The sequence below is a fragment of the Couchioplanes azureus genome, assembly GCF_014648355.1.
Lineage (GTDB): Bacteria > Actinomycetota > Actinomycetes > Mycobacteriales > Micromonosporaceae > Actinoplanes > Actinoplanes azureus.
In genome coordinates this window covers 56926-114596 of record NZ_BMQY01000005.1, presented here as the reverse complement: position 1 = coordinate 114596, position 57671 = coordinate 56926, and the positions used below count along the sequence as shown (strand labels likewise).

At 71.8% G+C, this 57671-nt stretch carries 50 protein-coding genes, 1 tRNA gene, 1 other RNA gene and 1 pseudogene (2 of these 53 only partly in view); 36 read left to right on the top strand and 17 right to left on the bottom strand.

What is annotated here, in order from left to right:
• Positions 1 to 983 carry the 5' portion of a coenzyme F420-0:L-glutamate ligase gene (locus IEY99_RS19055; protein WP_189205064.1) on the bottom strand. 34 nt of this gene lie to the left of the window's left edge, so only the first 983 of its 1017 coding nucleotides appear in the window; it begins with the start codon at positions 981 to 983; its stop codon lies off the left edge, out of view.
• Complete coding sequence (gene cofD, locus IEY99_RS19050) at positions 983 to 1939, bottom strand: 2-phospho-L-lactate transferase (protein WP_189205062.1); 957 nt, start codon at positions 1937 to 1939, stop codon at positions 983 to 985. Before cofD ends, IEY99_RS19055 begins: the two co-directional genes overlap by 1 nt.
• 148 nt (positions 1940 to 2087) lie before the next feature.
• Between cofD and IEY99_RS19045 the strand changes: the two genes are divergently transcribed.
• The 3 genes from IEY99_RS19045 to IEY99_RS19035 all read left to right on the top strand — a co-directional run bounded on the left by IEY99_RS19045 (position 2088) and on the right by IEY99_RS19035 (position 6216).
• Positions 2088 to 3014, top strand: coding sequence for a hypothetical protein (locus tag IEY99_RS19045; protein ID WP_189205060.1), 927 nt, complete (start codon positions 2088 to 2090; stop codon positions 3012 to 3014).
• Positions 3015 to 3088: 74 nt separating this feature from the next.
• A complete protein-coding gene (locus tag IEY99_RS19040) occupies positions 3089 to 5581 on the top strand; it encodes a bifunctional FO biosynthesis protein CofGH (RefSeq protein ID WP_189205812.1) in 2493 nt (830 codons plus the stop codon).
• 377 nt (positions 5582 to 5958) lie between these two features.
• On the top strand, positions 5959 to 6216 hold the full coding sequence (locus tag IEY99_RS19035; RefSeq protein ID WP_015619224.1) for a WhiB family transcriptional regulator: 258 nt from the start codon (positions 5959 to 5961) through the stop codon (positions 6214 to 6216).
• A gap of 34 nt (positions 6217 to 6250) precedes the next feature.
• On the opposite strand, the gene IEY99_RS19030 is transcribed toward IEY99_RS19035, so the two are convergent.
• A complete protein-coding gene (locus tag IEY99_RS19030) occupies positions 6251 to 6736 on the bottom strand; it encodes a metallopeptidase family protein (RefSeq protein ID WP_071809298.1) in 486 nt (161 codons plus the stop codon).
• Positions 6737 to 6922: 186 nt separating this feature from the next.
• Here IEY99_RS19030 and IEY99_RS19025 point away from each other — a divergent pair, with 186 nt between their 5' ends.
• On the top strand, positions 6923 to 7288 hold the full coding sequence (locus tag IEY99_RS19025; protein WP_023358955.1) for a DUF3499 domain-containing protein: 366 nt from the start codon (positions 6923 to 6925) through the stop codon (positions 7286 to 7288).
• A 6-nt stretch (positions 7289 to 7294) separates the two neighbouring features.
• Here IEY99_RS19025 and IEY99_RS19020 read toward each other — a convergent pair whose 3' ends face one another.
• Positions 7295 to 8173 carry a polysaccharide deacetylase family protein gene (locus IEY99_RS19020; RefSeq protein WP_189205059.1) on the bottom strand — a complete coding sequence of 293 codons (879 nt, stop codon included), beginning with the start codon at positions 8171 to 8173 and terminating at the stop codon, positions 7295 to 7297.
• 176 nt (positions 8174 to 8349) lie between these two features.
• On the opposite strand from IEY99_RS19020, the gene IEY99_RS19015 reads away from it, so the two are divergent.
• Positions 8350 to 9102 (top strand): class I SAM-dependent methyltransferase, encoded by a 753-nt coding sequence (locus tag IEY99_RS19015; protein ID WP_189205057.1) that lies wholly within the window; start codon positions 8350 to 8352, stop codon positions 9100 to 9102.
• Here IEY99_RS19015 and IEY99_RS19010 read toward each other — a convergent pair.
• Genes IEY99_RS19010 through IEY99_RS19000 form a run of 3 tightly spaced genes read right to left on the bottom strand, consistent with a single transcriptional unit; the run spans position 9053 to position 12282 of the window.
• Positions 9053 to 9424 (bottom strand): DUF779 domain-containing protein, encoded by a 372-nt coding sequence (locus IEY99_RS19010; protein WP_189205055.1) that lies wholly within the window; start codon positions 9422 to 9424, stop codon positions 9053 to 9055. The genes IEY99_RS19015 and IEY99_RS19010 overlap by 50 nt on opposite strands.
• Positions 9424 to 10947 carry an aldehyde dehydrogenase gene (gene adh / locus IEY99_RS19005; RefSeq protein WP_189205053.1) on the bottom strand — a complete coding sequence of 508 codons (1524 nt, stop codon included), beginning with the start codon at positions 10945 to 10947 and terminating at the stop codon, positions 9424 to 9426. Before adh ends, IEY99_RS19010 begins: the two co-directional genes overlap by 1 nt.
• Before the next feature lie 39 nt (positions 10948 to 10986).
• The gene (locus tag IEY99_RS19000) at positions 10987 to 12282 is read right to left on the bottom strand and encodes a sigma-54-dependent transcriptional regulator family protein (protein ID WP_189205051.1); all 1296 of its coding nucleotides are present in this window, start codon (positions 12280 to 12282) and stop codon (positions 10987 to 10989) included.
• Between the two features lie 124 nt (positions 12283 to 12406).
• Between IEY99_RS19000 and IEY99_RS18995 the strand changes: the two genes are divergently transcribed.
• The 17 genes and pseudogenes from IEY99_RS18995 to hpf all read left to right on the top strand — a co-directional run bounded on the left by IEY99_RS18995 (position 12407) and on the right by hpf (position 33210).
• Positions 12407 to 13840 carry an aldehyde dehydrogenase family protein gene (locus tag IEY99_RS18995; RefSeq protein WP_189205049.1) on the top strand — a complete coding sequence of 478 codons (1434 nt, stop codon included), beginning with the start codon at positions 12407 to 12409 and terminating at the stop codon, positions 13838 to 13840.
• Between the two features lie 105 nt (positions 13841 to 13945).
• Positions 13946 to 15325 (top strand): phosphomannomutase/phosphoglucomutase, encoded by a 1380-nt coding sequence (locus IEY99_RS18990; RefSeq protein ID WP_189205047.1) that lies wholly within the window; start codon positions 13946 to 13948, stop codon positions 15323 to 15325.
• Positions 15326 to 15372: 47 nt separating this feature from the next.
• A complete protein-coding gene (locus tag IEY99_RS18985; RefSeq protein WP_189205045.1) occupies positions 15373 to 15579 on the top strand; it encodes a Trm112 family protein in 207 nt (68 codons plus the stop codon).
• Between the two features lie 289 nt (positions 15580 to 15868).
• Entirely contained in the window at positions 15869 to 17092 is a 1224-nt protein-coding gene (locus tag IEY99_RS18980; protein WP_189205043.1) for an SIS domain-containing protein, read from the top strand.
• Positions 17089 to 18051 (top strand): cation diffusion facilitator family transporter, encoded by a 963-nt coding sequence (locus IEY99_RS18975; protein ID WP_189205041.1) that lies wholly within the window; start codon positions 17089 to 17091, stop codon positions 18049 to 18051. Before IEY99_RS18980 ends, IEY99_RS18975 begins: the two co-directional genes overlap by 4 nt.
• Positions 18052 to 18085: 34 nt before the next feature.
• Positions 18086 to 19249, top strand: coding sequence for a mannose-6-phosphate isomerase, class I (manA, locus tag IEY99_RS18970; protein ID WP_189205039.1), 1164 nt, complete (start codon positions 18086 to 18088; stop codon positions 19247 to 19249).
• Positions 19250 to 20039: 790 nt separating this feature from the next.
• Positions 20040 to 21506: an adenosylhomocysteinase gene (gene ahcY, locus IEY99_RS18965; protein WP_189205038.1), complete on the top strand. Its 1467-nt coding sequence runs from the start codon at positions 20040 to 20042 to the stop codon at positions 21504 to 21506.
• Positions 21507 to 21727: 221 nt separating this feature from the next.
• Entirely contained in the window at positions 21728 to 22573 is an 846-nt protein-coding gene (locus tag IEY99_RS18960; RefSeq protein WP_229798961.1) for a helix-turn-helix domain-containing protein, read from the top strand.
• A 44-nt stretch (positions 22574 to 22617) separates the two neighbouring features.
• Positions 22618 to 22818, top strand: a complete 201-nt coding sequence (locus IEY99_RS18955) for a DUF397 domain-containing protein (RefSeq protein ID WP_189205037.1) — start codon at positions 22618 to 22620, stop codon at positions 22816 to 22818.
• A gap of 149 nt (positions 22819 to 22967) precedes the next feature.
• A complete protein-coding gene (gene efeU / locus IEY99_RS18950) occupies positions 22968 to 23828 on the top strand; it encodes an iron uptake transporter permease EfeU (protein ID WP_189205036.1) in 861 nt (286 codons plus the stop codon).
• Positions 23829 to 23840: 12 nt separating this feature from the next.
• The gene (gene efeO, locus IEY99_RS18945) at positions 23841 to 24989 is read left to right on the top strand and encodes an iron uptake system protein EfeO (protein ID WP_189205035.1); all 1149 of its coding nucleotides are present in this window, start codon (positions 23841 to 23843) and stop codon (positions 24987 to 24989) included.
• Positions 24990 to 24997: 8 nt separating this feature from the next.
• Positions 24998 to 26248, top strand: coding sequence for an iron uptake transporter deferrochelatase/peroxidase subunit (efeB, locus tag IEY99_RS18940; protein ID WP_189205034.1), 1251 nt, complete (start codon positions 24998 to 25000; stop codon positions 26246 to 26248).
• A 200-nt stretch (positions 26249 to 26448) separates the two neighbouring features.
• Positions 26449 to 27138 (top strand): MtrAB system response regulator MtrA, encoded by a 690-nt coding sequence (gene mtrA / locus IEY99_RS18935; RefSeq protein ID WP_071802806.1) that lies wholly within the window; start codon positions 26449 to 26451, stop codon positions 27136 to 27138.
• 212 nt (positions 27139 to 27350) lie between these two features.
• Positions 27351 to 28967, top strand: a pseudogene (gene mtrB, locus IEY99_RS18930) (MtrAB system histidine kinase MtrB); the annotation flags it as partial.
• A 485-nt stretch (positions 28968 to 29452) separates the two neighbouring features.
• A complete protein-coding gene (locus tag IEY99_RS18925) occupies positions 29453 to 31321 on the top strand; it encodes an LpqB family beta-propeller domain-containing protein (RefSeq protein ID WP_189205033.1) in 1869 nt (622 codons plus the stop codon).
• A 285-nt stretch (positions 31322 to 31606) separates the two neighbouring features.
• A complete protein-coding gene (locus IEY99_RS18920; RefSeq protein ID WP_189205809.1) occupies positions 31607 to 32395 on the top strand; it encodes a ComF family protein in 789 nt (262 codons plus the stop codon).
• Between the two features lie 194 nt (positions 32396 to 32589).
• On the top strand, positions 32590 to 33210 hold the full coding sequence (gene hpf / locus IEY99_RS18915; RefSeq protein ID WP_189205808.1) for a ribosome hibernation-promoting factor, HPF/YfiA family: 621 nt from the start codon (positions 32590 to 32592) through the stop codon (positions 33208 to 33210).
• Between the two features lie 386 nt (positions 33211 to 33596).
• On the opposite strand, the gene IEY99_RS18910 is transcribed toward hpf, so the two are convergent.
• The gene (locus IEY99_RS18910; protein WP_189205032.1) at positions 33597 to 34769 is read right to left on the bottom strand and encodes a GNAT family N-acetyltransferase; all 1173 of its coding nucleotides are present in this window, start codon (positions 34767 to 34769) and stop codon (positions 33597 to 33599) included.
• Between the two features lie 516 nt (positions 34770 to 35285).
• On the opposite strand from IEY99_RS18910, the gene secA reads away from it, so the two are divergent.
• Complete coding sequence (secA, locus tag IEY99_RS18905; RefSeq protein WP_189205030.1) at positions 35286 to 38183, top strand: preprotein translocase subunit SecA; 2898 nt, start codon at positions 35286 to 35288, stop codon at positions 38181 to 38183.
• 328 nt (positions 38184 to 38511) lie between these two features.
• Here the strand turns inward: secA and IEY99_RS18900 are convergent, their stop codons facing one another.
• Positions 38512 to 39318, bottom strand: coding sequence for an Rv3235 family protein (locus IEY99_RS18900; RefSeq protein WP_189205028.1), 807 nt, complete (start codon positions 39316 to 39318; stop codon positions 38512 to 38514).
• A 110-nt stretch (positions 39319 to 39428) separates the two neighbouring features.
• Positions 39429 to 39641: a helix-turn-helix domain-containing protein gene (locus IEY99_RS18895; RefSeq protein ID WP_189205807.1), complete on the bottom strand. Its 213-nt coding sequence runs from the start codon at positions 39639 to 39641 to the stop codon at positions 39429 to 39431.
• Positions 39642 to 39822: 181 nt separating this feature from the next.
• On the opposite strand from IEY99_RS18895, the gene IEY99_RS18890 reads away from it, so the two are divergent.
• Positions 39823 to 40326 carry a DUF6912 family protein gene (locus IEY99_RS18890; RefSeq protein ID WP_373293403.1) on the top strand — a complete coding sequence of 168 codons (504 nt, stop codon included), beginning with the start codon at positions 39823 to 39825 and terminating at the stop codon, positions 40324 to 40326.
• A 19-nt stretch (positions 40327 to 40345) separates the two neighbouring features.
• Here the strand turns inward: IEY99_RS18890 and IEY99_RS18885 are convergent, their stop codons facing one another.
• Entirely contained in the window at positions 40346 to 41572 is a 1227-nt protein-coding gene (locus IEY99_RS18885) for a hypothetical protein (RefSeq protein ID WP_229798959.1), read from the bottom strand.
• A 127-nt stretch (positions 41573 to 41699) separates the two neighbouring features.
• On the opposite strand from IEY99_RS18885, the gene pruA reads away from it, so the two are divergent.
• The 9 genes from pruA (at position 41700) to ssrA (ending at position 50144) form a co-directional block, all read left to right on the top strand.
• Positions 41700 to 43328: an L-glutamate gamma-semialdehyde dehydrogenase gene (gene pruA, locus IEY99_RS18880; RefSeq protein ID WP_189205024.1), complete on the top strand. Its 1629-nt coding sequence runs from the start codon at positions 41700 to 41702 to the stop codon at positions 43326 to 43328.
• A gap of 266 nt (positions 43329 to 43594) precedes the next feature.
• A complete protein-coding gene (locus tag IEY99_RS18875; RefSeq protein WP_189205022.1) occupies positions 43595 to 44110 on the top strand; it encodes a PadR family transcriptional regulator in 516 nt (171 codons plus the stop codon).
• A gap of 66 nt (positions 44111 to 44176) precedes the next feature.
• The gene (gene prfB / locus IEY99_RS18870; RefSeq protein ID WP_189205020.1) at positions 44177 to 45289 is read left to right on the top strand and encodes a peptide chain release factor 2; all 1113 of its coding nucleotides are present in this window, start codon (positions 44177 to 44179) and stop codon (positions 45287 to 45289) included.
• Positions 45290 to 45442: 153 nt separating this feature from the next.
• Positions 45443 to 46123: a cell division ATP-binding protein FtsE gene (gene ftsE / locus IEY99_RS18865; RefSeq protein ID WP_189205018.1), complete on the top strand. Its 681-nt coding sequence runs from the start codon at positions 45443 to 45445 to the stop codon at positions 46121 to 46123.
• Between the two features lie 68 nt (positions 46124 to 46191).
• Complete coding sequence (gene ftsX / locus IEY99_RS18860) at positions 46192 to 47067, top strand: permease-like cell division protein FtsX (protein ID WP_189205016.1); 876 nt, start codon at positions 46192 to 46194, stop codon at positions 47065 to 47067.
• Positions 47068 to 47191: 124 nt separating this feature from the next.
• Positions 47192 to 48457 (top strand): M23 family metallopeptidase, encoded by a 1266-nt coding sequence (locus IEY99_RS18855; protein ID WP_229798957.1) that lies wholly within the window; start codon positions 47192 to 47194, stop codon positions 48455 to 48457.
• A gap of 77 nt (positions 48458 to 48534) precedes the next feature.
• Positions 48535 to 49011, top strand: a complete 477-nt coding sequence (gene smpB, locus IEY99_RS18850; protein WP_189205014.1) for an SsrA-binding protein SmpB — start codon at positions 48535 to 48537, stop codon at positions 49009 to 49011.
• 48 nt (positions 49012 to 49059) lie between these two features.
• Positions 49060 to 49254: a hypothetical protein gene (locus IEY99_RS18845; protein WP_189205011.1), complete on the top strand. Its 195-nt coding sequence runs from the start codon at positions 49060 to 49062 to the stop codon at positions 49252 to 49254.
• A 511-nt stretch (positions 49255 to 49765) separates the two neighbouring features.
• Positions 49766 to 50144, top strand: a transfer-messenger RNA (tmRNA) gene (gene ssrA, locus IEY99_RS18840).
• Positions 50145 to 50669: 525 nt separating this feature from the next.
• Here ssrA and IEY99_RS18835 read toward each other — a convergent pair.
• The 3 genes from IEY99_RS18835 to IEY99_RS18825 form a co-directional block, all read right to left on the bottom strand.
• Positions 50670 to 51641: an anti-sigma factor RsbA family regulatory protein gene (locus IEY99_RS18835; RefSeq protein ID WP_189205009.1), complete on the bottom strand. Its 972-nt coding sequence runs from the start codon at positions 51639 to 51641 to the stop codon at positions 50670 to 50672.
• A 36-nt stretch (positions 51642 to 51677) separates the two neighbouring features.
• Positions 51678 to 52688 carry an MEDS and STAS domain-containing protein gene (locus IEY99_RS18830; protein WP_189205007.1) on the bottom strand — a complete coding sequence of 337 codons (1011 nt, stop codon included), beginning with the start codon at positions 52686 to 52688 and terminating at the stop codon, positions 51678 to 51680.
• A 92-nt stretch (positions 52689 to 52780) separates the two neighbouring features.
• Complete coding sequence (locus IEY99_RS18825; RefSeq protein ID WP_189205005.1) at positions 52781 to 53587, bottom strand: S-methyl-5'-thioadenosine phosphorylase; 807 nt, start codon at positions 53585 to 53587, stop codon at positions 52781 to 52783.
• A 112-nt stretch (positions 53588 to 53699) separates the two neighbouring features.
• Here IEY99_RS18825 and IEY99_RS18820 point away from each other — a divergent pair, with 112 nt between their 5' ends.
• Both IEY99_RS18820 and IEY99_RS18815 read left to right on the top strand, forming a co-directional pair.
• Positions 53700 to 54248 carry a YqgE/AlgH family protein gene (locus IEY99_RS18820; protein WP_189205003.1) on the top strand — a complete coding sequence of 183 codons (549 nt, stop codon included), beginning with the start codon at positions 53700 to 53702 and terminating at the stop codon, positions 54246 to 54248.
• Between the two features lie 71 nt (positions 54249 to 54319).
• Positions 54320 to 54395 (top strand) — tRNA-Ala (locus IEY99_RS18815).
• A 727-nt stretch (positions 54396 to 55122) separates the two neighbouring features.
• On the opposite strand, the gene IEY99_RS34335 is transcribed toward IEY99_RS18815, so the two are convergent.
• The 3 genes from IEY99_RS34335 to IEY99_RS18800 form a co-directional block, all read right to left on the bottom strand.
• On the bottom strand, positions 55123 to 56112 hold the full coding sequence (locus IEY99_RS34335) for an AraC family transcriptional regulator (protein WP_229798956.1): 990 nt from the start codon (positions 56110 to 56112) through the stop codon (positions 55123 to 55125).
• Positions 56113 to 56269: 157 nt separating this feature from the next.
• Complete coding sequence (locus tag IEY99_RS18805) at positions 56270 to 56692, bottom strand: hypothetical protein (protein WP_189205001.1); 423 nt, start codon at positions 56690 to 56692, stop codon at positions 56270 to 56272.
• 36 nt (positions 56693 to 56728) lie between these two features.
• Entirely contained in the window at positions 56729 to 57484 is a 756-nt protein-coding gene (locus tag IEY99_RS18800) for a ZIP family metal transporter (RefSeq protein ID WP_189204999.1), read from the bottom strand.
• Between the two features lie 58 nt (positions 57485 to 57542).
• Between IEY99_RS18800 and IEY99_RS18795 the strand changes: the two genes are divergently transcribed.
• Positions 57543 to 57671, top strand: partial view of an MmcQ/YjbR family DNA-binding protein gene (locus IEY99_RS18795; RefSeq protein WP_229798953.1) — the 5' end (the start) only. Its footprint extends 300 nt past the window's final position; 129 of the gene's 429 nt are visible here — the first part of the coding sequence; its start codon is at positions 57543 to 57545; its stop codon lies off the right edge, out of view.

Sequence of the window (57671 nt, the reverse complement as noted above, 5' to 3'; positions counted from 1 at the left end):
CCGCCCTCGTCGTAGGCCACCGCGGACGCGAGCCCCTCGGCCGCCAGCGCCGCGCGCAGCCGGTGCACGTCCGCGCCGAAGCGCATCAACCCGGCCGGCGTGGTGTCCGTGGCGGTGCAGCGCAGGGTCTGCGGCGACGGCACGGCGACCGAGCCGTCGAGGCCGGCCGTGCCGATCGCCCGCCGTACGGCGTCGGCGTCCGCCGGGGCGTCCGTCGCGGCCTGCGGCAGGGCGGCGGCCGCGCGGAGCCCTTCGGCGCGTGCCTCGGCCGTACCCAGAGAGAACATGTCGCTGGCCGCGTCGCGCAGCAGGACGTCCGCGCCCGGCGTCTCCGCCACCCCGGCGCCCGGGTAGCCGCGCACCACGGCGACCGGCACCTGGTCGCACTTGCCCTTCACCAGCTCGCCCGCGGCCGCGAGCTCGTCGATCACCGCCATCTCGGTGAGCTCCAGCTCGTTGCCGTACGGATCGATCTCGCCGCGGTGGTCGCGCAACGGCGCGATTCCCGCGGCGCCGAGCGCGACGTCGGTGAGCCCGTTGCGCCAGGCCCGGCCCATGGTGTCCGAGACGATGACGCCCACCTGCAGGCCCCGTGCCGCGCACGCCGCGCGCAGCCGCCGGGCCGACTCGTCCGGCGATTCCGGCAGCAGCACCAGGTGGGTCTTGTCGACGTTGGAGGCGTCGATCCCGGCCGCCGCCATCACGAAGCCGTGGTGGGTCTGCACGATCGCGGTCGGACCGCGCCGGGCCACCACGCGCCGGGTCTGCGAGGCCAGCACCTCGGCCCGGGCGGCCTCGCGTTCCGGCCCGTCGGCGGGCACCTCGACCAGCCGGCCCTCCGCCTTGGACACGATCTTGCTGGTCACCACGAGCACGTCGCCGTCGCGCAGCCACGGCGCGGCGCGGGTGATCAGCTCCGCCAGGTCGTCCCCGGCGGTCACGTCGCCGATGCCCCGCACCGGCAGAATCTCCAGCCCATCCATCAAGAGACCCCCGCCAGCTCCAGCGCGGACGCGACCATCGCCGAGGTCGCCTCCTCGTCCGTCATCCACAGCGGCACCGCCCGCGTGCGGACCCCGGGTACCTCGGCGCCCGCGTCCGCGGTGTCCACCAGCCAGCCGTCGAGCAGGCCCGCTGCCGTCCGGGCGCCGTAGAGGCCGCCCACCCCCGCCGCGCTGACCTCGACGCCGAGCGTGGCGAGGCAGCGGTCGGCCATGCCCCGGACCGGCGCGCCACCGATGATCGGCGACACCCCGACGACCGGCGCCGGGCCGTCCAGCACGGCCTGCTTCAGCGCCGGTACGGCGAGAACCGGCGCGATCGACACCACCGGGTTGGACGGCGCCACGAGCACCACATCGGCGCCCGCGACGGCCTCCAGCACCCCGGCGGCGGGCTTCGCGGCCTCCGCGCCGACGAAGACGAACCGGTGCGTCGGCACCTTTCCGCGGTGGCGGACCCACCACTCCTGGAAGTGGATGGCCTTGCGCTCGCCGTCGACGTCGGCGACCACATGGGTCTCCAGTCGGTCGTCGGTCGCGGGCAGCAGCGTGATCCCCGGCTGCCAGCGGTCGCAGAGCGCCGCGGTCACCTGGGAGAGCGGATAGCCGGCGTTGAGCATGGTGGTCCGCACGAGGTGCGTGGCGACGTCCTTGTCGCCGAGGCCGAACCAGCCGGGCTCGGCGCCGTACCTCGCCAGCTCCTGCTTGACGACCCAGCTCTCGCCGACCCGCCCCCAGCCGCGCCCGGGGTCGGCCGCGCCGCCCAGCGTGTACATGACGCTGTCCAGGTCGGGACAGATCTGCAGGCCGTGCAGGCGCACGTCGTCGCCCACGTTCACCACCGCCGTGACGTCGGCGCCGATGGCCTGCGCGTGTGCGCGCACGCCCATCAGGAACCGGGCGCCGCCGATCCCCCCGGTCAGGACCACGATCCGCATCCGACCATCCTCGCGCACGGTGCACCGGTCCGCGGCTCCCGGGTCGCGGGTGTGATGTGCGTTTCGGGTCTAGGCTGAGCCGGCCGCCCGCATCCGGCGTCCTGCGCCGGGCGGACCGTCCCCCCGATCCCCGTGGAGGAGAGCCGCTGTGACCAGCACCCCGACGCCACAGCCCGAGCCGGAACGCCCGGTCGTCCCGGTGCTCCGGCCGTTGCGTGACCTCGCCGCGTACGCACTCGTCGCCGCGCCCGCCGTGTGGCTCTTCGTGGCGATCATCCGGTTGATCCCGTCGGAGGTCGGTCAGGACTTCCTCACCCGGGCCCAGAACAGCTTCTACAGCTACGTCAACGTCGAGACGATCCTGCTGCCGCTGGCGGCGGTGCTGCTGGCGACCCTCGTCGGCCCGCGGCACCGCAACGCGCGGCTGATCACGGTCGTGGCGCTGGTCGAGTACGCGGTGGCCGCCTTCTTCGCGGTGCTCTTCGGCTTCCTGATCGCCATCGTCAAGCTCGCCGGCTTCAGCGTCCGGGTGGCCTTCGAGGAGCTGCTGGTCCGGGTGGCGTGGCTCGCCGTCTTCGCGGTGGCGGCGTACGCGGTCTTCTCGATCTGGCGGGCGCTCTTCCAGACGCCGAAGCCCGCACCGCAGCCCGGAATGTACGGCCAGCCGGCGCCGCAGTGGGGCCAGCACCCGCATCCCGGCTTCGCCGCGCCCGGCCACCCGCACCCGGCCCAGCCGCACCCGGGTCAGCCCTACCCCGGCCAGCCGCACCCGGGTCAGCCCTACCCGGGGCCGCAGCAGACGTGGGGCCAGCCGCCGGCGTGGGGCCAGCCGACCGCCGCGCAGCCGACCGCCGCACCGCCGCCCGCCCCGCCGGTGCCCGGCACCCCGACCGAGCCGTCGGCGCCCCCGCCCGCGCCGCCCGCCTCGGCACCGCCCGCCTCCGCGGCGCCCGCGCCGGCACCGCCGGCGCAGGCGGGCCATGGCGCTTCCGATCCGACGCAGACCGTTGCGGCGCGCGACACCGGTGACGACCGCACGGAGGTCCTCGGCGAGGACCCGAAGCACACCCCATGAGCGGCGTGTTGGAGACCACTGTCCCCTCTGGGACAGTCGGCCTCGTTCCGGCCTAGGCTGCACGGGTGGCAGCAGTGGACATCCCGCCAACCGAAGCCAGCATCCGCCGCGCGCTCAGGCGTGCCGCCGACGGCAAGACGATCGACGCCGACGAGGCGACCGCCCTGCTCGCGGCGGAGGGTTCCCTGCTCGACGACCTGCTGAGCATCGCGGGTGGCGTGCGGGACGCGGGGCTGCGGGAGGCCGGGCGCCCCGGCGTGGTCACGTACTCGAAGAAGGTCTTCGTCCCGCTGACCCGGCTGTGCCGCGACCGCTGCCACTACTGCACCTTCGCGACCGTGCCGCACCGGCTGCCCGCGGCGTTCCTCGAGCGTGACGAGGTGCTCGCGATCGCCCGCGAGGGCGCCGCGCAGGGCTGCAAGGAGGCGCTCTTCACGCTGGGGGACCGGCCCGAGGACCGCTGGCCCGCGGCCCGCAGGTGGCTCGACGAGCGCGGCTACGACTCGACCCTGGACTACGTACGCGCCTGCGCCATCGCCGTGCTCGAGGAGACCGGCCTGCTCCCGCACCTCAACCCGGGCGTGCTCGGCTGGGCCGAGCTGCAGCGGCTCAAGCCGGTCGCGCCCAGCATGGGGATGATGCTGGAGACGACGGCGACGCGGCTCTGGTCCGAGCCCGGCGGCCCGCACTACGGCTCGCCGGACAAGGAGCCGGCGGTGCGCCTGCGCGTGCTCGACGACGCCGGCCGGGTCGGCGTGCCGTTCACCACCGGCATCCTGATCGGCATCGGCGAGACGCGGGCCGAGCGTGCCGACGCCATCTTCGCGATGCGCCGCACCGCCCGCGAGTACGGCCACATCCAGGAAGTCATCATCCAGAACTTCCGCGCCAAGCCGGACACGGCGATGCGCGGCATGCCGGATGCGGAGCTGCGCGAGCTCGCCGCGACGGTGGCGGTGGCCCGGGTCGTCATGGGCCCGCGTGCCCGCCTGCAGGCGCCGCCCAACCTCATCGCCGGCGAGTACGACCTGCTGCTGCGCGCGGGTATCGACGACTGGGGTGGCGTCTCCCCGGTCACCCCCGACCACGTCAACCCGGAAAGCCCGTGGCCGCAGATCGAGCTGCTCCGCAGCATGTCGGCCGCGTCCGGCTTCACCCTGCGCGAGCGGCTGACCATCTACCCCGAGTATCTGCGCCGGGGCGCCGAGGGCTGGCTCGACCCGCGGCTCGCCGCCCACGTCGCCGCGCTCGCCGACGCGGACGGCCTCGCCCGGGAGGACGCGATGCCGTCCGGCCGCCCGTGGCAGGAGCCGGACGACGCGTACGCCTCGGGCCGCACCGACCTGTTCGCCACGATCGACACCGAGGGCCGCACGAGCGACCGCCGCGGCGACTTCGACTCCGTCTACGGCGACTGGGCCGAGGTGGCCGCGCACGTCACCACCGATGTCGCCGGTCGCACGGATTCCGAAGTGCTCGCCGGACTCAAGCTGGCCGCGGAGGACCCCGCCCGGCTGCTGTCGCCGGAGCACGAGGACAAGGCCATGGCCCTGTTCCAGGCCGAGGGCTCGGCCCTGGACGAGCTGGCCCGCATCGCCGACGACCTGCGCAAAGAGGTCAACGGCGAGGACGTCACGTACGTCGTGAACCGCAACATCAACTTCTCCAACGTCTGCTACGTCGGGTGCCGGTTCTGCGCCTTCGCCCAGCGCGAGCGCGACGCGGACGCGTACCGGCTGTCGGTCGAGCAGGTCGCCGACCGGGCCGAGCAGGCGTGGCGCGACGGTGCCACCGAGGTCTGCATGCAGGGCGGCATCGATCCCAAGATGCCGATCACCGCGTACGCGGACCTGGTGCGCGCGGTGAAGCGGCGGGTACCCGGCATGCACGTCCATGCCTTCTCTCCGATGGAGATCGTCACCGGGGCGGCCAAGGCGGGCGTGCCGGTGCGGGAGTGGCTGACCGAGCTGCGCGACGCCGGCCTCGACACGATCCCGGGCACCGCCGCGGAGATCCTCGACGACGACGTGCGCTGGGTGCTGACCAAGGGCAAGCTCCCGGCCGCCACCTGGGTCGACGTGGTGACCACGGCACACCAGCTGGGCATCCGCTCGAGCTCCACCATGATGTACGGCCACGTCGACCATCCCCGCCAGTGGCTGGGCCACTTCCGGGTGCTCGCCGGGGTGCAGGACGTCACCGGCGGCTTCACCGAGTTCGTGGCGCTGCCGTTCATCCACACGAACGCGCCCATCTACCTGGCGGGTATCGCCCGCCCGGGCCCGACCCCGCGGGAGAACAGGGTCGTGCACGCGATGGCCCGCATTTTGCTGCACGGCCGCATCGACAACATCCAGTGCTCCTGGGTGAAGCTCGGCGACGAGGGCACGATCGCGATGCTCAACGGCGGGTGCAACGACCTGGGCGGGACGCTGATGGAGGAGACCATCTCCCGGATGGCGGGGTCGGAGCACGGGTCGGCGCGCACGGTCGCGGAGCTCAAGGAGCTGGCGGCGGCGGCCGGACGCCCCGCGGTGCAGCGCACGACCGTCTATGGCCGGTACTAGTCCGGACCGGTGTCGGCATTCGGTCGATGTGGCCTCGCTCTCGCCCTGCCCCCGCGGTGTGCGGCCGCGCACGCCCTCCTCCGACCGACCCAAGGTTACAAATTGGGGTAATTTGGACGCGACGCGCCGACTGAGCGTTACCTTCCGGCGGCTCTGAGAGATAGGGCAGGAACGGGACCGTGAGGCGGCGACGGCGCCTCGGGGAAACGGGCCTATTTATCAGGTTCGGCTTGACGACGCACGTCTTACACGCGTGTAATTTCGGTGGGGTTGTGGGAAAGAAGCGCCGCGAATCGCTTGTTTTCCGCAAGAAACACGCCGCGTGCGTGGGGGGTCAGCGCCGGCATCACTGTCGGCGCGGAAAAGGAGGCACGCCGATGGAAGCGCAGGTAGAAGGGGTAGACCTGCTCGGGGACGCGCCCGAGTGGCAGGAACGGGCGCTGTGCTCGCAGACCGATCCGGAGGCATTCTTCCCGGAGAAGGGCGGCTCGACGCGCGAGGCGAAGCGCATCTGCGGCCGCTGCGACGTCAAAGCGGAATGCCTCGAATACGCCCTCGGTCACGACGAGCGCTTCGGCATCTGGGGCGGACTCTCCGAGCGGGAACGCCGCAAGCTCAAGCGCCGGGTGGCGTGACCGCCGGCTCTCGCGCGGACGCCGGGGGGCCGTCCTACGAGAGCTCGTCGGGATCGACGCCGAGCAGGTTGGCGACCTGTTCGATGATCACATCGTGGACGAGGTCGGCGAGGTCCTCGCGATCCATCGCGCGGAACTCCAGCGGCCGCCGGTAGAGCACGATCCGCGGCGGCAGCTCCTGGCGACCGGGCCGGCCCGGCAGCAGGCGGGCCAGCGGCACCTCGCCGTCCTCGAGCACGTCGGAGTCGTAGACGTTGAGGTCCGGCGGGACGTCCTCGACCGCGAACTCCACGCCGGCCAGCTCCTTGGCGTACCGGCGCTCCAGGCTCTCGACCGTGTCGAGCACGAGATCGTCGAAGATCTCCGCCTTGGTCCGGGCCAGCGGCACGGTGGCCGGGACGAGCCGACCGCGCAGGCCGCGCCCGTGCCGGTCGCGACGGGCGGGGCGGCCGGGTCCGGGTGTGCGCGTGGACCGGCCGGGATCGGATCCGGCCCGGCGGCGGTCGGGGCTGGTGGTCACGCGACCAGCCTAGCCCGCGAAATGCGTGGCACGTGGTCAGGCTGTGTCGGCCGCGTTTCGTCACCGGGAATTCGCCCCATAGGGACGGCGTGTCGGAGCGCCATGTCGAAATCGTGATGCATTGTGGGTCGGCGTGTCGCGGCACCATCGGCCCCGCGCGAGCGCGCTTAGAGATAACGTGCCGCCGTGAGGTCCCCACGGCGCTGCTCCCGGAACGGCTGTCCCCGACAGGCGGTCGCCACCCTGACCTACGTCTACAGCGACTCCACGGCCGTGGTGGGCCCGCTGGCCGCCTTCGCCGAGCCGCACACGTACGACCTCTGCGAACCGCACGCCCGCAGCCTCACCGCGCCGCGCGGCTGGGAGCTGGTCCGCCACGACGGCGACTTCGCGCCCCCGCCGCCCACGACGGACGACCTCGTCGCGCTGGCGGACGCCGTGCGCGAGGCGGCCCGCCCGGCCCCGCCGCCGCGCCCGGAGGAGCACGACAACCTCCCCGGCCACCAGACCGGCCGCCGCGGCCACCTGCGCGTCATCCCGCCGTCACACTGACCGTCGTCACGGCAGGGCAATCAGTTTGTAACGCTTCTTCAGCCACGGAAGGAGCGTCTGGTAGGCGGCGATGGTGTCCGGCTGCGCGTTGTCGTGCGAGAGCACGATCGCGCCCTTGCCGACGTGCTGTTGCACCTCCCGGATGATCTTCTCCTGGTGTGCGCCGGACGACTCGCCGTGGTGTTCCCAGTCGCGCGGGTCCACCTGCCAGTAGATCGAGGTCATGCCCAGCTGGGCGGCCTCCTGCACGAACCGGCGGGTGAAGTTGCCGCCCGGTGCCCGCATGTACTTGATCTGCGCATCGGGCACGGCCGCGCGGATCGCGTCGTTGGTCTTCTGGAGGTCGGCGCGGATCTTCGCCGGCTTCTCCTGGCCCAGCGTCAGGTTGTGCCGCCAGGTGTGATTGCACAGCGTGTGCCCCTCGCGGACGATCCGCCGTACGAGCTCGGGATGTTCGGCGGCGCGCATCCCGACCAGGCAGAAGGTCGCCTTGACGTCGTTCTTGCCCAGCAGGTCGAGCAGCCTGGGCGTCTGCACCGGGTCCGGGCCGTCGTCGAAGGTCAGTGCCACTCCGGCCTGACCCGTCGCGATGTGGCTGTTCGCCGGGCCGCCGTGGCGGGCCTCGCCGGCCTCCGGGGTGTGCTTCCCGCCGGTGCCCGGCGTGGCCGGCTTCGACGGCGTGCCGGGCGGGGAGGGTGGCGTCGGATCGGCGTCGGGCGCCGACGCGGAGGAGGGGGCCTCCGGATCGGGCGACGCCGAGACGGAGGACGCTGGCTGCGCCCCGGCGGCGTTCCCGGCGGGTTCCCGGCCGGCGTTGCCGGCTGTGCCGCAACCGGCCAGTCCGCTCAGCACCAGAGCGATCACCAACACCTTGGGGGTACGCATCGTCACACTCCGTCCATGTGCGGGAAATCCGCCGTGGACAGCAACTATGGTGCGGCGGCACGACGAGCGGCCAGCCGGCGGGAAGGGCTGGCACGCTTCCGGGAGATGTCGCACCTCATGGGTGACAATCCGCTGCCTGACGACTCCACTGAGGAGCGAGGACGAGAGGTGAGCACGTGAACGGCGCAGATCCGAGCCGCTGGTCCGCCGTCGCCGAGGGCTGGGCCGACCTCTGGGGCACCTTCGCCGAGCCCGCATGGCGCGCGATCCTCGACGCCACCCGCGCCGGCCGCCGTCGCCACACTCGTGCCGTGCGCGTACTCGACGTCGGCTGTGGCAGTGGTGACTTCCTTGCCTACTGCGCCCGCCTCGGCATGGTGACCGCCGGCATCGATCCCGCGCCGGGCATGGTCGGCCTGGCCCGGCGGAAGAGCGCGGACGTCCGGCTGGGCGGGGCGGAGGAACTGCCCTGGGGAGACGCCACCTTCGACCTCGTGACGTCGTTCAACGCGCTGCAGTTCGCGGAGGACACCGACGACGCGCTGGCCGAGATGATCCGGGTGACCGGGCCCGGCGGGCACGTCGCCGTGGCGAACTGGGCCGAAGCGGCCCGCAACGAGCTCGACGCCGTCGAACGCGCCCTGGACGACGGGCCGCCACGGCCCGACGGCGACCTGCGCCTGCCCGGCGGGCTGGCGGAACTGCTGACCGACGGCGGCCTCGTCGACGTGCGGGAGGCGCTCGCCGAGGTGCCCTGGGAGGTCCCGGACGACGACGCCCTCGTCCGCGGCGTCCTCCTGGGCGAAGACGCGGGACGAGCCGGCGCGGTGCTCGCGGCGGCTCGCCCGTACCGAAGGGCCGATGGAAGTTACCGGCTCGTCAATCACTTCCGGTATGCGGCGGGGAGGAGAGCAGGCGGCTGCGGATGAGGAACCGCACCCCCTCCGGCGCTTCCAGGCTGAAGCCGCTGCCGCGACCCGGCACCACGTCCACGGTGAGATGGGTGTGCTTCCACGCCTCGAACTGCGCCGCGCTCATCCAGAACCGCACCGGCTCCGCCACGCCGTCGATGCGCAGCTCCTCCAGCAGGACGTCGCTGGCACCCGTACGGAACTCGCCGTCGAGATAGCACATCGGGGCGCTTCCGTCGCAGCAGCCGCCGGACTGGTGGAACATCAACGGCCCGTGCCGCTCCCGCAGCGACCGGATGAGCTCGGCCGCCGCGGGAGTCACGTCCACCCGGGCACCCATCAGAAGAAGCCCATGGCCTTGGGGGAGTAGCTGACCAGCAGGTTCTTGGTCTGCTGGTAGTGGTCGAGCATCATCTTGTGGTTCTCCCGGCCGATGCCCGACTGCTTGTACCCGCCGAACGCGGCGTGCGCCGGGTACAGGTGGTAGCAGTTCGTCCACACCCGACCGGCCTGGATTTCTCGGCCCGCCCGGTAGGCCATGTTGATGTCGCGGGTCCAGACGCCGGCGCCGAGGCCGTAGAGGGTCTCGTTGGCGATCTTGATTGCGTCGTCGTAGTCCGAGAAGGACGTCACCGAGACGACCGGGCCGAAGATCTCCTCCTGGAAGATGCGCATCGTGTTCGTACCCTCGAAGATCGTCGGCTGCACGTAGTAGCCGCCGGACAGCTCACCGCCCAGGTCCGCCCGGGCGCCGCCGACGAGCACCTTCGCGCCCTCCTGGCGGCCGATGTCCAGATAGGACAGGATCTTCTCCAGCTGGTCGTTCGAGGCCTGGGCGCCGACCTGGGTGTCGGTGTCCAGCGGGTTGCCCTGCCGCAGGTTCTCGACGCGCTTGACCCCGGCGGCCAGGAAGTCCGAGTAGTGGCCCTGCTGGATCAGCGCCCGCGACGGGCACGTGCAGACCTCGCCCTGGTTGAGCGCGAACATCGCGAAGCCCTCGAGCGCCTTGTCCAGGAAGTCGTCGTCGGCGCGGCTGACGTCGTCGAAGAAGATGTTCGGGCTCTTGCCGCCGAGCTCCAGCGTCACCGGGATGATGTTCTCGGAGGCGTACTGCATGATCAGGCGCCCGGTGGTGGTCTCGCCGGTGAACGCCACCTTGGCGACCCGCGGGGACGACGCCAGCGGCTTGCCGGCCTCCGCCCCGAAGCCGTTGACGATGTTCACCACGCCGGGCGGCAGCAGGTCGGCGATCAGCGACATCAGAAGGTGGATCGAGGCCGGGGTCTGCTCGGCGGGCTTGAGCACGACGGCGTTCCCGGCGGCGAGCGCGGGGGCGAGCTTCCAGACCGCCATCAAAATCGGGAAGTTCCACGGGATGATCTGAGCGACCACGCCGAGCGGCTCGTGGAAGTGGTAGGCGACGGTGTCGTCGTCGATCTCGCCGAGCGTGCCCTCCTGCGCGCGCAGCGCCCCGGCGAAATACCGGAAGTGGTCGATCGCCAGCGGGATGTCGGCGGCCATGGTCTCGCGGACCGGCTTGCCGTTCTCCCAGGTCTCGGCGACGGCCAGCCGCTCCAGGTTCGCCTCCATCCGGTCGGCGATCCGGTTGAGGACGTTCGCGCGTTCGGCGGCCGGCGTGCGGCCCCAGGCGCCGGCCGCGGCGTGCGCGGCGTCGAGCGCGCGTTCGACGTCCTCGGCGGTGCCCCGGGCGATCTCGCAGAAGGTCTGCCCGGTCACCGGGGAGGGATTCGGGAAGTACTGGCCCTTGACGGGCGGCACGAACTCGCCGCCGATCCAGTGGTCGTACCGGGACTCGTAGGCGACGGTCGCGCCGTCGGAACCGGGCGGGGAGTAGACAGTCATGGCGCACGACCTCCGTATCCGTGGTGGACACGGCGGACGCTAACGACGGAGACGTTGCACGGACGTTGCAATGCCGTACTCGGCGGCGAGCCGGGCCGTCTGGTGGTCGGCCAGCAGGCGTGCCGGCGAGCCGTGGGGGAGCGCGGCCGCGTAGGCCTCCCACATCTCGAGGTCGTCGGCACCCCAGGCCGTGGCCACCCAGCGCTGGATGAGCCGGTGGTCCCCGGCGGCGAGGACCGCGGTCCGCAGCCGGGAGTCGAGCAGGTGGCGCAGCCGCACCACGCCGGGCGCGTCCGACGACGGCAGCAGCGGCCCCGGATAGGCCGCCAGCGCCTCCCCGACGCGGCCCCGCTCCAGCAGCCGGGTCACGTCGAGGAAGTCCGCCGACGTCTCGCCGCGCAACCGGTAGGGGCGCGAGTCCAGCACCTGCGGCCCGAGGATGCGGCGCAGGCGGGACAGCTCCGCGCGTACCGTCACCGGATTGAGGTCGTCGGCGTAGAGATCGAAACCCAATTGATCTCCCGTACGCCCGTCGGGGTGGACCAGAAGCAGGCAGATCAGTTCCGAATGCCGGCGGCCGAGCCGCAGCTGACGCCCCCCGACCGCCACCACGGCGTCTTCGCGCCCGAGCACGGACACCGTGGTGGTGGCGGCGCCGGCCGGCCGCGCACCGCTGCCGAGAAAGGCCTCGGCGGCGAGCGCGGTGGCCCGGACCAGCGCGAGGCTGTGCGGGTTGGCCAGGTGATCGCCGCCGGTCACGTCGATCGCGCCGAGCAGCGCGCCGGTCGCGGGGTCGTGGATCGGCGCCGCCGCGCACGTCCAGCGCTGCACGCCGCGGCTGAAGTGCTCGGTGGCGAAGATCTGCAGCGGGTGGTCGACGGCGAGCGCGGTGCCCGGCGCATTGGTGCCGGCATGTGCCTCGTCCCAGCGGGCGCCGGGCACGAAGTTCATCGACTCGGCCCCGCGCAGCGCACTGCCGTGGCCCTCGACGTAGAGCAAGCGGCCGTGCGCGTCGCAGACCGCCATGAGGTGGTCGCCGTCGTCGGCGAGCCCGCCGAGCAGGTCGCGGAAGAGGGGCAGCACCCGGGACAGCGGATGCGCGGCCCGGTAGGCCTCCAGCTCCCCGTCGCTCAGCTCGATGGGCGCGGTGGCGTCCGGACTGAGCCGGGCGGCGGCCGTGCGCCGCCACGAGTCGGCGACCACCGGGCGTACCCGGCCGAAGGGGCGTTCCCCGAGCCGTTCCCCGGTCACGAACCGCTCGTGGGCGCGGCCGACCTCGGTGATCCGCTCCGCCGGATCGGCGCCGAGGTCGAGGGCGAGCCAGGGGTTGGACATGCGGGCACCTCCCAGACCCCACCATCGTGGCCCCCAGCACGGCTGCGGACAACAGGGTGTGCGGCATGCGGTGGCGTCCTGCCGGGCGCGATTCCCGGGCGCGTACCGGGCATAGGCTGACGGTGTGGATGCGACAGCCTTTTATGTGGCAGGCGCCGAGGCGCACGGCTCCGGCGAGGTGACGGTGACCTCGCCCTGGGACGGCCGCACGGTCGGGCGCACCACGTGGGCCGGGGACGACCAGATCGGGGCCGCGGTCGCCGCGGCGGCCGCCGTCGCCGAGGAGGCCGCGGCCCTGCCCGCCCACGTGCGCGCCGCCGCCCTCGACCACGTGTCGCGCCGGCTCGCCGAGCGCCGCCGGGAGATCGCCGAGCTGATCACCGCCGAGAACGGCAAGCCGGTGAAGTGGGCGCTGGTCGAGGCCGACCGGGCGGTGTCGGTGTTCCGCTGGGCCGCCGAGGAGGCCCGCCGGTTCGCCGGTGACCTGCAGCGGCTCGACACCGATCCGGGCGGTACCGGCCGGATCGCGGTGGTCAGGCGCGTCCCGCGCGGCCCGGTGCTGGGCATCTCGCCCTTCAACTTCCCGCTGAACCTGGTCGCCCACAAGGTCGCGCCGGCGCTGGCGGTGGGCGCGCCGATCGTGGTCAAGCCCGCGCCGGCCACCCCGCTGACCGCCCTGCTGCTGGGCTCGATCCTCGCGGAGACCGACCTGCCGGCCGGCCTGTTCTCCGTGCTGCCGGTGCCCAACGACCGCGCCGCTGGCCTGGTCGCCGACCCCCGGCTGCCCGTCGTGTCGTTCACCGGTTCGGGCCCGGTCGGCGCGCAGATCCGGCGCGCCGCCCCGGAGAAGCACGTCACCCTGGAGCTCGGCGGCAACGCGGCGGTGCTGGTCTGCGGCGACTACGGCGCCGACGACGACCTCGACCGGGCCGCCGGGCGCATCGCCACCTTCGGCACCTATCAGGCCGGCCAGAGCTGCATCGCCGTCCAGCGCGTGTACGTACACCAGGGCCTGGACCTGCTGCCCCGGCTCACCAGCGCGATGGAAGCGCTGCGCACCGGCGACCCGGCGGACCCGGCGGTCGAGGTGGGACCGATGATCAGCGAGGAGGCGGCCCGGCGCGTCGAGTCCTGGGTCGACGAGGCGGTGGCGGCCGGCGCCATGGTGGTGACCGGCGGCGAGCGCGACGGCGCCACGTACCCGCCGACGCTGCTGACCGGCGTCCCGGCCGGCGCCAAGGTGGTCGCCGAGGAGGTGTTCGGCCCGGTGGTGGTGGTCTCGGAGGTGCCGTCCGACGAGGCCGGCTTCGCCGCGATCAACGACTCCGCGTACGGGCTGCAGGCCGGCGTCTTCACCCACGACATCCGGACGGCCTTCGCGGCACACCGCCGGCTCCAGGTCGGCGGCGTGGTCGTGGGCGACGTGCCCTCCTACCGGGCGGACCAGATGCCCTACGGCGGCGTGAAGGGCAGCGGCGTGGGCCGGGAGGGCGTCGCGAGCGCCATGGAGGACTACACCGAGCCACGTGTCATGGTCCTCACCGGCGTCGAGCTCTGAGCACCCTGCCGGCACACGCCGGACGGTGACGCAGGGCGAATGAGCCGTGACGGTTGCCCGGGCTCCGTTACTCTCTGCGGGACGGAACTCGCTGAGGGGTGTGCGTTGACTGACCTGTCCCAGCTCGTGAAGGCGTACGATGTCCGCGGCGTCGTGCCCGACCAGCTCAACGAGACCGTGGCCCGCGCTCTGGGCACCGCCTTCGTGGAGATGCTGCGGGAGTCCGGCGACGACGCCGACAAGATCGTCATCGCCCACGACATGCGCGAGACCGGCCCGGGGCTGGCGCGGGCGTTCGCCTACGGCGCCAACTCTGCCGGCGCGGCCGGCGTCCACATCGGCCTGGCCTCCACCGACCAGCTCTACTACGCCTCCGGGTCGCTCGGCCTGCCCGGCGCCATGTTCACCGCCAGCCACAACCCCGCGCAGTACAACGGCATCAAGCTGTGCCGCGCGGGTGCGAAGCCGGTCGGGCAGGACAGCGGCCTGGCCATCGTCCGGATGCGGGCCGAGGAGCTGCTCGGCGACCTCGACGCGGTCGCCGAGATGCCGCCGCGGATCGAGCACATCAGCCTGCTCGAGGGCTACGCCAAGTACCTGCGCTCGCTGGTCGACCTGAGCGGCATCCGCCCGCTGAAGGTGATCGTGGACGCGGGCAACGGCATGGGCGGCTTCACGGTGCCGGCGGTGCTGGGCAACCAGCTCCTGCCGTCGCTGCCGCTGGAGATCGTGCCGATGTACTTCGAGCTGGACGGCTCGTTCCCCCACCACGAGGCCAACCCGCTGGATCCGGCCAACCTCGTCGACCTGCAGCAAGCGATCCGCGAGCAGGGCGCCGACATCGGGCTGGCGTTCGACGGCGACGCCGACCGCTGCTTCGTCGTGGACGAGCACGGCGACCCGGTCTCGCCCTCCGCCATCACCGCCCTGGTGGCCAAGCGGGAGCTGGCGCGGTTCCCGGGCGCCACGGTGATCCACAACCTGATCACCTCCGCCGCCGTGCCCGAGATCATCAAGGAGTGCGGCGGCGAGCCGGTCCGCAGCCGGGTCGGCCACTCGTTCATCAAGGCCGAGATGGCCCGCACCGACGCCGTCTTCGGCGGTGAGCACTCCGCGCACTACTACTTCCGCGAGTTCTGGTTCGCCGACACCGGCATGCTCGCTGCGATGCACGTGCTCGCGGCCCTGGGCGGGCAGGAGCAGCCGCTGTCGCAGTTCGCGGCCGAGTTCGAGCGCTACAGCGCCTCCGGTGAGATCAACTCCACCGTGGCCGACGCGGCCGCCAAGATCGCCGAGGTGCGCGCGGCGTTCCCGGACGCCACCTTCGACGACCTCGACGGCATGACCGCCCACCTCGGCGACGGCGCCTGGTTCAACCTGCGCGCCTCCAACACCGAACCCCTGCTGCGCCTCAACGTCGAAGCGCCCAAGCCGGACCGGATGGCCGCCCTGCGCGACGAGGTGCTCGCCATCGTCCGCGGTTAGGATCACCGGGTCCGCGAAACAGCCCGCACCCCCCAAGGAGCCGTCCGGTGGCCCTCGATCCGCACCTGCTGGAAATCCTGGCCTGCCCGGACACGCACCACGCGCCGCTGACCCACGACCCGGCCGCGCAGACGCTGACCTGCACCGAGTGCGGCCGCGTCTTCGAGGTGCGGGACGACATCCCGGTGCTCCTGCTGGACGAGTCCCGGCCCGGCACCGGGCCCGCGACCTCCGCGGACCCCGCGTCCTCCTGAGGACAGCCACCCGCCGGGCCCCGGTTTCGCGCACGCGACTGGAGGGAACGCTGTTCCCGGGTCGCCTGTCGTATCCGCCGGCGCTTGCGCCCCTCGGGGACCGCGCCCGGGGCCCGTCGTCCGGGTATGTCGGCGCGCGTCCGGGGTATGTCCGCGGGGCGTAGCGCCTGTGCGGTGGCGACCGCCGCACACGGTTAGGATCACCTGGTCCGAAACGAGATGCCCGTGCCCGGCGGCCCGCATGGCCGCTGGCGGCGGGCGCCGCCGAGCAGGGTGGAGAGGTGGCCTGATGGCAAGCCCCGAAGACGGCACGGCCGGGCTCACCGGGTGTCGCGTGGCCGACGAGTCGCTGCTCGAGGACGAGAAGGCGATGCTCGGCAACGACCCGGGAGGCATGCTGCGCGCCACCGCGTCCGCGGGAGCCCAGGTGCGGGAGTCGGCGGCCCTGGCCGCCGAGGCCAACCTGAGCGTGCTCGCCGACGAGGGCCGTCCGCGCGCGGTCGTCGTCGCCGGCATCGGCACGGCCGGCCTGACCGGCAACATCCTGGCCACGGTCGCGGGTCCGCGCTGTCCCGTACCCGTGATCGGGCACCGCAGCGCGGGCGTGCCCGGCTGGGTCGGCGCGGCCGACGTGGTCATCGCCGTCTCCGCCTCCGGCCGCAGCCCCGAGGCGCTGGCCGCCGCCGACGCCGCCGCCCGCCGCGGCGCCCGGCTCGTGGCGATCGGCAACCCCGACTCGGAGCTGCAGGCGGTCGCCGAGCGGGCCCGGGCCCCGTTCATCCCGGTGCCGCGGCGCGCGCCCGCCCGGGCCAGCCTGTGGGGCCTCGCCGTGCCCGTACTGCTCGCCGCCCGCAGCCTCGGCCTGGTCAAGGTCAACGAGGCCGACCTCGCCGAGACCGCGGCCCGCCTCGACGCCGACGCCGAGCGCTGCCGCCCGGGCGCCGAGTCCTTCGTCAACCCGGCCAAGTCCCTCGCCCTCGACCTGGCCGGCTCGGTGCCGATCGTGTGGGGCTCGTCCCCGCTGGCGACGGTCGCCGCCCGCCGCTTCGCCGACACGCTCGCGGCGAACGCCCGCTACCCGGTGATGGCCGGCGCGCTGGGCGAGGCCGGCCGGGGCCGGGTCGGCCTGCTCGACGGCCCGTTCGGGGGCCTCGCCGAGTCGTCGCGCGACATCTTCGCCGACCCCGCCGACGAGGAGGACTCGACCACCCGCCTGCGCCTCGTCGTCATGCGCGACGGCGGCCTCAACCCGCAGGACGACGCGGACGAGCCGGTCGCGGTCGAGGAGCGCCGGGCGGACGCCGTCCAGGTCCTCGCCGAGCGCCGCGGCGTGCGCTGCGACGTGGTGACCGCCGAGGGCGGCTCCGCGCTGGAACGGCTCGCCTCGCTGGTGGCGGTGCCGGACTTCGCCTCGATCTACCTGGCGCTGGCCCACGGCCTGGACCCGATGGCGGTGCCGGCCATCAACGAGATGAAGGAATTGAGCAACCCCATGCCGGAGGGAATGCAGTGAGTGCTGAGGGCGGAACCAAGGCGATCGTCGCGGCCCTGGTCGCGAACCTCGGAATCGCGCTGACCAAGTTCGTCGCGTGGGTTCTGACGGGCTCGTCCTCGATGCTCGCCGAGTCGATCCACTCGGTCGCCGACTCCGGCAACCAGGGACTGCTGCTGCTGGGCGGCAAGCGGGCGCAGCGCAAGGCCACACCCCAGCACCCCTTCGGGTACGGCCGCGACCGCTACATCTACGCGTTCATCGTCGCGATCGTGCTGTTCAGCGTCGGCGGCCTGTTCGCGCTCTACGAGGGCTACCACAAGTGGAGCCACCCGGAGGGCATCCACGAGTGGCAGTGGGTGCCGGTGACGGTCCTGGTCATCGCGATCGCACTGGAGAGCTTCTCGTTCCGCACCGCGATCAAGGAGTCGAACCAGGTCCGCGGCAACACGTCCTGGGTCCAGTTCGTCCGCCGGGCCAAGGCCCCCGAGCTGCCCGTCGTGCTGCTGGAGGACCTGGGCGCGCTGGTCGGCCTGGTCCTGGCGCTGATCGGTGTGGGCATGACCCTGATCACCGGCGAGGGCCGCTGGGACGCCGCCGGAACCATCGCGATCGGCCTGCTCCTGGTCGCCATCGCGATCATCCTGGCCATCGAGACCAAGAGCCTGCTGCTGGGCGAGGGCGCGACCCCCGAGGACGTCCGGACCATCGAGAACGCCCTCCTGGCCGGCAAGGGCGTCGAGCGCATCATCCACATGAAGACGCTCTACCTGGGCCCGGAGGAGCTCCTGGTGGCGGCGAAGATCGCCGTACCGCGCTCCGAGCACGCCGCGGAGGTGGCGGCGCACATCGACGAGGCGGAGACCCGCGTCCGCCAGGCCCTGCCGATCGCCCGAGTGATCTACCTGGAGCCGGACATCTACCGCCCGAACGCGCCGAAGTCCGCCCCGGACGCCACCGCCGAACCGGCCCCGGCCTGACGGCCGCCGGTCCTTCACACCAACGGGGGTTGCTGTGGGTGCCGTTCTTCCGCTGGCCGGTGTGATCCGGCCGTACGCCTGGGGGTCGCGCACGTCGATCGCCGAGCTGCAGGGCCGGCCCGCGCCCAGCGCCACCCCGGAGGCCGAGCTCTGGCTCGGCGCCCACCCCGGCGACCCGTCCACGGTCGCCGGGGCCGACGGGCCGGTCAGCCTCGCGACACTCATCGCCGACGACCCCGAGGGCCAGCTCGGCGCCGAGGTCGCCGGCGAGTTCGGGGTACGCCTGCCGTACCTGATGAAGGTCCTCGCCGCGGCCGCCCCGCTGTCGCTGCAGGCGCACCCGGACGCCGACTACGCCCGCCGGGCGTTCGCCGCGCAGGAGGCCGACCCGCAGGCCCCGAAGAACTACACGGACGCGTACCACAAGCCCGAGATGCTGGTCGCCCTGACGCCGTTCGAGGCACTGTGCGGTTTCCGCGAGCCCGCCGAGTCGGCCGCCGCCCTCGAGGCGCTGGGCATCGAGCGGCTGGCCCCGGTGGTCGAGTCGCTGCGTACGGGCCCGTCCGGGCTCGGCGAGGCGGTCCGCACCCTGCTGACCTGGCCGGCCGCCGACCGCGCGGCGCTGATCGACGAGGTGGTCGCCGCCGGGACGTCGCCCCTGGCCAGCGGCCTCGCGAGCCACTATCCGGGGGACCCGGGCGTGCTGGTGGCGCTGCTGCTCCACCACGTGCGGCTGGAGCCCGGCGAGGCCATCTGGATGCCGGCGGGCAACCTGCACGCCTACCTCGACGGCACCGGCGTGGAAATCATGGCGGCGAGCGACAACGTCCTGCGCGGCGGCCTGACGCCGAAGCGGGTGGACGTGGACGAGCTGCTGCGAGTGCTGCGCTTCGAGGTACTCCAGGACCCGATCCTGCCCGCGACCGAGCTCGCGCCCGGCGTGGTGACCTGGAAGGTCCCGGTCCGCGAGTTCGCCCTCTACCGGATCGACCTGGACCCGACCTCGCCGCCGGTGCGCCTGCCGGCCGAGGGCCCCCGCATCGTCCTGGGAACCCGGGGGGACGTGCACGTGGCCGAGGCGGTGGACGGCACCCCCGTCGAGATCACCGCGGGAACGGCGGCCTTCATCCCGGCGAGCACCGGCCCGGCGACCCTGGCCGGCGTCGGCCAGGCCTTCGTAGCCGCCGTCGCCTCCTGACCGTTCCGCCCGGCGTCGGTTCCTGACCGTTCCGCCCGGCGTCGGTTCCTGACCGGTTCGCTCGGCGTTGCCTTCCACCTGGCTCGGTCCGCGTTGCCTCTCGACGAGCTCGCTCGGAGCGGGATGCTCGCTCTGGGGACGGGTCGCGACGCGGCCCGCGGCGAAGACAAACCGGAAATTTCCGGATTTGCTTGACATGGGTGTGTGCGGAGTGTGAATCTATAACCACGCAGCGTCATTGGTGATCGGGGGGTCCCACGACGCGCGCGGTACCAAACCGGGGGGATGAACGGGGCGGCAGGTCTTGACCTGTCGCCCCGTTCGCTGTCCGGCCCGAGTTTGGCAGAGGAACCGCACCGTGCCGAGAAGCCGCGCGGCACCACGCGGAGACGGCCCGGCACCACGTGGAGATCGCGCGGCGCCACGTGGAGACCGCGGCGCCAGGCCGAGGGTGGAAGTCGAGCGCGCCGCAGCCGGGCTGGGGTCCGCCGCTGCCCCGACGGGGCGAGGCGCCGCTTTGCCGGCTTCGCCGGGGCCGGGGGGCCGGGACGGTGGCAAAGTCCGCGGCGCTGTGGGCGGTGGTTGCCCTATGGCGAAGGTGGCGGCGCTGATGGTGCGGTGGGGCGGCGGGTAGGGGACGTCGGCAAGTTTCGGGGGTTTTTGCGGTTGGGGAGTTTGTGCCCGTACCTGAAAGGGTCTGGTTTGTTACCGCCCAACCACCCACGTCTCGGACAAATGCCGCGCGTAGAGTGGCATGCTGCGTATCCCCATCTCGCCAAGCACCGGGAGCATGATGAGCAGCAAGCGCCCCACATCCGTGGCCGAGGGTGACTACAAGGTCGCCGACCTGTCGCTCGCCACGTTCGGCCGCAAGGAGATCCAGCTCGCCGAGCATGAGATGCCCGGCCTGATGTCGCTGCGCAAGGAGTACGGCCCGAGCCGGCCGCTGCGTGGCGCGCGGGTGACCGGCTCCCTGCACATGACCATCCAGACCGCCGTGCTGATCGAGACGCTCGTCGCCCTCGGTGCGGAGGTGCGCTGGGCGAGCTGCAACATCTTCTCGACGCAGGACCACGCCGCCGCCGCGATCGTCGTCGGCCCGGACGGCACGCCCGAGTCCCCGAAGGGTGTTCCGGTGTACGCCTGGAAGGGCGAGACGCTGGAGGAGTACTGGTGGTGCACCGAGCAGGTGCTGCTCTGGCCCGACGGCGAGGGTCCCAACATGATCCTCGACGACGGCGGTGACGCCACGCTGCTCGTGCACAAGGGTGCCGAGTTCGAGAAGCTGGGCGCCGTGCCGTCGGCCGACACCGCCGATTCCGAGGAGTACGCGGTCATCCTCGAGCTGCTGGCCCGCTCCCTGAAGGAGGACGACCGCCGCTGGACCCGCGTCGCGGCCGGGATCAAGGGCGTCACCGAGGAGACCACGACGGGTGTCCACCGGCTCTACGAGATGCAGCAGAACGGCACGCTGCTCTTCCCGGCGATCAACGTCAACGACTCGGTGACCAAGAGCAAGTTCGACAACAAGTACGGCTGCCGCCACTCTCTGATCGACGGCATCAACCGCGCCACCGACGTGCTCATCGGCGGCAAGGTCGCGGTCGTCTTCGGGTACGGCGACGTCGGCAAGGGGTGCGCCGAGTCGCTGCGGGGCCAGGGTGCCCGGGTCATCGTCACCGAGGTGGACCCGATCTGCGCGCTGCAGGCCGCGATGGACGGTTACCAGGTGGCCACGATGGAGGACGTGGTCGAGACCGCCGACATCTTCATCACCGCGACCGGCTGCTTCGACGTGATCACCCACGAGCACATGGCGCGGATGAAGCACCAGGCGATCGTGGGCAACATCGGCCACTTCGACAACGAGATCGACATGGCCGGGCTGGCGAGGCGCAAGGACGTCACGCGGGTGACCGTGAAACCGCAGGTGGACGAGTGGAGGTTCGCCGACGGCCACTCGGTGATCGTGCTCTCCGAGGGGCGCCTGCTGAACCTCGGCAACGCCACCGGCCACCCGTCGTTCGTGATGAGCAACAGCTTCTCGAACCAGACGATCGCGCAGATCGAGCTGTTCACCCGTACGGATGAATACCCGATCGGCGTCTACGTGCTGCCGAAGCACCTGGACGAGAAGGTCGCCCGCCTGCACCTGGACGCGCTCGGGGTCAGGCTCACCGAGCTGACCAAGGAGCAGGCCGCCTACCTGGGCGTCGCGGTCGAGGGGCCGTACAAGCCGGACCACTACCGGTACTGATCCTCTGTAGACGACGAAAGGCGAACCGGTGGTTGCCGCCGCCGGTTCGCCTTCCTTGTCCGCGCGCCGCCCCCGCAGGCGATGCGCAGGGCGCGAAGCCCCCCGCCCGGCGGCCCGCACCCAAGTTCGTACCTCTTCTCCCATTAGCACATGCCGTCCGCCGATCTGCAAGTGCATAAAGTGCCATGCGCGTCGCGCTGCGTTACCGGTACGGTGGGCGCGTGGCAAGACCGACATCGATGGCCGCGCGCCGCGAGCTCGGCGACGAGCTCCGCCGGCTGCGCGGTGAGCGCCGAGGTGCCGAGGTCGCGGCCGCGCTGGGCTGGTCCGAGTCCAAGTTGAGCCGCATCGAGACGGCCCGTACCGGGATCAGCGACCCCGACCTGGAACGGTTGCTGCGGGTGCTCGAGGCGTCGGGCGACCAGCGGTCGCGGCTGCGGGAGCTGGCCGGCCGCGGCCGGGCCCGGGTCTGGTGGGCCCCGTACCGGTCGTCGGTCGCCGACCGCTACGACGAGTACGTCGCCTTCGAGGCCGAGGCCGCCACCATCTGCGAGTGGGAGGCCCAGGTGGTGCCGGGCCTGCTCCAGACCGACGAGTACGCGTACGCGGTCATCGAGGTCGGTGCCGACGTCCAGGACCCCGAGACGCTGCACCGGCGTACCGCCCTGCGGATGGCCCGGCAGACCGTGCTGACCCGCGAACCCCCGCCCCGGCTCTGCATCGTGCTCGACGAGTCGGCGCTGCGCCGCGAGGTAGGCGGCCGGGCCGTGCTGCGGCGCCAGTTGGAGCGGCTGTACGAGGCGAGCCACCGCCCGGGCATCGAGCTGCGGGTGCTGCCGCTCTCGGCCGGGGCGCACGCCGCCCTGGGCGAGACGTTCCTCATCTTCGAGTTCGCGGACGGCCGCGCCCCGGTGGTGCACAGCGAGGATCTGGTCGGCGGGCAGCTGCGGACGAAGGACGCCGACGTGCAGGTGTACCGCGACGCCTTCGCCGACCTGCGGAGCCGGGCGCTCCCGGTGGGGCCCTCCCGCGAGCTCATCGCTCGAACAGGCGACCACCTCCGCTGATTTGATCATCGTTGAAGCGGATGAGTTTTCATTCGTGAAAGGGCATGACATTGCAGCAGCGCACCCTGACCTGGCACAAGAGCAGCCGCAGTGCCGCCGCAGGACACTGCGTGGAGGTGGCCCCCGCGACCGCGGTGGTCTTCGTCCGGGACTCCAAGAACGCCTCCGGGCCGGTGCTGGAGTTCGCGGCCGAGCGCTGGGCCGACTTCCTCGCCGGCGTCCGCGACGGTGAGTTCGACCGCTGACCAGCCGTCGTGGCGGGTGGTTCCCTTCGAGCCGCCCGCCACGACACTTCTGTGACGGGAGCGACGCAAGCGGGGCTTGACGGATGAGCCTGCGCCGTGGCTAAGGTGTGCCGAACCTAAGTTAGGGATGCCTTAGCAAACGGAGTGCCATGCTCGCCACCTACCTCATCGGCCTGCGCGAGGGGTTGGAAGCCACGCTGGTGGTGAGCATCCTCGTCGCCTTCCTGGTGAAGTCCGGTCGCAAGGACCGCCTCGTGCAGGTCTGGTCCGGCGTGGGGCTCGCCGTCGCCCTCTCGGTCTTCTTCGGCTGGCTGCTCAGCTACACCTCGACCACGCTGCTGCAGAAGTACGAGCACCGGGAGCTGTTCGAGGCGGTCACCTCGATCCTCGCCGTCGGCTTCGTCACCTGGATGATCTTCTGGATGCGCCGGGCCGCCCGCTCCATCGCCGGCGAGCTGCGCGGCAAGCTTCAGGACGCGCTCGCGGTCGGCTCGCTCGCGGTCGCCGTGATGGCCTTCCTCGCCGTGATCCGCGAGGGCCTCGAGACCTCGTTGATCTTCTACTCCGCCGTGCAGGGCGCGTCGTCCGGCTCCGGGCCGCTGGTCAGTCTGTGCGCCGGCATCGCGTCGTCCGTCGTCATCGGCTGGCTGATGTACGCGACCGCCGTACGGATCAACCTCACGCTCTTCTTCACCTGGACCGGCGGGCTGCTGATCCTCGTCGCGGCCGGCATCCTCAAATACGGCGTGCACGACTTCCAGGAGGCAAACGTCCTGCCCGGGCTCAACACCCTGGCGTACGACGTGAGCGGCGTGCTCGACCCGAGCGCCTGGTACACCGCCCTGCTCACCGGAATGTTCAACATCACCCCCACGGCGTCGGTGCTGGAGACCGCCGCCTGGGCCGCGTACGGGATCCCCGTCCTCGCGATCTTCCTCTGGCCCGCGCGCGGGAAGGCGCCGGCGCCCGTCACCGAAACCCCCGCCCCGGCGTCCGCGCCTCAGCAGTAGGAGAACCGTTCCATGCGTACCACCCCCTTGCTCGCGCTGGCCGCCGCCGGACTGCTCGGCGGCAGCCTGGCCGCCTGCAGCGGCGACTCCGGGACCAGCGGCTCCGGCTCGACCGCGGCCGCCGGTGGCCCGATCGCCGTCAAGGCCTCCGACACGACCTGCGAGGTCGCCCGGAACACCACCGCCGCCGGCACCAGCGTCTTCTCCGTCACCAACGGCGGCAACAAGGTCACCGAGTTCTACGTGTACGCCGCCGGCGACCGGGTCATGGGCGAGGTCGAGAACATCGCGCCCGGGCTCTCCCGCGAGCTGCACGTCGAGCTGCCGGCCGGGTCGTACGAGACCGCCTGCAAGCCCGGCATGATCGGCAAGGGCATCCGGGCGGCGTTCACCGTCTCCGGCTCGGCCACCCCGCTGACCGCCGACGCCAAGCTGGCCGACGCCACCGCCAGCTACTCGCGCTACGTGAAGAGCCAGACCGCCGCGCTGCTGCCCAAGACCGAGGAGTTCGTGGCCGCGGTCAAGGCCGGCGACGTCGACAAGGCCAAGGCGCTGTTCCCGATCGCCCGTACGTACTGGGAGCGCATCGAGCCGGTCGCGGAGATCTTCGGCGACCTCGACCCGAAGATCGACGGGCGCGAGGAGGTCATCGAGGAGGGCATGGCGTTCACCGGCTTCCACCGCCTCGAGAAGGACCTCTGGGCGGCGAAGCCCGACGTCTCCAAGGACGGCCCGATCGCCGACCAGCTGCTGGCCGACGTGAAGGAGATCGTCGCCAAGGCCAACGCCGAGAAGCTGTCCCCGCTGCAGCTCGCCAACGGCGCCAAGGAACTGCTCGACGAGGTGGCCTCCGGCAAGATCACCGGCGAGGAGGACCGCTACTCGCACACCGACCTGTGGGACTTCAACGCCAACGTCGAGGGCTCCAAGGCCGCGATCGCCGCGCTGCGCCCGGTGCTGGAGGAGCGCGACCCCGCCCTCGTCAAGACGCTCGACACCGAGTTCGCCAACGTCGACGCCGCGCTGTCCGCGCACCGCGCCGGCGACGGCTGGAAGCTGCACAACCAGCTCAGCAAGGCCGACCTCAAGGCTCTGTCGGACGCGATCAACGCGCTGGCCGAGCCGATCTCCAAGGTCGCCGCGGTCGTCTCCAAGAAGTAGGGGCTCCCATGACCGACAGCTCCGTGTCCCGCCGGCGAGCCATCGCGCTCGCCGGCGTCGGCGTGGCCGGAATCGCCGGCGCCGCCGCGGTGGGTGGTGCTCTCGCCCGGGGCGCGACCCAGGACGAGGCGGGCAATGCCGCCGAGGGTGCGATCGCCTTCACCGGCGCGCACCAGGCGGGCATCCTCACGCCCGCCCAGGACCGCCTGCACTTCGTCGCCTTCGACGTGATCACCAAGGATCGCGAGCGCCTCGTCCGGATGCTGAAGGACTGGACGGCGGCCGCCGCGCGCATGACGGCCGGCCGGGACGCCGGGGAGATCGGGGCCGTCAACGGCATCCCGGAGGCGCCGCCGGACGACACCGGCGAGGCGCTCGGGCTGCCCCCGTCCGGGCTCACCCTGACCGTGGGCTTCGGCCCGACGCTGTTCCGCGACGGCGCGGGCAGGGACCGCTTCGGTATCGCCGCGAAGCGCCCGCCGGCCCTCGCCGACCTGCCGCACTTCCCCGGCGACGTCCTCGACCCCGCGCTCTCCGGCGGCGACCTGTGCGTGCAGGCCTGCGCCAACGACCCGCAGGTCGCGGTGCACGCCATCCGCAACCTCGCGCGGATCGGCATGGGCGTGGTCAGCGTGCGGTGGTCGCAGCTGGGCTTCGGGCGTACGTCGTCCACATCGCGCACCCAGGCCACCCCGCGCAACCTCTTCGGCTTCAAGGACGGCACGGCCAACGTGAAGTCGGAGGAGACCGACCTCGTCGAGGAGCACGTCTGGGCCCGGCCCGGCGACGGCCCGGAGTGGATGACCGGCGGCTCCTACCTGGTCACCCGCAAGATCCGCATGATCATCGAGACCTGGGACCGCTCGCCGCTGTCCGAGCAGGAGGCGATCGTGGGCCGGCACAAGGGCACCGGCGCGCCGCTGGGCAAGGCGGACGAGTTCGAGGAGCCCGACCTGCCGTCGCTGCCCGACACCGCCCACGTACGGCTCGCCCACCCGAAGTCGAACAACGGGGCACGGTTGCTGCGCCGCGGATACAACTACGTCGACGGCTCCGACGGTCTCGGGCGGCTGGACGCCGGGTTGTTCTTCATGGCGTACCAGCGGGATCCGCGCAAGCAGTTCGTGCCGGTGCAGCTCAACCTGTCCCGGCACGACGAGATGAACGAGTACCTCAAGCCGGTGTCGCAGGGGTTGTTCGCTTGTCCGCCCGGCGTCTCCGGAACGGACGACTACTGGGGAAAGACGCTGTTCGCCTGACGTCATCATCCGGGCCCGCGGTTTCCCCGCGGGCTCGGATCGTCTGCCCTCGCGGGTGACTCCGGCGTGTTCCCCGCGGTCGGAGGACCGGGCCGGGTCTGGATTTCGGGCGTCCGCCGGGCCATTATCGGCTGCGCCACCCGCGCTTGATCGACGGGCGGTCACACGGGCCGGAAGGGGACAGTGCAATATTGGATCGCATGAGAGCCCGCGTACTCGTCGTCGACGACGACCCCGCGCTGGCGGAGATGCTCGGCATCGTCCTGCGCAGCGAAGGTTTCCTGCCCTCCTTCGTGGCCGACGGTGAGCGGGCCCTCGCCGCGTTCCGGGAGAACAGACCCGACATCGTCCTGCTCGATCTGATGCTGCCCGGCATGAGCGGCATCGACGTCGCCCGGGCCATCCGCACCGAGTCCGGCATCCCGATCGTCATGCTGACCGCCAAGAGCGACACGGTCGACGTGGTGCTGGGGCTGGAGTCCGGCGCCGACGACTACGTGGTCAAGCCGTTCAAGCCCAAGGAACTGGTGGCGCGGATGCGCGCCCGGCTGCGCCGCGGTGAGGACGCCGCCCCGGAGCTGCTGACCATCGGACCGCCCGGAAACCAGATCACCATCGACGTGCCCGCGCACACCGTCACCCGCGACGGCGAGGAGGTGAAGCTGACGCCGCTCGAGTTCGATCTGCTGGTCGCGCTCGCCCGCAAGCCGCGCCAGGTCTTCACCCGGGAAGTGCTGCTCGAACAGGTCTGGGGATATCGGCACGCGGCCGACACGCGGCTGGTCAACGTGCACGTCCAGCGGTTGCGCGCCAAGATCGAACCGGATCCGGAGCGGCCGGAGATCATCTTGACCGTACGGGGGGTTGGGTACAAGGCCGGCACCGGCTGATCGTCGCTTCCTGGGCCTGGGGTGTTTCCCGCGGCCGGCGATGTTTCCGGGCCCGGCGGCGTTTCCGCGGTCTGGCCGGGTTTCCCGGCCGTCGTTCTTCCGAGCCTTTCGGCTCGGCCGGAATCGTCAGAGACCGGTAAGCAGCGTGGGGCGGGCTGGAGGCCCCGGAGGGACTAACCTTGCCCCCGATGCGTGCTCCTGCCTGGCTCCCGATGCCGATCCGCCGCACCCTCAGGGTGGTGCGGCGCTATTGGCGTGCCGCCGTGCGCCGGTGGATGAGGGTCTCGGCCCCCGCCCGCCGGGCGTGGCGGCGCTCCCTGCATCTGCGGGTCGTCACCCTCACCCTCGTGGCGTCCAGCCTGCTGGTCGGCGGCTTCGGCTGGTTCATCGCCGACCGCAGCACCAAGATCCTGCTCGACCGCGCCGAGGACGAGGTCTACTCGCAGCTGCAGCGCAAGGTCGACTATGCCTACCGGCAGCTCACCGTGCACCGGCAGGTGCGCGACCCGAAGCTGTCGACCACCATGAACGACACGGTGACCCGGCTCGCCGACGGCGACCCCGCCGAGAGCGGCGGCGCGATCGTCTCGCTGCGCGCCGACACCTTCCCGGCCGACCTCGAGCCGGTCACCTCCACCAAGGTCGACACCGCGTCGCTGATCACCCCGGAGATGATCCGCGACGTCTCCGGCAAGAGCCTGGTGGTGCAGCAGATCCGCACCGCCCAGGTGAGCGGCGTCCAGACCAAGTATCTGGTGTACGGCTCGCCCGTGCCGACCAGTTTCGGCCACGTCGAGCTCTACTACCTCGTGCCGCTGACCACCGAGGATCGCGCCGCCAACCAGATCCGCACGACGGTGCTGGTCACCGGCCTCGCGCTGGTGATCCTGCTCGGCGTCGTCGCCGGCCTGGTCACCCGCATGGTGGTGACGCCGGTCCGGGTCGCCGCCCGCACCGCCCAGCGGCTCTCCGCGGGCCTGCTCGACCAGCGCATGAAGGTCGCCGGCGAGGACGACCTGGCCCTGCTCGCCGCCTCCTTCAACCAGATGGCGGCCAACCTCCAGCGCCAGATCGTGCGCCTGGAGGAGATGTCCCGGCTGCAGCGGCGGTTCACCTCCGACGTGTCGCACGAGCTGCGGACGCCGCTCACCACCGTGCGCATGGCCGCCGACCTGATCTTCGCCGAGCGCGACGGGTTCGACCCGGCCGTGGCGCGCAGCGCCGAGCTGCTCCAGGCCGAGCTGGACCGCTTCGAGAGCCTGCTGACCGACCTGCTCGAGATCAGCCGCTTCGACGCCGGCTTCGCCGCGCTCGACGCCGAGCACACCGACCTGGTGCCCATCGTCGAGCGGGTCGCCGAGCGCCTCGCCGGCCTCGCCGAGCGGGTGGGCGTGACGATCGACCTGCGCCTGCCGGAGACGCCGGTCATCGCGGAGGTCGATCCTCGCCGCGTCGAGCGCATCCTGCGCAACCTGATCGGCAACGCCGTCGAGCACGGCGAGCGCAAGCCGGTCGAGGTCACCCTGGCCACCGACGAGGCGGCGGTCGCCATCACCGTGCGCGACCACGGCGTCGGCCTCAAGCCGGGGGAGGAGCGCCTGGTCTTCAACCGCTTCTGGCGCGCCGACCCGTCCCGGGCACGCCAGACGGGCGGCACCGGCCTCGGCCTGTCCATCTCGGTCGAGGACGCCCGCCTGCACGGCGGCTGGCTCGAAGCCTGGGGCGAACCGGGCGGCGGCGCCCAGTTCCGTCTCACCCTGCCGGTGCGCTCGGGCGACCGCCTGGTCGCGGCCCCCCTCCCGCTGATCCCCCGCGACCGCGCCGTCGACGAGCTCCCCCCGCCCCCCACTCCCGCCGACCGCACCACGGACGAAGCCCCCGCCTCGCCACTTCCGCCATCACCCATCCCCGGCCCGCAAGCCCCTGTCACCCGGCCGTCGGCCGCCGGTCCGGGAGCCTCTGCCGCCGGGGCGTCCGCCGGCGGGCCGGCCGCCAAGGCCTCCGACTCGGAGCCGGCAGCTGTCGTCGCCGGGTCGTCCGGCTCTGTCTCGGCCGTCTCCGCTGTCGCGTCCGCCGGGGCGGATCCGACTCTCGCTGTGGCCGATGCCGGAGAAGCGGCGTCGTCGGATGACGCGGGCAGCGACACGCGCCCGGACGGCGCTTGTCCGTCGGGCGGGGCTTCGCCGGGTGACCTTTCGGTCTCCGGCGGCACCTCTGCTGGCGGTGGCGGTTCCCGCGCGGGTGGCGGGGTGTCGGTGCCCGGGGACCGGGATGCCGACGGTGAGGGCGTCGACGAGCCTGCGGAGGTGGGACGGTGAGGCAGAGCCTGTCGCGTGTCGGGGCGCGAGTCCGGCGCCGGTCCGGCGCGTTGGTGGCCGCCGCGCTGGCCGGTGCCCTGGTGCTCGGCGGCTGCGGCATTCCCGACAACACCGATGTCGTGCATATCGGGTCCGGCCCGTCCCGGGGCTTCGCTTCCGGCGACGACAGCGCGCCGGCACGCCACGACCGCACGTCCGCCAGAGACACGGCCGAGTTGGTGAAGTACTACCTCGAGGCCGCCGCCGGGGATCCCGACGGCGCGCTCGCGCGGGTGAAGAGTTTCCTCTCGCCCTCCGCCGCGGCGACGTTCAAGGCGTCCAGCGAGATCAGGGTGGTGCGCCTGATCGACAATCCTCTGGTCAACCCCGGCAGTGACAAGGTCACCGTGAACGCACGGACGGTCGGGGTGCTCGGGCACAACGGTGTGCTGGACCCCGTGCCGGACAAGGGCGTCACGCCGTACCCGCTCACCGTCAAGTCGATCGCCGACCAGGCCGGCTTCTTCGTCACCGAGGCGCCGCAGGTGCTGCTGCTCAGCGACACGGCGCTCAACAACTACTTCGAGCGCCGGCCGATCTACTTCTGGAACCAGGACCGCACCTCCCTGGTGCCGGACGTGCGGTACCTGCCCAAGGACATGCCGTCCGAGCAGGAGCCGCAGCAGATCATCAAGTGGCTCATCGAGGGGCCGGCGCGCTGGCTTTCCGACGCCGTGGAGCCGCTGCCCGACGGCACCGCGCTGCTCGGCAACGTGCCCGCTGTCAGCAACGACAAGCTGCAGATCACCCTCAGCGCGCAGTCCGTGCCGCCGGACCAGCCGAAGGCCCTGGACCAGCTGCGGCGCCAGCTCATGTGGTCGCTCAGGCCCAATCTGCCCGGCGTCCTGGAGCTGAAGATCGGCAATCAGGAGCAGAACGACTACGACGGCAACGACTACCTGACCAGCAACCCGACCTATCGGCTCCCGGACCCGCCCGAGCGGTTCGTCATCTTCAACGGCCAGATCCGGCGGATGTCGCGATCGCCGGGTGCCACGGATGCGATCCCGGTCATCCGGCCGGGGGCCAATCGCAACGTCAAGGCGGCGGCGATCGCGCACGGCGTCACGCCCGGCCCGGGAAACTGGCGATATGCGGCCCTGGTCACCGCCGACAAGAAGCGCCAGGTGCTCCGGGTGGGCGGCGCGCCGATGGGTGAGCAGACCGATCTGCGCCCGGTGCAGTTGCCCGGCGGCTCGACCGGCCAGCCCGTCTGGGCCATCTCGTCCGACGAGCCGAAGACCGGCGCCATCGGCCTGATCACCGTCGGCGGGAAGCTGCACAGCTTCTCGGCGGACGGCTCGCAGATTCGCCGGGTGGCGGTGCCGGGCGCGGACGGCTGGATCTCGGCCGTGGCGGTCGCACCCGACGGGCGGCGGATCGCGCTGGCGGTGGGTGGCGTGCTCTATCTGGCGGTGCTGAACACCGGCGCCGACGGGCCCCAGCTCTCCACCCCGTCGCAGGTCCAGGTGCCGGCGCTGGAGTCGGTGTCCGCCGTCGACTGGGGGACCGAGTCCTCCCTGATCGTGGCCGGCAAGCGCGCCGACAAGGACCGCGTCGCCATCATCGACACGACGATCGACGGGATTCAGCACAGCGAGCTGCAGCCGGACATCGGCACCGACACCGTGACCTACCTGGCGGCGTACCCGGTGAGCCCGGTCAGCGGCAAGACGTCGCCGGACGTCGTGCAGTACATGGCGAACGGCGCGGCGTTCGACGCGCTGTCGGGGCTGCCGGAGAACATCAAGGTGTCGGACCTGGCGGATCCGGTACCCGACCCGGTCCCCGGAATGGCGCCCGTCTCGCCGTTCTTCCTGCGCTGAACGGCACAGGCAAGTGTTGCGGGGCGCTCGTTCGCCGGGCTTCGCCCCTTCACCGCACGGCGCAAGAGACTGCGACAGGCGGATTTTCGGCATGGCGGTTCGGGCTTGCGGAGGCCGGGGTGCGGGGATCCCGGTCCGGGACTCCGGTGGGCGCAGGCCGGGTCCGGGCGGCGGGGCTGGGCGCGGCCGAGCTGCTGCCGGCCGGGCCCGTTCCCGAGCCCGGGCCCCCGAGCCGAGGTGGCGGGCGTGATCAGCCGGCTCGGTGCCGACCTCGCCGACCTGGTGATGCCGAGCGCCTGTGCCGGCTGTGGCGCCGAGCGAGTGCCGTTGCGGTATGGCACTTGCGGCCCGTGTGTCTCGTTCCTGGAGGCGCTGCGGCCGTACGCGACGACACCGGAACCACCGCCGCCCGGGATGCCGGGCTGTGTGGCCGTGGGCGGCTACGCCGGGGCGCTGCGCGGGGTGCTGCTGGCGTACAAGGAACGGCAGCGGCACCGGCTCGCCCGTCCCCTCGGCGCCTTGCTCGCCGGCGCGGTCGTGGAGGCGGCGAGCCGTGCGGGCGGCGGCCGTGGCGTACCGATGCTGGTGGTGCCGGTGCCCTCCACCGCGAGCGCGGCGCGGCAGCGCGGGGGCGATCACATGGCGCGACTGGCCGCACACGCAGTGCGCCGGTTGCGGGTGGCCGGTTGGCAGGCTGATGTCGGGCGGGTGCTTCGCGCGCTCCCGCGCCCTGACTCCGCGTCACTGACGGTAGCCGAACGGGCGGCGGCCGCTGAGAATTCCCTGCGAATCAAGGGTGCTCGGATCCGCATTCCGCGGCGGCGGCCGACGATCGGAGGCACCCTGATAGTGGTTGACGACATCGTCACGACGGGGGCCACTCTGGCCGCGGTGACGGTACGGCTCCGGGAGGCAGACATGCAGGTCGCGGGTGCTGCAGTGCTGGCGGCGACGCGGCTGCGCAAGGTTCGCGGGACGGCGCGGGACGAGGTCCGCGTCCGGGCGGCGTCGGGGACGAAAGTCCCTGGATCCGTTCCCCGAACGAGGGGTGACGGGCGGCCGTCGGCAGGTTAGCGTCATGGTGACGAGGGTGAGCGAGCTCGCCCACCCGCCACCGGAGCGAAGTCGACCAGATTCTGACCCGCCGCACCGGAAAGGAGTGTCCTCGTAAGCCGTATCGGTCATGTGCGCGGGATCGCTCCGTGATCCCCGGCGTCACCGGTACCAGCACCACCGCGTCGAAGTGCCAACGTTGGGGGAGGTCACGAGTGGACATTGTCGTCAAGGGCCGCAACGTAGAGGTTCCCGATCACTACCGGGAACATGTCGCCGACAAGCTGGCAAAGGTCGAGCGCTACGACCAGAAGCTGATCAGGGTCGACGTGGAGCTCTTCCACGAGCGCAACCCGAGGCAGTCCGACAACTGCCAGCGCGTCGAGATCACGGTCGTGACCCGTGGGCCCGTCATCCGGGCCGAAGCCACAGCCAAGGATTTCTACGGCGCCTTGGACGGCGCCATCAACAAGCTCGACGGCCGTCTGCGCCGCGCCGCTGATCGCCGGCGTGTGCACCGCGGACGCCACGCGCCGGTCTCCGTGGCCGCCGCCACCGCCGGCCTGCCGACCGACCTGCCGAGCGTCACGCCGCAGGTCGAGGACACCGCCGCCGCCCTCGAGCTGGCCGAGCACGACGACAACCAGCCGTGGCGCATCGTCCGCGAGAAGGAGCACCCCGCGGACCCGATGACCGTCGACGACGCCCTCTTTCAGATGGAGCTCGTCGGCCACGACTTCTATCTCTTCCATGACAAGGAGAGCGGCCGGCCCAGCGTCGTCTACCGGCGGCGGGGCTACGACTACGGCATCCTCAGCCTGGAAGCGAGCGCCTGACCACTGTGCCTGACGGCCTTCCTTCGACCGGCGGGGATCCCGCGCCGGAGGGCGGGTGCCGGCGACACCACGGCCGTTCGTGATGGCTTTCCTCCGGTCGGCGGGGATCCCGCCCCCGGAGGTCGGTGCCGCACGGAAGCGGGCCGGGCCGCACGCAGATCGGCGTCCATGAAGGGACGCACGTCGGCGTTCCACAAAAGCGCGCACGCAAGCAGGCAGCGCCGCACGGGTGGTCGGCGCTGCACGGATGCGGGTCGCGGGCGCGCGGATGCGGGCCGCCGACGGTAGCGGTGCGGGTCGGGCACCGGGCACGGGCGCGACCGGCCGGCTCGGCGGCCTCGGCCGGCCGGGGCCGCGCGATGGTCACCGGCCGGGGCGTGACCAGGTCAGCCGTCGAGGCGGGGGCCTTCGGTGAGAAGATCCTCCGCCAGGAGGGCGAACTGGACGTCGTCGCTGCGGCGCCCTCCGGCTCCGGGCAGGCGCGAGCGCAGGTACGCCTCCCGCTTGAACCCCGCCTTCTCGAGCACCCGCTGCGACCCCAGATTCGTCGGCAGGGCCCCCGCGATGAGGCGGGCGACCCCCGTCTCGGCGAACGCCCACAGCGACAGCAGCTGGGCCGCGCGCGTCGGATAGCCGCGGCCCCGCCAGGCGGGCATCATGCTGTATCCGATCATCGCCTGGCCGGTGCGCGGCTCCTGGTAGTAGAGGCCGATCTCGCCGGTCGGCGTGCCCGTGGCGGTGTCGACGATGACCAGGTCCGCGCGGTCGCCGGCCAGCCAGTGCGAGGCGGACCAGGCGCAGCGGCGCCGCATCTCCTCGGGGCTGGGCGGCACGGGCGGCACGGTGGTCGCCACGACGTCCTCCTGTGAGTGGAGCTCCGCATAGAAGGCGAGGTCCGAGGCGGCGAGCGGGCGCAGGGTCACCACGCCGTCGGTGAGCTCGCCGCCGGGCAGGTCGGGCAGGAGCCGCTCGACCGGTCCCGGCGGGTCGTCGGCCAGCCGGGCGTACGCCAGCGCGTCCTCGCGGGCCTGCCCCAGGGACCCGTCCTGGCCGACGCGAGCCGGGTCTTCGCCGGGGCCGGGCAGGGCCGCCCGGCGTACGCCCTCGGGCCGGAAGCCGGCCGCCAGGGCGACGCGCTGGCTCGCCGCGTTCTCCCGGTGCGTGAGCAGCTCCAGCCGGGCCAGCCCGGTGTCGAACGCGTGCCCGGCCAGCGCCCGGACCGCCGCGGTGGCCACGCCGCGGCGGCGCGCCCACGTCCCGGTCCAGTAGCCGATCTCGGCCTGCGCCCGGCCCGGCTGCACCCGGTCGATGCCGACGCCGCCGAGCAGCCGATCGGTGACCGGGTCGGCCACCGCGTAGAGGCCGCCGCCGGCGGCGAACATGCGCGGTGCGAGCTCGGCGATGTACTCCTCGGCGTGCGCGCGAGTGAACGGCACGGGCAGCACCGTCGCGAAGCGGCGCATGTCCGGGTCGTTGTAGCCGGCCAGCAGGTCGTCCAGGTCCTCCGGGCGCAGGCCGCGCAGCCGCACGCCGTCGCCCGGGATCGCGGGAACGATCACGTAGAGTCACCTTTCGCAGCCATGTCGCCCGGCGGCCGTGCCGCCCGCCTCGACGAGGGGGTGGGGAGACGCCAGCCACCCGGGAGTCACGTCGTCACGGCCTGCCACGACAGGCCGTCCATCGGGCCGGATTCTGACACGCCCGGACCCCTACCTCGGCGTTCCCGGCCGCCACGGGCGGGTCCGCCCGCCTCGTCGCCCGGAAGCGTCCGTACCGGCGCCGCCTGCCCGTCCGCCTCCGCCAACGATGACCCTGCCGCCGGCAGGTGACGACGCCGCGCCAGCAGAAGGGGACGAGCCGGCCCGGGGGACGGCGTGACCAGGCCTCACGGCGCGGCGCGCCCGGCACGACGCCCGAGCGTGCCGCCGGGTTGCAGCCTGGCGGAAAGATGCGCTGTCAGCGAACTCCAGGCCCTATTTCGTCCTCTTTGCGAGCTTACTGGGAGGCTCGGGTCACGGCACGCGAGGGAAGACGCCTACGATGGTTCCGCAGACCGTCTAGGGGAGCGTTGACCCGTGTCGATTTTGGAAAAAGTCCTTCGTGCCGGCGAAGGCCGCATGGTGCGCCGCCTCAAGGCGATCGCCAATGCGGTCAACTCGATCGAGGACGAGTACACCGACCTCACCGACGACGAGTTGCGGGAGCAGACCGAGCAGTTCAAACAGCGCATCGCCGACGGGGCGTCGCTGGACGACCTGCTGGTCGAGGCCTTCGCGGTCGCGCGCGAGGGCGCGCGCCGGGTGCTGGGCCAGCGGGCGTACGACGTCCAGCTCATGGGCGGCGCCGCGCTGCACTTCGGCAACATCCCGGAGATGAAGACCGGTGAGGGCAAGACGCTGACCGGCGTCTTCCCGGCATACCTCAACGCGCTCGGCGGCGAGGGCGTGCACATCATCACCGTGAACGACTACCTCGCCCAGCGCGACGCCGAGTGGGTCGGCCGGGTGCACACGTTCCTCGGCCTGACCGTCGGCGTGATCCTGCCCAACCGGCCCGCCGCCGAGCACCGCGCCGCGTACCAGTGCGACATCACGTACGGCACGAACAACGAGTTCGGCTTCGACTACCTTCGCGACAACATGGCGTGGTCGGCCAGCGAGCTGGTGCAGCGCGGGCACAACTTCGCCATCGTGGACGAGGTCGACTCCATCCTCATCGACGAGGCGCGCACCCCGCTGATCATCTCCGGCCCGGGCGAGCACTCCGCCCGCTGGTACGGCGAGTTCGCCGCCCTGGTCGGCCGCCTCCAGCGCGGCAAGGACGGCGAGGGCGACTACGAGGTCGACGAGGCCAAGCGTACGGTCGCCATCACCGAGCGTGGCGTCGCCCGGGTGGAGGACCGCCTCGGCATCGACAACCTGTACGAGTCGGTGAACACCCCGCTCGTGGGCTACCTGAACAACGCCATCAAGGCCAAGGAGCTCTACAAGCGGGACAAGGACTACATCGTCGACGAGAACGGCGAGGTCCTGATCGTCGACGAGTTCACCGGCCGCATCCTGCACGGCCGCCGCTACAACGAGGGCATGCACCAGGCCATCGAGGCCAAGGAGGGCGTGGAGGTCAAGCAGGAGAACCAGACCCTGGCGACCATCACCCTGCAGAACTACTTCCGCCTCTACAAGAAGCTCGGCGGCATGACCGGTACGGCGCAGACCGAGGCCGGCGAGTTCAACCAGGTCTACAAGGTCGGCGTCGTGAGCATCCCGACGCACCGGCCGATGATCCGCATCGACCACCCGGACGTCATCTACAAGACCGAGAAGGCCAAGTTCAACGCGGTCATCGAGGACATCGCCGAGCGGCACGCCACGGGTCAGCCCGTGCTGGTTGGCACGGTGTCGGTCGAGAACTCCGAGATCCTCTCGCAGCTGCTGCGCCGCCGCGGCATCCCGCACAGCGTGCTGAACGCGAAGTTCCACGCCCAGGAGGCGCAGATCATCGCGCAGGCCGGCCGCAAGGGTGCGGTCACGGTCGCCACCAACATGGCCGGCCGCGGCACCGACATCCTGCTCGGCGGCAACCCCGAGTTCCTGGCCGCGTCCGAGCTGCACCACCGCGGCCTCGACCCGGTGGAGAGCCCGGAGGAGTACGCGAAGGCGCTCGAGGAGGTCATGCCTTCCGTGAAGGAGGCCTGCGAGCAGGAGGCGGCCGAGGTCATCGCCGCCGGCGGCCTCTACGTGCTCGGCACCGAGCGCCACGACTCGCGCCGCATCGACAACCAGCTGCGCGGCCGCTCCGGCCGCCAGGGCGACCCGGGCGAGTCGCGGTTCTACCTGTCGCTGCAGGACGACCTGATGAAGCGGTTCCGCGCCGGCGCGGTCGAGGCGGTCATGGACCGCTTCAACATCCCGGAGGACGTCCCCATCGAGTCGAAGATGGTGACCCGCCAGATCCGCAGCGCCCAGACCCAGATCGAGGCGCAGAACGCCGAGATCCGCAAGAACGTCCTCAAGTACGACGAGGTGCTCAACAAGCAGCGCATGGTCATCTACGCCGAGCGCAAGCGCGTGCTCGACGGCGAGGACATGCACGACCAGGCGCAGCACATGGTCGACGACGTCGTCGCCGACTACGTCCGGGCCGCCACCTCCGAGGGGTACGCGGAGGACTGGGACCTCGAGCAGCTCTGGACCAACCTCAAGCGGCTGTTCCCGCTGAGCCTGACGATCGACGACGTCGTCGAGGAGGCCGGCGGCGAGCGCGGCGGCCTCGACCAGGACTTCCTCATCGCCCGGATCAAGGAGGACGCCCAGCGGGCGTACCAGGCCCGCGAGGAGGAGCTGGGCGAAGAGGCGGTCCGCGAGCTGGAGCGCCAGGTCCTGCTCGCGGTCATCGACCGCAAGTGGCGCGAGCACCTCTACGAGATGGACTACCTGCAGGAAGGCATCAGCCTGCGGGCGTACGCCCAGCGCGACCCGGTGGTCGAGTACCAGCGCGAGGGCTTCGACATGTTCAACCAGATGATGGAGGGCATCAAGGAGGAGGCGGTCGGCTTCCTCTTCAACCTGGAGGTCCAGGTCGAGGAGGCGCCCACGGTCACGGTCGACCCGTCCCAGGCCCGCGCCATGCCCACCGCGGCCGAGGAGCCGGAGCAGCACGTCGAGGTCCGCGCGAAGGGCCTCGGCGGCGGCCGCCGCCCGCAGAACCTGCAGTACACCGCCCCCGCCATCGACGGCGAGGCCGGCGCCGGGTCCCCGCAGATCCAGGAGGCACAGCAGGCGCCCGCACTGGGCATCGGCCCCGCCCCGGTGGTGCCGGCCAGCCCGGCCCACACCGGCGCGCACCGGGCCCCGTCGGGCCGCGGCTCCGGCGAGGCGGAGGCGAGCAGCGGCCCGTCCCGCAACGCGCCGTGCTACTGCGGCTCGGGCAAGAAGTACAAGCGCTGCCACGGCGCGCCCGGCAACGCCTGATCCGTCGGAGCTTTCCGCACCCGGCCTCGCGCGAGTTCGCTCGCCGAGGCCGGGTGTTTCTCGTCCGGGCGCGTGAGGCCCAGGACGGCCGCCGCCTGCACCGCTCAGCGGACGCCCCGGGGGGCTGCGTGGTCGGCTCAGATGCCAGAAGCCGTGGTGGGCTCGGGCGCAGCACCGTGGTCCGGCTCGGGTGGGCGAGCGGGGTCGGTTCGCCTGGGAAACCGCGGTCGGAGCCGGCGCAGAGCCGGGTTCAGAGGGGCGCAGGGCCCGGGGCAGGGCCGCGGTCAGAGTGGGGCAGGGCCGCGGTCAGAGTGGGGCAGGGCCGCGGTCAGAGCAGGTGGAGGACGGTCGCCAGCCAGGCTTGGTCGTGTTGCTCCAGGCGGAAGGCCATCGCCAGGGTGCGGTCGCCGACGATCAGCACCGCGGCGGCCTCGACCGCGCCGGGGCGGGGCTCGCAGAGGCTGGACCTCAGCACCGCCACCGGTGCGGGACGGCGGGCCCGGAAACGGCCCTGCGGGCCGGCATCGTGCCGTCTGACGCGGGTTTGTGCCACCTTGTGGGCCGCCGCGACGCCCTGTGCCACTACCGCGGCGGCCTCGCGGGGTTGGGCGAGCCTGCGAAGGTGCGTCGCCGGGCGGTAGCCGTTGAGGACCTCGACGCAGGAGTGCACGAACCTGCGGACCGCCAGCTTGGCGTCGGCCGAAGCCCCGGACACCACCGTCCGGCGGGCTGGCAGGAATGGCGGGTACGGCTGGGATACCCAGGACGGCGGGGCTGGCGAGGAGTGCTCGGTGGGCGAGCAATGCTGTGTGGGAGAGGAGTGCTGCATGGGGGAGGAGTGCTGCTTGGGGGAGGAGTGCTCGGTGGGCGAGGAGTGCTCGGTGGGTGAGGACCGCCGGGCCGGCGAGGACTGATGGGGTAGCGAGGGTCGCTGCGGTGGCCAGGACTGGCGGGACGGCGGGGACGTCCGGGCGGGGCCTGCCGCGGCGAGGCGGGACCAGTCCAGGGCCAGCTGATGCGGTGACTGCCACGGGTCCGGCTCGCGTTCGTCGTCGAAGCCGGGCTCGCCGCGCGGTGCTTTGCGGAGGCGGATCGCCGGTGCGGTCCGCTGCCTCTCCCAGGTGGCCGTTGCCATCTTTCACCCCGATCCTTGCGTTTGCCTTCGTTTGCCTACGACAACGAGTGTCCCGAGGGTGTGGAGAAGCGTCAATGCCAGCTTCGGATGCTGTGGAAAACCGGGGAGGTTCAGTCCGCGTCGCGCTCGGTCAGCGGGTTCTCCTGCACCCACGCCGCCGTCTCCGCGTACTTGCGCTCGATGTATTCCTCGAGCCTGGCCCGTTCCACGCGCCACTGACCGCGCCCACCGATCTTGATCGCGGGCAGCTCCCCGCTGCGGACCATGTGGTAGACCTGCGAGTCGGAGACGTTCAGCTCGGCTGCCACGTCGGACAGCAGCATGAACCTGGCCTCCACGGGTCCTCCGGTCGTCGGTGTGGCGCACGTGTCCTCAGTTTGCCACCGTTTGCTTGCGGCTGGTGCAAGAGATCCCCAGAGTGCACAGCGGGAACGCGTCGTCCGGTAGCGTGCGCGGCGGTGTACTAGAGGGACGGTCGAGTCGCCCAGGGGGATGAGAGTGCCGATCACCGATCTGGTCCGGGTGTATGTGCCCGCCACCGTGCCGATGCTGGCCGCTCTCCGGGATTCCGGCCGGCTCGGCGACGGCCCGGTGGTCGCGCATGCCGTCACCCCCGCCCTGCGGGAGTGGTACGCGGAAGGCGACGAGGAAGAGCTGGAGTACGTCGCCTTCACCCGCGCCGCACAGGCCGCGCTGCAGCTGCTGCGCCACGATCCCGCGGCGCCGCGCCGGAGGGTGGTCGTGTCGGCCGACGTGGCCTCGACCGGGCTGGTCCGCGAGGACGTCGAGCTGGGGTCGAGCACCGTGCGCCTGCCGCAGCCCGTCTCCTTCAAGGAGGTCGCATCCATCCACGTGGACGGTACCGACGCCGCCGAGGCGGTCGCCGCGGCCGCGGAGGTGGTCGACGAGGCGCTGGCCGGCGACCCGGACGCCCAGTTCACCGTCGACGGGGCCGAGGACCACGAGCTGGAGTGGTACGCGGTCAGCGAGATCGACGAGCTGGTCTGAAAGCTCCGGCCTGGCCCGGTCAGTCTTCTTTGCGGGCCGGCGAGCCGGGGGAGGCCGGCGTGGCCGAGGAGGCCGGCGTGGCTGCAGAGGCCGGCGTGGCTGCAGAGGCCGGCGTGGCTGCAGAGGCCGGCGTGGCTGGAGAGGCCGGCGTGGCTGGAGAGGCCGGCGTGGCTGGAGAGGCCGGCGTGGCTGGAGAGGCCGGCGTCGCCGAGGAAGCTGGCGCGTCAGCGGAAGCGGGGGCGGCAGAAGAAGCCGGCGTGGCGGTCGAAGCCGCGGTGGCCGTCGAAGGTGTGGCAGAAGCCGGCGAGGCGTCTGTGGCCGGGTCGGTGGGGGAGCCGAGCGTCCGCCCCACCGCCACCATCGCGGTGAACGCCCCCACGAAGAGCACGACCAGCGCGATGTTCAGCCGGGTCCCGCTGAGCACCTGCTGCACCGTCAGCTCCAGCTCGCTGATCTTGCCGGCGAGCTCCAGCACCCGGGCTCCCGCCGTACGCGTCAGAAGCTCGGCGACGACCAGCAGCAGACCCGGTCCCGCGCCCGCGAGGGCGTAGAGCGGCCACTGCACGTCGGCGCCGCTGCGACGGTGGGCGTGGCGCATCAGCCGGTACGCGACGAGCCCGGCGGCCAGGCCGGCGATCGCGCCCTGCACGAAGCCGAAGTATCCCGCGGCGCTCGCCTGCGAGGCCGCGGTGTCGCCCGCGCCGAGCGCCGGCAGCAGCGTGTCCTGCCCGAAGCTGAGCAGCATCCGGACCAGGAACACGGCGATCGCGCCGGCGCACGCGGCCGCGGTCACGCGGGGGTAGCGGAAGCCGGCCAGGGTGCCGCCGATCGTCGCCGCGGCCGCGACGGTGCCGGCGACGACCGCGTAGATCCAGCCCTCGGTGTTGATCGTGAAGAACGCCAGGGCGCCGAGGAGGCCGACCGCGAGGCCGGCTCCGGTGGCGAGGACGAAGCGTACGGTGACGCCGGGCTCGCGGCCGTTGCGGGCGAGGAAGGCCCGGACCGCCAGGGCGACGGCCGCGCCCGCGACGAGGCTGGCGGAGACGGCTCCGGGCATCGCGTAGGCGGTGGAGGTGACCTCCATCTCGGCGTTGGTGTGGCGGGTGATGGAGGCCCGCGCCGACCAGATCATCGCGGCCGTCCACAGCAGGCCGGCGACCGCCAGGACGATGCCGGGGGAGGATGCCCGTTCCGGTCCCTCCTGGGCTGCTTTGCCCTTCGTGACCTCGCTGTCCGCCTCACTCATGGGCCTCAGGGTACGCGGCCGCACCGGCACCTCCGACGCCCCGGGAGGCCGCCCCGCGCGTGCGAGGATGGAGCCGCGCGACACACGATGTCGGCTCAGCTGAACCCACAAGGTCGAGGAGTACGTGATGGACGCCCACTTTTCCGTGCCCGTGCCACGGAATGAGCCCGTACGTGGTTATGCGCCCGGCAGCCCCGAGCGCCTCTCCCTGCAAGCGCGGGTCGAGGCCCTCGCGGCCGAGCGCCTCGAGCTGACGAACACCATCGACGGCGTGCAGCGGATGGGCGGCGGCGAGCGGATCGACGTCGTGCAGCCGCACAACCGGCACCACGTGCTCGGCGTGACCGGCAACTCGACCCACGAGGACGCCGCGGCCGCCGTGGCCGCCGCCAAGCGCGCCGCCCCGGGCTGGCGTGCGCTGCCCTACAGCGAGCGCGCCGCCGTCTTCCTGCGCGCGGCGGAGATGCTGGCGGGCGGCTGGCGGGACACCCTGAACGCGGCCACGATCCTGGGCCAGTCGAAGTCCGCGTACCAGGCCGAGATCGACGCCGCCTGCGAGCTGATCGACTTCCTGCGCTTCAACGTCGCCTTCGGCGAGCAGATCCTCAGCGAGCAGCCGCAGTCGGCGCCCGGCATCTGGAACCGCTTCGACCACCGTCCGCTCGAGGGCTTCGTCTACGCGATCACCCCGTTCAACTTCACCGCCATCGCGGCCAACCTGCCGGCGGCGCCCGCGCTGATGGGCAACACCGTGGTCTGGAAGCCGTCGCCGACCCAGCAGTTCTCGGCGCACTTCACCATGCGGCTGTTCGAGGCGGCCGGGCTGCCCCCGGGCGTCATCAACATGGTCGCCGGCGACGGCCTCGCGGTCTCCGACGTGGTGCTCGCCGACCCGGACCTGGCCGGCATCCACTTCACCGGCTCGACGGCCACGTTCCGGCACCTGTGGCGCGAGGTCGGCTCGCACATCGACCGCTACCGGTCGTACCCGCGGCTGGTCGGTGAGACCGGCGGCAAGGACTTCGTCTTCGCGCACGCCAGCGCCGACGTGGACGCGCTGCACACCGCGCTCGTGCGGGGCGCGTACGAGTACCAGGGCCAGAAGTGCTCGGCGGCGTCGCGGGCGTACGTGCCGCGCAGCATCTGGGACGGCGGCCTGCGGGACCGGCTCGCGGCCACGGTGGCCTCGATCAAGTACGGCGACGTCACCGACCTGTCGACCTTCGGCGGCGCGGTGATCGACGGCCGGGCGTTCGCCAAGCACGCCGAGGCCCTGGACCGGATCAAGAACAGCGCCTCGTGCACGGTGCTCGCCGGCGGCACGGCCGACGACAGCGAGGGCTGGTTCGTCGCCCCGACGCTGGTGGAGTCGACGGACCCGGCGCACGAGGTCTTCACCACCGAGTACTTCGGCCCGATCCTCGGCGTGCACGTCTACGACGACGGCGACTTCGAGGGCGCGGTGGCCCAGGCCGAGGCGGTCTCCCCGTACGCGCTGACCGGCTCGATCTTCGCCACCGACCGTACGGTCGTCGACTGGGCGTCGGCGGCCCTGCGCAACGCGGCGGGCAACTTCTACATCAACGACAAGCCGACCGGAGCGGTCGTCGGTCAGCAGCCCTTCGGCGGCGCCCGGGGCAGCGGCACCAACGACAAGGCCGGCTCGATGCTGAACCTGCTCCGGTGGGTCTCGCCGCGGACGATCAAGGAGACGTTCGAGCCGCCGACGGCCTGGGAGTACCCGCACATGGGGTGATTGTCCTGGTTAGTGGGTCGTCGTCCTTTCTTCACGAAAGGGAGGGCGGCGGCCCGCGGCCTTTGTGGCGCTTCCCGACTTCGAGCGCCGTCTGACCGATTTCGTGCTCCATTCTACCGCGTGACACCCGTCCTCAAGGGCGAAACGCCCGGTCACGACCCTCGTGGTCGGACTGTCTGTGCGGGACAGTCGCTTGTGGAGACGCAAATTGGACGGATCGGGCGAAATCCTGGACGCCGGAGCGACAAAGTGGCAGCTTAGAAGGCATGCCCGACTCTCAGATCAATCCCACGGCTGCCGCACTGCTCGGCCTGCTGCACGATGGGCCGATGACCGGCGGACAGCTCATGGCGGCTGCCGAACGCCGCCTCGGGCCCTACTGGTCGATGACGCGGAGCCAGGTCTACCGCGAACTGCCGGTCCTCGCCGAGATGGGCTTCGTCCGCCTCGGCAAGCCCGGACCACGGTCCAGCCAGCCCTATGCCATCACCGCCGCCGGCAAGCGTGCCTTCAGCCGGTGGCTCGCCGAGGCGCCCGGCCGCGATGCGATTCGCAACCCGGTCGCCCTGCGCGTCGCCTTCGGCCAGCAGCACGCCGGTGGCCAGCTCAAGACGCTCTACACCGGCGCCAACGAGTATCACTCGGAGGCCCTGGCCATGGCCCGCGAGCAGGCCAAGGAGGCCAAGAAGGCGGGAGACCAGTACGGCGCCGCCGCGCTGGAGTTCGCCGTCGCGTACCACAAGGCGGCCCTGACTTGGCTCAAGGCCGCCCCCGCGGAGTGATGGCGGAACTACGCACCACGGGCCGCCCGGCCACGACACGGGCCGGGCGGCGTATTCTTGACCGTCGTGAGTGCAGCCGACTTTCCTGAACAGCTCAAGGCCCTCGACGCCACCCTGCGCAACATCGAGAACGTGCTCGACCTCGACAAGCTGCGCCGGGACCGTGCGGAGCTCGAGGAGCAGGCCTCCGCCCCCGACCTGTGGGACGACCAGGCCCGGGCCCAGGACGTCAACTCCCGGCTGTCGTACGTCGCCGGCGAGATCTCGAAGATGGAGAAGCTGCGCTCGCGCCTCGACGACGCCGGCCTGCTGCTCGAGATGGCGCAGGCCGAGGGCGACGCCGACTCGGTCACCGAGGTCGGCGACGAGCTGGTCAAGCTCCAGAAGGCCATCGAGGAGATGGAGGTCCGCACCCTCCTCTCCGGCGAGTACGACTCCCGCGAGGCCGTCGTGGCCATCCGGGCCGGCGCCGGCGGCGTGGACGCCGCCGACTTCGCCGAGATGCTGCTGCGGATGTACCTGCGCTGGGCGGAGCGCCACGGCTACCCCACCGAGGTGTACGAGACGTCGTACGCGGAGGAGGCGGGCCTGAAGTCGGCGACCTTCGCGGTCAAGGTGCCGTACGCGTACGGCACGCTCAGCGTCGAGTCGGGCACGCACCGCCTGGTCCGGATCAGCCCGTTCGACAACCAGGGCCGGCGCCAGACGAGCTTCGCCGGCGTCGAGGTGATGCCGGTCGTCGAGCAGACCGACCACATCGAGATCCCCGAGAACGAGATCCGGGTGGACGTCTACCGTTCGTCGGGTCCCGGTGGACAGAGCGTCAACACCACCGACTCCGCCGTGCGCCTCACGCACATCCCCACGGGCATCGTCGTGACGTGTCAGAACGAGAAGTCGCAGCTGCAGAACAAGGCCTCCGCCATGCGGGTGCTGCAGGCGCGGCTGCTCGAGCGCAAGCGCCAGGAGGAGGAGGCGAAGCTCGCCGGCCTCAAGCAGGACACCACGGGTTCCTGGGGCGACCAGATGCGCTCGTACGTGCTGCACCCGTACCAGATGGTCAAGGACCTGCGCACCGAGCAGGAGACGGGCAACCCGTCCTCGGTCTTCGACGGCGAGCTCGACGACTTCATCGAGGCCGGCATCCGCTGGCGCAAGCAGAACCAGATGGCCGGCTGAGCCGGCCGCGACACGCCGCCTGAACGATGAGTCAGGCGGCGTTCACGTTCGGTGTACCTCGCGCGCGCGGCGGGGAAGATCTGCCCCGAAGGACGCGAAAACCGTCCACCGGCGGGCTTGGCGTTTCCGTTACACCGCGTAGACTCTCCACCCGTGATTCAGCTCGAGAACGTGACGAAGACGTATCCGAAGGCGTCTCGGCCGTCGTTGGACGATGTCAGCGTCGGTATCGAGAAGGGTGAGTTCGTCTTCTTCATCGGCCCCTCCGGTTCCGGCAAGTCGACGATCATCAAGCTGCTGCTGCACGAGGTGTCCCCCTCGCGCGGCAAGGTGGTGGTGAACTCCAAGGACGTCACGGCGATGCGGTCCTGGAAGATCCCGCACTTCCGCCGCTCGATCGGCTGCGTCTTCCAGGACTTCCGGCTCCTGCCCAATCGCACGGCGTACGAGAACGTGGCCTTCGCCCTCGAGGTCATCGGCAAGACCAAGGCCGTGGCGCGCCGGGTCGTGCCCGAGGTGCTCGAGCTGGTCGGCCTCGGCGGCAAGGAACACCGTTACCCGCACGAGCTCTCCGGCGGTGAGCAGCAGCGTGTCGCGGTCGCCCGGGCGTTCGTCAACCGGCCGCTGATCCTGCTGGCGGACGAGCCGACGGGCAACCTGGACCCCGACACGTCGATCGAGATCATGCGCCTGCTCGACCGGATCAACCGGACCGGCACCACGGTCGTGATGGTCACCCACGACTCCAACATCGTCAACCAGATGCGCCGCCGGGTCATCGAGATCGAGAGCGGCCGGATCGTCCGCGACCAGGCGCGCGGCGTCTACGGCTGACGCTCCCGGGCCCCGCGCCCCTTCGACTGCTCTGATTTTCGAACGCGGAGTCCCGGAAGGAACCCCCGATGCGTTTCAAGTACGTCCTCAACGAGGTGCTGGTCGGTCTGTGGCGTAACGTCACCATGACCATCGCCATGATCATCACCATGTCGGTGTCGCTGACCATGCTCGGCGCCAGCGTGCTGATGTACATGCAGGTCGACCAGATGAAGGACTTCTACTTCGGCAAGGTCGAGGTATCCGTCTTCCTGAACGACAACGTGAGCGAGGCCGAGCGCGCCGCCATCGGTCAGGCGATCGACGCGAGCCCGCTCGTGCAGTCCAAGGAGTACGAGAGCCGCGAGGCGGCGTACGAGAAGTTCAAGGTCCTCTGGCGCAACTCGCCCGACTTCGTGAACTCCGTGCGCGCGGACAGCCTGCCCGAGTCGTACCGGGTCAAGCTCAAGGACCCGGAGCAGTACGAGGCCTTCAACCAGCAGATCGCGAAGACGCCGGGCATCCAGGACATCGTCGACCAGCGCGAGCTGCTGGACAAGATCTTCAAGATCTTCAACACGGTCCAGGTGATGGCGCTGGGGGTGGCGGCCTTCATGGCCCTGGCGGCGCTGTTGCTGGTCGGGAACACCATCCAGGTGGCCGCGTACAGCAAGCGCCGCGAGGTCGCCGTCATGAAGCTGGTCGGCGCGTCCAACTGGTTCATCCAGGCGCCGTTCGTACTCGAGGCGGTCGTCGCCGGCCTGATCGGCGCGATCCTCGGCTTCGGCATCATCTTCACCCTCAAGATCGTCCTGCTCGACGGCCGGCTGCAGGCCCTCGCCAACGTCCTGACGCCGATGTCCAACGGTGACGTCTGGCTGATGCTGCCGCTGCTGGCGGCGGTGGGCGCGGGCGTCAGCGCGATCACCGCCTGGGTCACTCTGCGCTTCTACCTGAAGGTCTGAGGCCGGAGCGCCCTCTCGGGCGACAAGCACCGATCGCCGCGTATCTCGGATGAGATGCGCGGCGATCGCCGTTCTGCACGATTTCACCGAAAAGCTCCGGAAAGTCAGAGTACGGTGACTCTTCGTGGAGCCCAAGAGTCGCCGACATCGCCGCTTCCGTGCCGCGCTGACCGTGTGCCTGAGCGCGCTCTGCACCGCAGGCCTCCTGGTCACCGTGCCCGGCGCGGTGCACGCCGACCCGTCGGCCGACGACGCCCGCCGGGCGAGCCGGGCCGTCGACCGGGCCGAGGCGATCCTCGAGGACGCCACCGCGACCGCCCGCAACGCCGCCCGCCGGCTGGAGATCGCGACGGCAGCCCTGCCCGCGGCGCAGAAGAAGGTCGCCGCCTCGCGTGGCGTCGTCGCCGCCGCCTCGGTGCAGGCCGCGACCGCCCGGCGCAAGGCCGACACCGCCCGGGCGGCGTACGACCGCAGCGCCACCGCCTTCGAGAAGGCCCAGAGCCGGGTGGACCAGGCCCGCGAACGCGTCGACGACATCGCGGCCGTGTCGTACATGGGCGGCACCATCGCCACGGTCAACGTCCTCGTCGGGGCCCGCGGACCACAGGACGCGATCGACCGGATCGGCCTCATCGAGCAGGTCATGCGCAAGCAGCAGGAGGGCGTCGACGAATTCGTCGGGGCGCGGCGCACGGCCCGTACCCATCAGGACCGTGCTGGGCTCGCCAAGCGCGCCGCCGAGGACGCCGAGCGCGACGCCGCCGACAAGCTCGCCGCGGCACGCAGCGCCCAGGCGGCCGCCCAGCGCGCCCGGGCCACCATGATCAAGCTCGCGGAGAGCCGCAAGGCGGCCCTGCGCCTCGCCCGCTCCCAGCGCGCCGCGGTGCTCGCCAAGTACGAGCAGGCCAAGGCCGAGGAGGAGCGGATCCAGGCCGCACTGCGCGGCTGGGACGAGAAGAACGGCGGCGGCCCCTACACCGGCGGCGTGCTCCGGATGCCCGTCCACGGCTGGAAGACCAGCGACTTCGGCAACCGGTACGACCCCTACTACCGGGTGTGGCAACTGCACGCGGGCATGGACATCGCCGCCGGCGGCGGGACCCCCATCCACGCGGCGGCGAGCGGCCGGGTCGTCCAGGCCAGCTGGAACGGCGGGTACGGCAACTACACCTGCATCAACCACGGCCGGCAGAAGGGCACGAGCTTCACCACCTGCTACGGCCACCAATCCAAGATCCTGGTCCGGTACGGCGAACACGTCCGCCGCGGCGAGGTCATCGGCCGCGTCGGCACCACCGGCGCGTCCACCGGATTCCACCTGCACTTCGAGACGCGCTTCGGCGGCGTACCGAGGAATCCGGCGCATTATCTGCCGCGCTGTCTGTGCTGACCCGGCGCTAAGATGGAAAGGTCCGGCCGAACGGCCGGGCCTTTTTTCTGCAGTGTCATCCGGGTGGGGAGCCGAACATGCCGCGCGAACAGGGGCGCAAGGTCGTGGCCTCGAACCGCAAGGCCCGCCACGACTACGCGATCCTCGCCACCTACGAGGCCGGCATGGTGCTGACCGGCACCGAGGTCAAGTCGCTGCGCGCCGGACGGGCGTCCCTGGTCGACGCCTTCGGCCACGAGAACCAGGGCGAGATCTTCCTGCACGGCATGCACATCCCGGAGTACACCCAGGGCACCTGGACCAACCACGAGCCCCGCCGCACCCGCAAGCTGCTCCTCAAGCGCGAGGAGATCAGCAAGCTGATGGGCAAGCTCCGCGACGACGGCGTCACCCTCGTGCCACTCCAGGTCTACTTCCACAACGGGTACGCGAAGGTCGAGCTCGGCCTGGCCAAGGGCAAGAAGGCGTACGACAAGCGCCAGGACCTCGCCGCCCGCGACGCCAACAAGGAAATCAACCGAGCGCTGGGGCGCCGGAGCAAGGGCATGGATTGACGGATATCCTCGCCGCGGCCCGTTCCACCGCGCGCGAAGGGACCACCAATGCCCGGCAAACACGCCGAGAGACAGATCGGCCTGCCCCGGTACTCGTTCGTCGTCGCCGCCGCCACGCTGCTCGTCATCCTGGTCGCCTGGGTCGCCGTCCGCATGGTCGGCCCGGACGAGCGCAGGACACCGATCCTGGTCGTGCCGTCCACGTCGCCCACGGCCCCGGCCGGCCAGCCGCCGCCGGGCTGACCGCGACGCCGGCCGCCGTACCGTCCGGGTCCGCCCGCGGCCGGCCACTGCCGCGCTGGCCGCGTCCCCCCACGGCCGGCCAGCCCTCCGTGGCCCGCTAGCCCTCCGGGGCCCGCTAGCCCTCCGTGGCCCGCTAGCCCTCCGTGGCCCGCTAGCCCTCCGTGGCCCGCTAGCCCTCCGTGGCCCGCTAGCCCTCCGTGGCCCGCTAGCCCTCCGCGGCCCGCTAGCCCTCCACGGCCGGGCTAGCCCTCCGCGGCCCGCTAGCCCTCCGCGGCCCGCTAGCCCTCCACGGCCGGGCTAGCCCTCCGCGGCCCGCTAGCCCTCCACGGCCCGCTAGCCCCCAGCCGCGCTCACCGCGTTCCCCCCATGGCCGGCCAGCGCCCGCCGGATCGACCGCGGCGCCGGCCGCCGTGGTGAACGGCACACCCACCGCACGGGCCGATACCGGAATGAACTCCGGGCGCGGACACGTTAGTCTTGTACGGCTACCGCAGTAGCGGTGGCGCTACGAGGGGGTGACTGGTTTCGACTTCGTACGTGGAGACAGGGGAAGCGAGCCGAGGAAGCCGACGTCGTCTCGAGAATCGGTCGTCGGAAAACAATAAGCGCCAAGGATAACTCCCGCGCTGACTTCGCTCTTGCCGCCTGAGGTAAGTAGCAAGTCTGTCGGACTGAGCACACCTCCGGCTCAGATCTCCGGCATCAGCTAGGAGGTTGGCCAATCGGTCCCGGTCGCGGGGACCGTGCGGCGAGATCAATCAGCGACTGGGCCCGTCACACCGACTCGCTCACGTGATCGGTGGGGCCGAGTAGAGGCACAGTGAGCTGCGCTCGGAGAAGCCCTGACGAAACAACGAAGGACCCGGGTTCGATTCCCGGCACCTCCACGAGTCCCTGGGGCCCCCTGTCCGCGGAAAGCGCGGACCGGGGGCCTCGTCTTGTCTGCTCCGGGGGCCGAGCCCCCGGAGACCCCGCGGTGCGGTGGCGGGGTTTGGGCGTTTGTTGCGGTTGGTGGCGCCTGCGGCGGGCGCCTGCGGCGGGCGCCTGCGGCGTTGGGCGGCTTCGCCTGACGCTTCGCTTGGTCTTGGCGCCTTTCTTCACCTTTCCTGCTGCGTGCGGGCCGCCGCCCGCCGCCGTGTCCCGTCCGCCGCCGTGTGCCGAGTGAGGCCTGTTCCACGGCGTGACGCCCGCGGGCCGCCGCCCGCGGCCCGCTGCCGTCCGCCGCTGCCCGCTGCCGTCCGCCGCTGCCCGCTGCCGTCCGCTGCTGCCCGCTGCCCGCTGCTGCCCGCTGCTGCCTGCTACCCGCTGCCCGCTGCCCGCTGCTGCCCGCGGCCCGCCGCCGCCACGACACCGAGCTCCGCCTCGTGTCGTACGCCGCCGTGTGCCGGTCGTGTTGGGTGCGGTTCCTTTTTGCTTTATTGGTGGGCTTTTGGGTGGTGGAGGGCTCGGGTTCCTAGGTACTTGTGGAGGCGGATTGTGGTGGTGGTCGGGGTTGTGTGGGTGCGGACCAGGTCGCAGAGGTCGTTGGTGAGGATCAGGCCGTAGCCGCGGGGGTGGTCCGGTGGGGGCAGGAGGCGGCCGGCGAGGGGGTTGGCCAGGTGGCCGGTGTCGTCGACCTGGCAGATGAGGACGCCGGGTTCGGTCCAGATGGTGATGCGGCCCCGGCCCCGGGTGTGTTCGAAGGTGTTGGCGGCCAGTTCGTTGGCGGCCAGGACCAGGTCCTCGGTCGCCTCCGGGGAGAGGGATGCGGCGGCGTGGCGGCGTACGAAACAGCGGACCGCCGCCAGCGTCGAGTACTCGCCGTAGGCCAGGGTCTCCGCGTCCGGGGGCGGCGGGGGGAGCTCGTGGTTGAAGCTCGATGCCGTCTCGAACGGGTCGGCGTACCGGTCGCTGATGTACAGGGCGCCGGCGTCGATCATCGTGGGGTGGGTGCGCCAGGCGTCCTCGACCATCGGCGGGGGTAGCCGCTCGATGTCGTACGGGCAGAGGATGGCGGCGTCGTGGTCGGCGAAGGCCGCGTTGATCAGCGCCTCGTGTGCGACGCAGGCGGGATATTCCAGCGCCGTGCGGCCCTGCCAGATCGGCTCGCCGATGATGGACACCCGGCGGCCCGGGTGGTCGGCGGCGAAGGTGAGCAGCACGCGCGGGATGATCCGGCCCGGGTTACGGCCGGCCACCGCCATGTCGGCGAAGACGACCCGGTCGGCGACGTCGGCCAGTGCCTCCCGCACCAGGTCGAGGTTCGTCCCTGGGACCGCCACCAGGACGGGTTCGCCGTCGGCTACGGCGGAGCGGACGAATGCGGTGGTGCCCGCCACGTACTCGTGCTCGTTGCGGTACAACAGCGCCGGATGGTCGAAGCGTGGAACGGACCTGGGGCCGGTCATTCGAGAATCCCTCTTCGCACGCTCGGGTGCAGTCGGTCATGCGGAGTCTGCCTCGGCGTCCGGGTCGGGCGCGTGCGCTGCGGGGAAGCCGAGTCGGTCACTGTGGAAATCGGGTCGTTCACTGCGGAAGTCCAGTCGGTCTCCGGAAAAATCGAGTCGGTCGCCGCGGAGGTCGAGGACGTCCCGGCCACTGCGCCGGGCGAATGTCCCCCGGCCGCCGTGGAAGTCGAGCAGCCGGGACAAGGTCGGCGAGCTGCCCACGAGGCGTAGACGGCCCGCGGATCGGTCCACGGCTCGCGAGAGGATGCGTCCGGCCGCCGTGTCGGCGAACCGCAGCCCGGACACGTCGATCTCCGCCACGGAGCCGTCGTCCGGCTGGCGGTCGACCAGGTGCTCGATCACCGACGCGAGCGCCTGCCGGTTGAAGATGTCCGCCTCGCCCGCCAGGCGCAGCCCGTACGGATCCCGGGTGAGCCGCATGCGCAGCGCGGACGCCGGGTCGAACGGCATGTCGGTGCCGGCGGCCCCGGGATGCGTCCCGGTGTGCCGGCGCAGGCTCAGCGGATCGAAGAGCCGGCGGTCGTACGCGCACACCCCCAGCAGATAGCCCTCGGCGAAGAACACGTTCAGCCCCGCTTCGAAGGCGGGCAGCCGCTCGGCGCCCGGCACCGACCGGCTCGCCCACGACATGTCGGCGATGAGCCGCAGGCCCGGGAACCCGTCGCGGCGTGCCCTGTCCCGCTCCTCCCGCAGGAAACCCATGGCCACGTCCGGGTCGAAGGCCCCGGCGGCGGTCAGCCAGGACGACTCCGCCGTCGCCGTCCGGAGGCTTCCGGACGCCAGCGCCTCGGTGGTGCGCACACCGTGCCGCTCGATCGCGGCGAGGACCGCCTCGGGATCATCACCGCAGTAGACGGTCCTGTCGCGTTGGCCCAGTCCGGCGCCGACGACGTCGGCCAGCGTCCGCAGGCGAACGGTTTCGTCGTCGACGATCCAGCAGACATGATCACCACGGGTGATCTGACCGAGGAGCGCTGTCCCGGACACGAATCTTCCCTACCCGTTTCGCGGCTGTAAGACTTCACCGTACTCGCTGAAACGGTTGCGCAGGGTAACTCGTGGGGGTGATGTGGCGACGGCTAGGGAAGCTCGATCGGAAGCTTGATGCCGTCCAGCGTCGAGGCGCAGGCGCACTCCCGCTCGGCCGGCAGCCGCGTCACGGCGTCCAGCAGAATCCCGCGCAGCTTCGCGGTGTTCTCCGTGAAGACCCGGAAGACCTCGCTCATGGTGACCCCGTGCTCGCCCTCGACGCCGGCATCCAGGTCCGTCACCAGCGCGATGGCCGTATAGCAGAGCGCCAGCTCCCGGGCGAGTACCGCTTCCGGGTGACCCGTCATGTTGACGATCGACCCGCCGATCTCGGCGAACCAGCGCGACTCCGCCCGGGTCGAGAACCGCGGCCCCTCGACCACCACCATCGTGCCGCCGTCGACGGGGCGGACCCGTTCCCCGGCGGCGAGCACCGCGCGGCGGCCGACCGGGCAGTAGGGGTCCGCGAACGACACGTGCACCGCGCCGCTGTCGTAGTACGTCTGGGGTCGGCCGCTGGTCCGGTCGATCAGCTGGTCGGGCACGACGAAGGTGCCGGGGCCCAGCTCAGGGCGCAGACCGCCGACGGCGCAGGGCGCGACGATCTGGCGTACACCCAAGGAGCGCAACGCCCACAGATTGGCCCGGTAGGGAATCTTGTGCGGCGGGAAGCGGTGGTCGCGGCCGTGCCGCGGCAGGAAGGCCACCCGCCGGCCGCCGACCTCGGCGATCGTGATCCGATCCGACGGCGCACCGTAGGGCGTGGACACGTCGTGCTCCGTCGCGCCGTCCAGCAGGGCGTAGAGACCGGATCCGCCGATGACGCCGATCTCCGCCTCCGGGTGTCGCTCGTTCATGCGCAGACCTTATCGGTGGCCCGAACCGCAAGCTAATGTCCAAGCATGGCGGGAGAGCGAGGCTGTCGTGTTCAGTGAAGAGCAGCGTGTCGGAGGTCGGTCGGTGGAATCGATGACCGGTCAACTGCTGGTCGCGACCCCGACGCTGAAGGACCCCAACTTCGACCGTACGGTCGTGCTGCTCGTCGCCCACGAGACCGGCGGCGCCCTCGGTGTGGTGCTGAACCGGGCCACCGAGGTCCCGGTCGCCGACGTCCTGGGCGACTGGGGCGCCCTCGCGGGCGACCCGGCGGTCCTCTTCGAGGGCGGCCCGGTCCAGCCCGAGTCGGCGATCTGCCTGGCCCGCACACGCCCCGAGATCAAGAAGCGGGTCTCCGGCTTCCACCAGGTCGCGGGCAGCCTGGGCACGGTCGACCTCTCCGCCGACCCGGACCGCATGCGCGAGAGCGTGGCGGGCATCAGGGTCTTCGCCGGATACTCGGGCTGGTCCGCGGGCCAGCTCGAGGACGAGATCGCGGCCGGCTCCTGGTTCGTCTTCGACGCCCTCCCGGGCGACCCCTTCGTGAACCGCCCGGACGACCTCTGGGCCATGGTCCTTCGCCGCCAGGGCGACATCCTGGCGGCGGTCGCGCACTTCCCGCCCGACGTCTCGCTGAACTGAGCCCCTCCCGCGAACGGGGGCCCGACGGGTGTGTACTATTCCCTCTGTGCCCGGGCGACCGGACATGGCAAGGGGCTGTGGCGCAGCTGGTAGCGCACCACACTGGCAGTGTGGGGGTCAGGGGTTCGAGTCCCCTCAGCTCCACCAGGAGAAATTGGCCCGGACTTCGGTCCGGGCCATTTTTGTGCCGGATCACGCCTCCATGCCGGAAACTCGGTGAGAGATTCGCCTCGCACGGGCCTGGACCGCAGCCGAGCAGGCCCAGGCGGCTGCCGCCCAGGCCTAGACGGCCGCCGTCCAGGCCGCCATCGAGGGTGCCGCCACGCGGAAGGCTGCCACCGGGGCGGCCGCCGCACAGAATCCGCGGAGAGCGCCCGGAAGCACGCCGACAGCGTCCTCCTCGCCGCCGACAAGGCCCTGTCGCACGCCGTCGCGGCGCAGCAGGCATTCGAGCGGGCCGAGGCGGCCGAGCGGGAGCGGGAGCGCAAAACTCGGGCGGATGCCATCGCCGGTGGCGGCGACCTGACGGCAGTGCCGGGTGACGACCAGGCTCCGACGCGGCGGGAATCCGGGGAGCGAACAGGAAGGCCCGGAAACGAAGCGCCGGCGCGGCCGGCATTGACGCAACGGGTCCGGCGGGGCTGCATGGAGTGGTGAGCCCGGAAGACGATGGCAGCACGACGAGCGCCGAGAAAGTCGGGGAGCATCTCGATTTCGCGGAACGCGCGCGTACCCGGGCGGAGGAGATCGCGCTCACCGCGGAGGTGCTCCAGGATCGAGCGGAGGGTGCCCAACGGTTCGCCAAGGAAGCGATGAAGAGGATCAACGAGCGGAGGACCCGGAAACCCGCTCGTCCGTAGGCCTTTCAACAAGTTCAGGTTCGCAGCGTCTCGCCCGGTAGCACGCCGTGGGCCGCGCGGTAGGCCGCGGCGAAGCGGCCGGTGTGGGTGAAGCCCCATCGGGTCGCGATGGCCGCGACGGTGTCGCCGCGAGCCGGGTCGGCGCGTTGCAGTTCTCGTCGCGCGAGTTCCAGCCGTACCTGGCGCAGGTATCCCAGGGGCGTCGTACCGAGGTGCCGGCGGAAACCGTACTGCAGGGCGCGGGCGCTGGTGCCGGCCGCCGCGGCGATCTCGCTCAGCTGGAGTGGCAGGTGGGCGTGGGCGTCGATGTGGGCGACAGCGCGGCGGACCGCCGCCGGCGCGACGGTGCCGGGGCCCGGCACGTGCTGACGGTTCATCGTCGTGTTCGGGAAGACCTGCAGGGCGGCGGTGGCGACCGTGCGGGCGAGGTCTTCGGCGAGCAGCGGTGAGCTCAGCGGCGAGACCGGATCCATCAGGGCTCCGCTGACCAGGCCGAGCAAGGACCGCCAGTAGCGACGCATCGGTGCCGAGATCGGCGTGACGCCGTGGAACTTCAGCTCCGCGGCGGGCACGCCTGTCGTGTCCTCGGCAACCCGGTCGATCCGGTCGCTCGGCAGCCGCAGGGTGGTCACGTCGAAGTGGTGCATGACGAAATCGACCGGGACCCCGAGGGGATAGAACGCGATGTCCCCCCTGGACGCGATGGTGTCCGCGCCGCGAGCTTTCACCTGCACGCTGCCGGCGTGCACGAGGAAGAACACGTAGTCCCGAAAGCCCTCGGCGGTGGTGGTGCCACGGTAGTCGATGGACGTGCGCACCCGGTCCGCGCCGATCAAGGCGGTGTCGTGGGTCAGCGCCGAGAACTGTGCGCCGTTCCGGACCGGCGCGAACCGTGACTTGTTGCCGGCGTACACCTGCCGGATGAACTCGGTGATCTCGGCGTCGTCGTGGGATGAGAACGACGACCGCCGCACCAGACCGGATTGCGTCTGCGGTGCTGACATGCAGCCTCCCCAGAATGCTAGGGCGGGATGTCAGTGGATTCTGCGCCCGGCCGGCTCGCTCAGCAACGGCTGAAGCCGGCAGTCGCCCCCAATCCCGACGAAGTGACCCGGTCCTGGCCACCAACGGGTGACCGGAACCCGAGGCCGGCCCGGGATCTCAACCGCCAGGGTTGTCCCAATCGCGCAGGTCCGCCTCGATCTCCCGCTGGTCGGCGGTGCGGTCACGGGCGTCGGCGGACTTCTCGCGGAGGTCCGCGAGTCGCTCTCGCTCGTCGGCGGTGGCGTCGCGCTCGTCGGCGGCGGCTTCCCGGCGATCGGCGTGCCGATCCCGGGCGTCGGCCTCCTGCCGGCGCGCCTCGAGGGAACGTTCCCGGTCCCTCGCCCGGGTGTCGCGTGCTCCGGCCGCCTCGTCGCGCAGGTCGGCCACGGTCGACCGTTGCTCCAGCTCGACGTCTCGCTGGTCGGCCACGGCGTCGCGCTCGTCCGCGGTGGACTCGCGTTCGGCCATGAGCTTCTCCCGCTCGCCGATCCGTTGCTCACGGTGGGCGAGGGCCGTTTCGCGATCTTCATCACGTTCCACGCCACACATCTTAGGACAGCGGCGCGGGCTCGTGGGTCAGCCGTCGCTCGTGGACAGTGCGAAAGCGCAGAGGAAGCCCAGCACCAGGATCAGGCCCATCGCCAGGTGCGTACGCTCGAACGCCTCGGGGATCATCGTGTCGGCGATCATGGTGATGATGGCGCCGGCGGCCAGCGCGGTGATGAACGCGAGGACGGCGGGCGCGGCGCCACCCAGCAGCAGGTGACCGGCGACCGCCGCGACACCGCTGAGTACGGCGATGCCGCCCCACAGGCCGAAGACGTATCCCCGGGAGCGGCCGGCCCGGCGCATGCCGGCGGCGCTGGCCAGCCCCTCGGGCACGTTGCTGATGAACACGGCGGTCACGGTCACGGCCGAGACGGCCCCGCCGCCGAGCAGGCTCGTCCCGATGACGATCGACTCCGGCACCCCGTCGAGCAGCGCGCCGAGCGCCAGGGCCGTCCCGGAGCCGCCCTGCTCGTCCTCGGACGGCTGCAGGTCCCCGGAGCGCTTGCGATGCCGCGCCCCGCGGCGGGCCAGCAGCATGTTGCAACCGGTGTAGACCAGCGCCCCGGTGGCCGTCCCGGCGGCCGTGGGCGCCAGCCCGGCGCGCTCGTGGGCCTCGGCGACCAACTCGAACGAGACGGCGGACAGCAGCACGCCCGCGCCGAAGGCCATGATCGACGCGATCAGCTTCTGCGGGATGCGTACCAGATAGCCCGCGGCCGCGCCGATCAGCAGCGCCGACCCGCCCACCAGTCCCCAGCCACCCGCTTCGACCCATCCCGGCACCCGTGCACCATGCCCTCGGCGGCCGCACGGAAACCCGGGACCTCGGCTACGGTGGTACGTGTCGTACGACGATGACCGGCCGGCTCGTGTGGAGGACGTGCACGAACTGGCGTTGAGCATGCCCCACGTGACCGTCGAGTACGGCACCGGCGACAACCCGGTCTACCAGGTGGGCAGGAAGTCCTTC

What these genes read in the sequence shown, in the direction of transcription:
- IEY99_RS19035 (WP_015619224.1), top strand. Translation starts at nt 5,959, where the DNA reads ATGGAAGCGCAGGTAGAAGGGGTAGACCTGCTCGGGGACGCGCCCGAG.
- mtrA (WP_071802806.1), top strand. Translation starts at nt 26,449, where the DNA reads ATGAGAGCCCGCGTACTCGTCGTCGACGACGACCCCGCGCTGGCGGAG.
- cofD (WP_189205062.1), bottom strand. Translation starts at nt 1,939, where the DNA reads ATGCGGATCGTGGTCCTGACCGGGGGGATCGGCGGCGCCCGGTTCCTG.
- IEY99_RS18920 (WP_189205809.1), top strand. Translation starts at nt 31,607, where the DNA reads ATGCCGAGCGCCTGTGCCGGCTGTGGCGCCGAGCGAGTGCCGTTGCGG.
- adh (WP_189205053.1), bottom strand. Translation starts at nt 10,947, where the DNA reads ATGACTGTCTACTCCCCGCCCGGTTCCGACGGCGCGACCGTCGCCTAC.
- IEY99_RS18875 (WP_189205022.1), top strand. Translation starts at nt 43,595, where the DNA reads ATGCCCGACTCTCAGATCAATCCCACGGCTGCCGCACTGCTCGGCCTG.
- IEY99_RS18835 (WP_189205009.1), bottom strand. Translation starts at nt 51,641, where the DNA reads ATGACCGGCCCCAGGTCCGTTCCACGCTTCGACCATCCGGCGCTGTTG.
- efeU (WP_189205036.1), top strand. Translation starts at nt 22,968, where the DNA reads ATGCTCGCCACCTACCTCATCGGCCTGCGCGAGGGGTTGGAAGCCACG.
- IEY99_RS18980 (WP_189205043.1), top strand. Translation starts at nt 15,869, where the DNA reads ATGGCAAGCCCCGAAGACGGCACGGCCGGGCTCACCGGGTGTCGCGTG.
- efeB (WP_189205034.1), top strand. Translation starts at nt 24,998, where the DNA reads ATGACCGACAGCTCCGTGTCCCGCCGGCGAGCCATCGCGCTCGCCGGC.
- IEY99_RS19020 (WP_189205059.1), bottom strand. Translation starts at nt 8,173, where the DNA reads ATGCGTACCCCCAAGGTGTTGGTGATCGCTCTGGTGCTGAGCGGACTG.
- IEY99_RS34335 (WP_229798956.1), bottom strand. Translation starts at nt 56,112, where the DNA reads ATGTCAGCACCGCAGACGCAATCCGGTCTGGTGCGGCGGTCGTCGTTC.
- smpB (WP_189205014.1), top strand. Translation starts at nt 48,535, where the DNA reads ATGCCGCGCGAACAGGGGCGCAAGGTCGTGGCCTCGAACCGCAAGGCC.
- IEY99_RS18820 (WP_189205003.1), top strand. Translation starts at nt 53,700, where the DNA reads ATGACCGGTCAACTGCTGGTCGCGACCCCGACGCTGAAGGACCCCAAC.
- IEY99_RS18895 (WP_189205807.1), bottom strand. Translation starts at nt 39,641, where the DNA reads ATGCTGCTGTCCGACGTGGCAGCCGAGCTGAACGTCTCCGACTCGCAG.
- IEY99_RS18825 (WP_189205005.1), bottom strand. Translation starts at nt 53,587, where the DNA reads ATGAACGAGCGACACCCGGAGGCGGAGATCGGCGTCATCGGCGGATCC.
- IEY99_RS19010 (WP_189205055.1), bottom strand. Translation starts at nt 9,424, where the DNA reads ATGGGTGCCCGGGTGGACGTGACTCCCGCGGCGGCCGAGCTCATCCGG.
- IEY99_RS18845 (WP_189205011.1), top strand. Translation starts at nt 49,060, where the DNA reads ATGCCCGGCAAACACGCCGAGAGACAGATCGGCCTGCCCCGGTACTCG.
- IEY99_RS18900 (WP_189205028.1), bottom strand. Translation starts at nt 39,318, where the DNA reads ATGGCAACGGCCACCTGGGAGAGGCAGCGGACCGCACCGGCGATCCGC.
- IEY99_RS18955 (WP_189205037.1), top strand. Translation starts at nt 22,618, where the DNA reads ATGACATTGCAGCAGCGCACCCTGACCTGGCACAAGAGCAGCCGCAGT.
- ahcY (WP_189205038.1), top strand. Translation starts at nt 20,040, where the DNA reads ATGATGAGCAGCAAGCGCCCCACATCCGTGGCCGAGGGTGACTACAAG.
- pruA (WP_189205024.1), top strand. Translation starts at nt 41,700, where the DNA reads ATGGACGCCCACTTTTCCGTGCCCGTGCCACGGAATGAGCCCGTACGT.
- IEY99_RS18885 (WP_229798959.1), bottom strand. Translation starts at nt 41,572, where the DNA reads ATGAGTGAGGCGGACAGCGAGGTCACGAAGGGCAAAGCAGCCCAGGAG.
- IEY99_RS19000 (WP_189205051.1), bottom strand. Translation starts at nt 12,282, where the DNA reads ATGTCCAACCCCTGGCTCGCCCTCGACCTCGGCGCCGATCCGGCGGAG.
- ftsX (WP_189205016.1), top strand. Translation starts at nt 46,192, where the DNA reads ATGCGTTTCAAGTACGTCCTCAACGAGGTGCTGGTCGGTCTGTGGCGT.
- efeO (WP_189205035.1), top strand. Translation starts at nt 23,841, where the DNA reads ATGCGTACCACCCCCTTGCTCGCGCTGGCCGCCGCCGGACTGCTCGGC.